The sequence below is a fragment of the Bradyrhizobium sp. 63_E2_N1_3 genome, assembly GCF_052076005.1.
GTDB classification, from domain to species: Bacteria; Pseudomonadota; Alphaproteobacteria; order Rhizobiales; family Xanthobacteraceae; genus Bradyrhizobium; species Bradyrhizobium barranii.
In genome coordinates this window covers 3,801,286-3,855,259 of sequence record NZ_CP197235.1, presented here as the reverse complement: position 1 = coordinate 3,855,259, position 53,974 = coordinate 3,801,286, and the positions used below count along the sequence as shown (strand labels likewise).

Genomic DNA, 53,974 nt, shown 5'->3' with positions numbered 1-53,974 from the left:
TCGCCGGCATCGTGCCCTGCGGCGTCGCCGATCCCCGCTACGGCGTCACCTCGCTGGTCGATCTCGGCCAGCTCGTGTCCATGGCCGAAGTCGACGTCGCGCTCCGGCAGGCGTTCGAGGAGCTGTTCGGGCCAACCCGCGCGCTGGTGGCGGAAGCGGCCGTCTAGCACTTTTTCTGTTTGAGCCCCACCGCCCCTGTTCTCGGCCGGTCGCGGAATCGGTTACGCTTGCTTCCGGTGCCGCCCACGCCTCCCCCCTCCGCCGGGAAAGCAGACATCATGCCGGGCGAATGATCATCGGACCGACTGTTCGAGCGCCAGGCATAAGGAGGGATTGCGCTTTCTGCTCGCAATGGGAGGTTTTGACGATGAGACTCTCTGCGCCGATCTATCATCTGAAGCGACGAGCCAAGCGCCTGTCGCGCGAGGAAGGCATTCCGCTCCACGACGCGCTTGACCGCATCGCCGCGACGGAAGGCTTTTCCGCCTGGAGCATGCTCGCCGCGAAAGCCGCTGCACTGACGCCAGCCAACAAGCTATTCCCGCAATTTCAGCCGGGCGATCTGGTGCTGGTCGGGGCTCGCCCCGGTCAGGGCAAGACACTGATGAGCCTCGAATTGGCCGTCGAGGCCATGAAGTCGGGCCATCGCGCGGCGTTCTTCTCGCTCGAGTACACGCAGAATGATGTGCTGGATCGCCTGCGGGCGATCGGTGTGGAGCCGGCGCAGTTCGACAAACTGTTTGAGATCGACTGCTCCGACGCCATCAGCGCCGACTACGTCGTCAAGCAGATGGCCGCGGCGCCTCGTGGCACGGTCGTGGTGATCAACTATCTGCAACTGCTCGACCAGTGGCGGGAAAATCCTGATCTCGCTGTTCAGGTGCGCGCACTGAAATCCTTCGCGCGCGACGCGGGGCTGATCGTCGTCTTCATCTCGCAGATCGATCGATCCTATGATCCGTCGGTCAAGCCGTGCCCAGACCTCGACGATATCAGGCTGCCGAACCCGCTGGACCTCAAGCTGTTCGACAAGACGTGCTTCATCAACAACGCCGAAGTCCAGTTCCGCGCGGCGAGCTGATGGCTTCAGGCCGCGGGTGAGTTTCTTCACCCGCGGCTTGCGACCTCAAGCTGCCTGCAACGCAACTTCGAGCTTGCCGGCAATGTAGCGCCGCTCCTGGGTCAGGCCGCCAAAGCCGTAGGCGTCGCCCTTGACCTCGTCGACATGCAGATACGTCTCGGGATGCAGCGGGCCCAAAATCTCGGCCATGCGCTTGAACATTGTGGCGAGATAGGCCGCCTTCTCGTCCTTGGTGTTGGTGCCTTCGCTGACATGGATGTCGATCCAGTAGCTGGCCAGTTTCTGCTCGGCGAGCGACTTGCCGCCGGCGAACCAGTCGCCTGCGTCGACCGATTTCACGATGATGGCGGTCACCCTGGGATCCTTGTGCAGGATCTTTGCGGTCAGCTCGGACACGGCGTTGGCGATATCGGCCTTCAGCGACGGCGACTGGCGGGAGGTGGTGTAGGACACGGTGATCAGGGGCATGGTGGTTCTCCTCAAGATGCTGCGCGGAGTTTGCGCGGCGTTGATGAGAAGGTAGACCTTGCTCTGTCATTTTGGTATCTTATCTCTGTTGATACCAGTGATAACACTTCATAATGACAGCAACGCTCGACATCGCCACCATCAAGGCCTTCCTGCTGGTCGCCGACCTCCAGAGTTTTACGCGCGCCGCCGAAGCACTCGGCACGACGCAGGCCGCCGTCAGCCTCAAGCTTCAGCGGCTGGAGGCTCTGCTGGGAAAACGCCTCGTCGAGCGCTCGCCGCGGGCGGTCCGGCTCACGGCCGACGGCGCCGCGTTCCTCGATCGCGCCCGCGCGCTGATGGAGGCGCATGACCGCGCGCTGTCGGACGAAACATCGACCGCGCAATCGCTCTCGCTCGGCATCTCCGATCACGCCGCGGGCCCCGAGCTGGTGCCGCTGCTCGAACGCCTGCACGCGATGTCCTCAAGCCTCACCCTCGCCGTCACCATCGGCTTCTCGCGCGAGATGCAGGACGCCTATGACGCAGGTCAGCTCGATGCCGTGATCGTGCGCCAGGAAGGCAGCCGCCGCGGCGGCGAGAAGCTGGCCGAAGACGAGTTCGGCTGGTTCGCGGCCAGACGTTTCACCCTGCCGAAGGGTGAGCCGCTGCCGCTCGCAACCCTCGCCCCGCCCTGCGGCGTCCGCGCCATCGCCGTGCGCGCGCTCGACAAGGCCGGCATCGCCTGGCGCGAACGCTTTGTCGGCGGCGGCGTTACGGCGGTCGTTGCGGCTGCGCTTGCCGGACTTGCGATCGCACCGCTGGCGCGGCGGATCGCGCCTCCCGGGCTGATCGACATCGGGCCTGCGCACAAGCTGCCGAAGCTCGGCAGCTCGAAGGTAATGCTGCATTCGAAGGTCAGCGATCCCGCCAAGCTGACAGCGCTGCGCGCGGTCGCTGCGACGTTCCGGAGCGCGGCGGCTTAGCTCTTAGGTTGCTCCGTCTCCGCGCCCGCATATCTGCCTGCGATACACCAATAATTCAGCCCGGCGAAGCAACCGGCGGTGACGTATAGCCAACCCAATTCATTGACAGACCTGTAAAGCACCATCTGGCTCGCGGACCCGATCAAACCACCGGCAAGCACGAAGAACACAAGCGAGCGGATGCAAAGCCGTTCGCTCAGCCAGATCGTGGCGATCGACGGAATGCCGCTGAGCACGCAAACGAAGAACAGGATCAGTGGCACGCCGATCAAGATCGCGAAGACAAAATCCCACGGGGACATTGGGGTGACGCGATTGGCACTAGCCAACGCCAGGATGAACAGAAAGAACAGCTGAATAACGGCCGTCGCCGTCAGGCATCCGCCCAACCAGCCTCGTGTCGTCCGGGCGCAGGTCTCGCAAGCCATGACATCACCTCACAGGATCGCCTCGAACGCGCTGCGCAGCGTTTCATGCCGAAACACAAACCCGCGGCTCAGCGCCTTGTTCGGCAGCACGCGCTGGCCGCCGAGCAGAAGCTCGTCGGCAAAGCCGCCGCCGATCCGGCGCAACAGGCCGCCGGGGATACGAAACACCGCGGGCCGGTGCAGACGGCGGCCGAGCTCTTCGGTGAACTTTGCGTTGGTGACCGGGATCGGCGCGGTGGCGTTGACGGGCCCAGTGAGATCAGGCGTCGCCATCACATAGGCAATCAGCCGGATCAGATCGTCGCGCTCGATCCAGGACATCCACTGCCGCCCGGTGCCGAGCGGACCGCCGAGGCCGAACTCGAACGGCGTCAGCATCCGCGTGATGAAGCCGCCTTCGGTGCCCAGCACGAGGCCGATGCGCAAACAGACCACGCGGACGCCGAGCTCTTCCGCCGGCCGCGCCGCCTTTTCCCACGCCGCGCACAGCTCGTGGCTGAAGCACGCATGTGACTTCGCCGATTCCGTCAGCACCTGATCGGCCCACAGGCCGTACCAGCCGATCGCAGAGCCGCTAACGAGGACCTCCGGCTTGCGCTCGAGCCGCGCGATCAGTTTGACGACCTCGCCGGTCATGTCGATGCGGGAGCCGAGAATTTTCGCGCGCTTTGCCTCGGTCCAGAGGCCGTTGCCGATCGGCTCGCCAGCGAGATTGACGATGGCGTCGATTGGCGTGTCCGATGCGAGCTGATCGAGGCTGGTGATCAGCGTGACCGGCGGCGGCAGCATCTCGGCCTTCGCGGGGTTGCGGATCAGTGCGATGACGTCGTGCCCTGCCCCGCTGAGGCTCGCGGCAAGGCGGCTGCCGATGAAGCCGGTGGCGCCAGTGATCAGCACGGTCTTGCGGCCGGGGAGCTTCTCGACGAGCCCGTGCGCGGGCACGCTTCGCATGCGGCCGAGCCGGCGCATCGCCGCAAAGTCCCTGACGCCGCAGAGCGCTGCACCGACTGCGCAGGCAGTGGCGGCGATGCTGAGCAGGCCCTGATACACGACACTCACGCCGAACGGCTGCATCGCCCATTCGATCAGCACCGGCAGCAGCAGCACCACGATGGCGCCATAGTTGATCGCAAGCAGCGTGTGGTTAATCCGCTCGCTCGGCGGCAGTTTGCGGCTCAGATCCTCCTCGACGAAATCCATCAGCGTAATGACGATCTCGGCGACCAGGACTGCCACGATCAGGATCGCCAGCACGCCGTAAACCTCCAACCAGCCGAGCAGCAGGAACAGCAGCGCATAGAGCATGTTGCGGATACCGTGCAGCTTCAATTCGAAGCGCTGCGACGGGCGCCAGGCCAGGCGCTCGGTGAATTCGTGGTGATAGAAAGTGTCGAACACGCCCATCACGATCTGGATGGCGATGAGGATCCACAACAGCGGCGTCATGATACGGCCTCCCTGAAGACGGCGTACTGGTGGATCAGCACGCCGTAACGCGGGTGAGTGACATCGAGGGTGAAACGGAAGGCGCCCTCGCCGAGATCGCTATGCGTCACCGTGAGATCGCCGGGCGTGAGCCATTGCGGCAGCGGGATCCACAAGCGTCCGAGCTGGAGTCCGTAACCGGCACTACGGAAGGTCAGCGCCTGTCCCTCGACCGCGATGCGGAGCGCCATCGAGACGCCGAAGCCGACATACTCTTCGAGCCCGGTCGGACCGGCGAAACGCTTGGCGGAATGGATCACTTGCGGAAAGCCGCGCTTGCGCGCGCAGATGCGGGTCCAGGTCTGGCCGCCGGTGCCGCCGTCCTCGGTGACCGTGACGATCATGGGCACACCGGTGTCGCGGCCGGTCGGCAGCGGTCCGCCGATCAGGCGGGCGGCTTGCGCGAACCACCAGCCGATGTCGCTGAAGCTGATTTCGTCGACCACGGCGACATAGACGACGCTGTCGCCATCAGCGACCCGTTTCGAAAAGCGCCGCCAGGTCGCGAGCGGCAGCCGGCCCCAATCCTCGTCCGACAGCAACGCGCGGAAGCGGCGGTCGTCGAGTAGTTTGACGTGAGCTGAGGGAGATGCGTTGGAGCCTGATAATCGAGCCGACGTCATCGCACCCTCCTCAACGCTATTTGGCCTTGCCCAGCGGCAGCAGGTTGGCGATCTTCTCGCCAAGCCGCACCAGGGCGACCAGCCGCGGCCGCGGCACCTTCAGCATCTGCATGAACCAGTGGTCGGCGAGCTCGGTGAAGGCGAGCATCTCCTTCAGCCGTTTGGCTGCGACCGGATTGATGGTCGGATCGTCCGCGGCATCGGACACGCAGGCCCGGAGCGCCGTGATCGCCGGATCGAGCTCCCGCTCCTTGCGCCGTGCCGCGATTCTCGCGGCGACCTCCCAGATGTCGGTCTCGGCCTCGTAATGGTCGCGACGGTCGCCGAGGATCGGCACCCGCCGGATCAGGTTCCAAGCGAGCAGCTCCTTCAGCGAGTTCGAGACGTTGGAGCGCGCCATGCCGAGCGTGTCGGCGATGTCCTCGGCCGTCATCGGCGCCTCGGCGAGATAAAGCAGCCCGTGGATCTGGCTGACCGAGCGGTTGACGCCCCACCCGTCCCCCATGTCGCCCCAATGCAGGATGAAGCGCTCGACGGCGGCAGGCAGTTTCTTCTTTCCGGTTATTTCTGTCATGACAGAAATGTCTGACGAGCGCGACTGATTGTCAAGAGCGCTCGGCGGCTTGCGTCCTGCATACCGTCCGTCATATTTGCCTAAAAACGACCCAGAGAACGGGAACCAAACACCCTTCCGGGCGTTTGCCCCGGTTCCAGGCGGGTTGAGAATGACGACAAAGTCCAGTCAACAGAGAGACTTGTTCGAAAGCGAGCGCAGTTTTCGGCTGTTGGTGGAAGGAGTCGCGGACTACGCGCTCTACATGCTCGATCCCACCGGGATCATCACGAGCTGGAACATCGGCGGCGAGCGGATCAAGGGCTATTCGCCCGAAGAGATCGTCGGCCAGCATTTCTCGCGCTTCTACACCGAGACCGACCGCGCCAACGGCAAGCCCGCGCGTGCCCTCGGCATCGCGCGAGACCATGGCCGCTACGAGGAGGAAGGCTGGCGCGTTCGTAAGGATGGCACCTTCTTCTGGGCGAGCGTCATCATCGATCCGATCTACGAGCACGGCAGCCTGGTCGGCTTCGCCAAGATCACCCGCGACATCACCGAGCGGCGCAATTCGCAGCTCAAGCTCGAAGCGATGCAGCGGCAGCTTGCCGAGTCGCAGAAGTTCGATGCGCTCGGGCAGCTCACCGGCGGCGTCGCGCACGATTTCAACAATCTCCTGATGATCATCAGCGGCAGCCTTCACATCCTCAAGAAGCGCGATGAGGACGACGCCAAGATTCAGCGCGCGATGTCCGCGATCGAGACCGCAACCAAGCGCGGCGCCGCACTGACCGCCCAGCTCCTGACCTTCGCGCGGCGGCAGAGCGTCAATCCCCAGGCGATCCGCTTCGGCGACCGCATCGAGGCGATCCGCGAAGTGCTTCACGCCGGCGTCGGGAGCGCCGTTCGTCTCGCCTTCGACATCGACCGCGAGGTCTGGTCGGTCAAGGCTGATGTCTCCGAGCTCGAGACGGGGCTGCTCAATCTCGTCATCAACGCTCGCGATGCCATGCCCGACGGCGGTACCGTGACGGTCGGCGCACGCAACGTCGTCCTGGATGATCCGCTCTACCGCGGGGAGTTCGTCGCCATCACCGTCGCCGATACCGGGCTTGGCATCCCCTCCGACGTCGTCAACAAGATCTTCGAACCGTTCTTCACGACCAAACCCGTCGGAAAAGGCACCGGCCTCGGCCTGTCGCAGGTGCACGGCTTCGCTCATCAGGCGGGCGGCACGGTCAAGGTCACAAGCGAGCTCGGCAAGGGCACGACCTTCACCATCCTGCTGCCGCGCGAAACCGCGACCGCACCAGTCGATATCCCTGAAGCAGTGCCGGTTCCCGGTAGCGGCACCGTGCTGCTGGTCGAGGACAATCCCGACGTCGCGCTCGTCAGCATCGGATTGCTGGAGCAGCTCGGCTATCGCGTGCACCGGGTTGCCGACGCCGAGTCCGCCTTGCGCGAGCTCGAGAAGAACGGCGTCGACTTCGTGTTCACCGACATCGTGATGCCCGGCAAGATGGACGGGCTCGGTCTCGCCCATCATCTGCGCCAGATCCACCCTAGCCTGCCGATCCTGCTCGCCACCGGCTACAGCGAAGCCGCCGCCGATGTCCGCGGCGACTTCCCGATCCTGCGCAAGCCCTACGAGATTCACGAGCTGAGCGAGGCGATCTCGAAGCTGCCGCGGTGATTTTTCACCTCTCTCCGTAAGAACGGGGCGAGGGAGCGCACCGCCCGCGCGGAAAGAGAATCCGCTCTCACACCGTCGGCAACACCGAAAACGCTTCCCCTGCCCTCCGCAGGTTCAACTCATCCGCACCGGCCGTCTCGCTCGTCACGCTATCCACACGCGATGACGGCGGGCCGTGGCGGCACAGCGCGACCATGTCGGCGACATGCTTCGGCGTTCCTGCGAACAGTGCTTCCACGCTGCCGTCGCGGCGGTTGCGAACCCAGCCTTCGAGGCCACTTGTTGTCGCCTGGTACTCGACCCAGGCCCTGTAGCCGACGCCCTGCACGCGGCCGCGGATCATGACCTGGAGGATCGCCCGGCTCATTTCTTCAGCCCGAGAAGATCGGCGCTGCGCGCCTTGACGTCGGCCTCGCGCATGACGCGGCTGGTCAGGTCCGGCGATGGGAGGCCCTTGAGGTTCTTCGGCGGCGTGCCCTCGCGCAACGCTTTCTGCGTCTCGTAGACGGCCTGTATGGCAGCCGCGATCGGCGCGTGGCCCTGAAGCGCGATGCGGACGCGCTGGCTGGCGAGATAGTCAATCGCGTTCAACTCGTCCGGCGCGCCGCCGAGCACGATGGGGAGATGCGTCGCGGCTACGATGGCTTCAAGCTCAGCGCGCGACTTGACGCCGGTGAAGAACAGCGCGTCGACGCCGGTCGCCTCATAGGCCCTGGCGCGGCGGATCGCATCCTCGATCGAGGTGACCGAGGCAGCTCCCGTGCGGCCCATGATGACGAGCGAGGGATCGCTGCGGCCATCCAGCGCCGCCTTCATCTTGCCGACGCCTTCTTCCAGCGAGATCAGCTGTGTCTTGGCCTCGCCAAAGGCGGCCGGCAATAGCGTGTCCTCGATGGTGAGGCCGGCGGCGCCCGCGGTCTCCAGCTCCTGCACCGTGCGGCGCACGTTGAGCGCATTGCCATAGCCGTGATCGGCATCGACCAGCACCGGCAGCGTCGCCGCGCGCGACATCCGCCGCATCTGCTCGGCAAGCTCGGTGAGCGTGATCAGCGTGACATCGGGGTCGCCGAGCACCGCGAGCGAGGCCACCGAGCCGCCGAACATGCCGAGCGGAAAGCCGAGATCCTCGGTGATACGGATGGAGATCGCGTCATAGACCGAGCCGGGATGAACGCAGGTCGAGCCCGTCAGGATCGAACGCAGTTTTTCTCGGCGGGAACGAAAGGCCATGGTGCCCTCTCAACTGTTGCGACGCAGCCGCAACATACTCCGTCATTGCGAGCGCAGCGAAGCAATCCAGAATCTTTCCGCAGAGGCAGTCTGGATTGCTTCGCTGCGCTCGCAATGACGGTGTTGGTGGGCCAGTGAGGGCCCCACTCACTTGCTTTACGCAAACTCCAGAATCAGCGCGTCCACCGCGAGCGTCGCGCCCGCGCTGGCGTGGATCTTCTTCACCGTGCCGTCCTGCTCGGCGCGGAGCACATTCTGCATCTTCATGGCTTCGATCACCGCGAGCGTCTCGCCGGCCTTGATCTCCTGCCCTTCGGTCACCGCGATCGAGACCACAAGGCCCGGCATCGGGCAGAGCAGCTTCTTGCCGCTGTCGGAGGCCGTGGTCACCGGCATCAGCCGCGCCGAGGCTGCTTCCGCCTCGGTCCAGACATAGACCGGCACCTCGACGCCCTGATGCGCCAGACGGATGCCGTTGGCGATCGGGCGCGCCTGCACCGCGACGAAATGGCCGTCGATGGTGCCCTGCCAGACCGGATCGCCCGGCTTCCACGGCGACTGCAGCAGATGCGCGTTGCCGGCCTTGCCTTCGGCATCGACGAACCGGATCGCGATCGCCTCGCCCTCGCGTCCGACCTCGAGCAGAATCTCCTGGCGGTCGAGCCAGACCGCGCGGCGACGCTCGCGCTGCACGATGCGGCCGCCCATCTGGCCCGATATCTGTCGCTTGCGCTCGCCGAGCACGTGGTCGATGGCGGCGCCGACCGCCGCGATCCGACGCGCGACCTCGCCTTCGGGCACGCGCACAGCAAAGCCCTTGGGGAATTCCTCGGCGATGAAACCGGTCGAGAGCCGTCCCTCGCGCCAGCGCGGATGGTGCATCAGCGCCGACAGGAACGGGATGTTGTGCCTGATACCCTCGACATAGAACGAATCCAGCGCGGTGGCCTGCGCCTCGATCGCGGCCGCGCGCGACGGCGCATGCGTGACGAGCTTGGCGATCATCGGATCGTAATGGATCGAGATCTCGCCGCCCTCCTGCACGCCGGTGTCGTTGCGCACGGTGATGCCGTCCTGGCTGGCTTCGGCCGGCGGCCGATACTTCACGAGGCGCCCGATCGAGGGCAGGAAGTTACGGAACGGGTCCTCGGCGTAGAGGCGGGATTCCACCGCCCAGCCGGTGAGCGTAACGTCCTTCTGGGTGATCGCGAGCTTCTCGCCGGCGGCGACGCGGAGCATCTGCTCGACGAGGTCGATGCCGGTGACGAGCTCGGTGACGGGATGCTCGACCTGAAGGCGCGTGTTCATCTCCAGGAAGAAAAAGCTCTTGTCCTGCCCTGCGACGAATTCGACGGTGCCGGCGGAGTCATAATTCACCGCCTTTGCCAGCGCGACGGCCTGCTCGCCCATCTTGCGGCGGGTGGCCTCATCGAGCAGCGGCGACGGCGCCTCCTCGATGACCTTCTGGTTGCGGCGCTGGATCGAGCATTCGCGCTCGCCGAGATAGATGACGTTGCCGTGCTTGTCGCCCAGCACCTGGATCTCGATGTGGCGGGGATCGACGATGAACTTTTCGACGAAGACGCGGTCGTCGCCGAACGAGGCTTTCGCCTCGGCCTTGGCAAGGTTGAAACCCTCGGCAACCTCGCTCCTCGAATGCGCGATGCGCATACCCTTGCCGCCACCGCCGGCGGAGGCCTTGATCATCACGGGATAGCCGATCTCGTCGGCGATCTTCACCGCGTGCTTGTCGTCCTCGATGACGCCGAGATAACCCGGCACGGTCGAGACCTTGGCCTTCGCGGCGGCCTTCTTGGATTCGATCTTGTCGCCCATCGCGGCGATCGCGCCCGGGTTCGGGCCGATGAAGACGATGCCGGCGGCCTCCAGCGCACGCGGAAACGCCTCGCGCTCGGACAGAAAGCCGTAGCCGGGATGCACGGCCTCGGCGCCCGTCTTGCGGCAGGCCTCCACGATCTTCTCGATCACCAGATAGCTCTCGGAGGCTGCGGGCGGGCCGATCAGCACGGCCTCGTCGGCCATCTCGACATGGAGGGCATCGCGGTCGGCCTCGGAATAGACCGCAACCGTCTGAATTCCCATGCGGCGAGCGGTCTTGATGACCCGGCAGGCGATTTCGCCGCGATTGGCGATCAGAATGCGTTTGAACATGCTTTTCTTGAGTCTCGACCTTGGGCGGGACCCTTCCCTGGCCGTTGGGGCCTGCGGGGACGGGCCGTGTGACCCCCGTGGTACATCAAAATCGGCCGGAGGCAACGGTCTAAATCCGCGCCCTCTGGCGTACCAGCGCAAGACCGAAATCGGCCTGGTCAGCCCATGAGCGGACCTACGGCTTCGCGGCCTTGGCCACGTCCCGGACCAGGCAGTGAATGAAGCCCAGCTTGCCGACCACCGCCGGAGACAGGATGAACGGATAGAGATCGCGCAGCCCCATGGCGCGGTTGACGCTGTTGATGGCGAAGGTGAAGGGCAGCCATGCATTGACGAGCGCCTCGACGTCCCTCGTCTCATAGGGGTTGAAACGGATGCGCGCCGTCAACTCCCCGTCGCGATCGACCCTGGGGCGCACCTCCATGCCGAACTCGGAGGCCATCTCCAGGGTATCGACGATGTGGAGGTAGTGCGCCCAGGTCTCGGCGAAATCCTCCCAGGGATGCGTGGTGGCGTAGGCCGAGACGTAGGTCTGCTGCCAGTCCGGCGGCGCGCCTTCGGCATAATGGAGCTGCAAGGCCTGGCCGTAATCGGCGGAATCGTCGCCGAACACCGCGCGGCATTCCTCCAGCCTGCCGCCCTCGCGCACGAGCACGTCCCAGAAATAGTGGCCGACCTCGTGGCGGAAATGCCCGAGCAGCGTGCGGTAGGGCTCGCCCATCTCGAGCCTGCGCCGCTCGCGCTCGATCTCGTCGGTCTCGGTCAGCGCGATCGTGATCAGGCCGTTATCGTGGCCGGTCATGATCCTCTGCCCGCTGTTCGGATCGTCCGCGAGGAAATTGAAGATCAGCCCATGTTCGGGATTTTCCTGCCGCGTCTGGAGCGGCAGCTTCCAGCGGATCAGGGAATAGAACAGCCGGTGCTTCGCCACCTCCAACTCGCGCCAGCCGGCAAGCTGAACCGGATCGGACAGATCGGGCACGATGCCGTTGTGGCGGCAGGCGCGGCAATAGCCGGTGGTATCGCCCGCATCCGTCAGCCAGTTGCACGCGTCGTATTCGGCGTTACGGCAGAGCATCCGCCCCTTGCCCTTGTCGGCGAGCGTCATCCAGGCCTTGCCGTCGGGCTCGATCGCCGACATCGTCTCCTTCTCCGGCAGGAACGCGACGCGGTGGCCGCAGCGTTCGCAGGCGCGGTTCTCGAAATAGAGGACGTTGCCGCAGTCCTGGCAGACAAAGAGCTTCAAGATTTAGCCTCTTCGGGAAGGGAGTCTTATGATTAAGAGTTGCGACGCCTCGCAAATACGCGCGCGGGGGCTCATCGTTCCAACATTCGGGAACAAATAGCCAGACCCGGCGTTCGTTCATACCCGCCCCTGCGATCGGTGGCCCTTTCCGTCCTTATCCCCTTTTGAGTAATGGCTATCACGCTTTGTCTGTGGGAATATCGGCCCGGCACGTGCGCTCTTGCATCACAACGGCCGACACCTTGAACGATCCCTTGCCCGATACCACCGCCGCCGAAAGGCTGCGCCAGCACCTCGAAGAGATCGCGCGCGAGCGCGACGACGCCTATCACGCGCTCCAGGAGCGCGAGGCAGAGCTGGCGCGTATCCAGCGCATCGGCAAGGTCGGCGGCCTCGAGGTCGACTTCCGCGAAGGCTTCAAGAACCGCCGCTCGCCGGAATATCTGATGCTCCACGGGCTGCCGGCGGATGCCACCGACGAGTCGCATGAGGATTGGGTCAACCGCATCCATCCCGAGGATCGCGACGCCGCGGTCAAGCACTTCCTCGATGCGCTGGCCGGGACGAACGAAGACTACACCGCCGAATACCGCATCATCCGCCCCAACGACGGCGAGACCCGCTGGATCCGCGTCGTCGCCAAGTTCGAGCGCGACAGTGACGGCCGCGCCATTCGCCTCGTCGGCGCCCATATCGACATCACCGCCCAGGCACTCGCGCGCGAGACGCTGCGCGAGAGCGAGGAGCGCTTCCGGCTGATCGCCGACAGCGCGCCGGTGCCGATCTGGGTCACGAAGCTCGACCGCACGCGCTCCTTCGCCAACCAGGCCTATGTCGACTTCATCGGCCTGCCCTACGACCAGGCCATCGATTTCGACTGGCGCAAGATATTGCATCCGGACGACCTGCCGCATGTGCTGCAGCAATCCGTCCAGGGCGAAGCGTCGCTGAAGCCGTTCGTGCTGGAAGCGCGCTACAAGAACGCCAGCGGTGAATGGCGGTGGCTGCGCTCGGAATCGCAGCCGCGCTGGGACCCGACCGGCAAGCACATCGGCTTCATCGGCGTCGCCCACGACATCACCGCCGCCAAGCAGGCCGAGATCGAGCTGAGGCGACTCAACGAGACGCTGGAGGAGCGCATCACCGAGCGCACCGCCGAGCTCGAATCCAACGAGGCGCGGCTGCGCGCGATCCTGGAGACAAGCAACCAGTATCAGGGGCTGGTCAATCTCAGGGGCGAGCTGCTCTACGCGAACCGGACTGCGCTCGATGGCATTCGCGTGGAGGCCCGCGACGTCATCGGCAAACCGTTCTGGGACACGCCCTGGTTCAACCAGACCCAGGGCATGAGCGCCGTCGTGCGCGAGGCCTTCGACACCGTGCTCAGAGGCGAAGCGGTGCGGCTGGAGATGCGCCTGCGCCTGCCCATCGGAGAGCGCGATTTCGACTTCGGCATGCGTCCCGTGCTCGACCGCCACGGCAACATCACCGGTGCGGTGCCCGAGGCCGTCGACATCACCGAGCGCCGCCGCGGCGAGGAAGCGCTGCGGCAGTCGCAGAAGATGGAGGCGATCGGCCAGCTCACCGGCGGCGTCGCCCACGACTTCAACAACCTCCTCACCATCATCCGCTCCGCGACCGACTTCCTGCGCCGCAGCGAACTGCCGGAAGAACGCCGCCGCCGCTATGTCGACGCCATCTCCGACACCGTGGAGCGCGCCTCCAAGCTCACCGCGCAGCTTTTGGCCTTTGCGCGCAGGCAGCCGCTGAAGCCGCAGATCTTCAACGTCGGCAGCCAGGTCGAGGCCGTGGCGCAACTGGTCCGGCCGCTGGTCGGCGGCCGCATCGCGATCGCCGTCGAGGTGAACGATGCCGACTGCTTCACGGTGGCCGACATCGCGCAGTTCGAGACCGCGCTGATCAACCTCGCCATCAACGCCCGCGACGCCATGGAGGGCGAAGGCCGCCTCACCATCGCCGTGCGCAAGGTCGCGGGCATCCCGAGCCTGCGTGCGCAGTCGGCGCGCGGCGGCGACTACGTCGCGATCTCGGTTGCGGACACCGGCAGCGGCATCGCGCCCGAAAACATCGACGCCATCTTCGAGCCGTTCTTCACCACCAAGGAGGTCGGCAAGGGCACCGGCCTCGGCCTGAGCCAGGCCTTCGGCTTCGCAAAGCAGTCCGAGGGCGACATCGCGGTGACGAGCACGCGCGGCGAAGGCGCGACCTTCACCATCTATCTGCCGCAGGCGCACAGTCCCGCCGCGGAGAAGGACGCTGCGGCACTGACCAGCGAGGCCGCCACCACCGGGCGCGGCTATCGCGTGCTCGTGGTCGAGGACAATGACGACGTCGGCCAGTTCTCGACCGAGCTGCTGGAAGATCTCGGCTATGTCGTCCGCCGGGTCGCCAATGCCAATGCGGCGCTCGGCATTCTCGGCGAGAACGAATTCGCCGTCGACCTCGTCTTCTCCGACGTCATCATGCCCGGCATGAACGGGGTCGAGCTCGCCGGCGTCATCCGCGAGCGCTATCCGGGCCTGCCCGTCGTGCTCACAAGTGGCTACAGCAACGTCCTCGCCGAGAACGCGCATCGCGGGTTCGAGCTGATCCAGAAGCCGTACTCCGTGGAATCGCTGTCGCGCATTTTGCGCAAGGCGATCACGGAGAAGTTGGCGGCGGCAAGGTGAGAGACAATCGATGAAACCCGCCCTCTTCTCCGCCTGGCAGACCTGGGCGCTTCTGTCGGCCTGCTTTGCGGCGCTCACCGCGATCTTCGCCAAGGTCGGCGTCGAGAACATCAATCCGGATCTGGCGACGTTCATCCGCACGATCGTGGTGCTGCTCGCCTTCTCGGTGCTGCTGTTCTTCACCGGACAATTCGCGGTGCCGTCGGCGGTCTCGTCGAAGACCTGGCTGTTCCTGGTGCTGTCCGGGCTTGCGACCGGCGCGTCCTGGCTGTGCTATTTCCGTGCGCTGAAGCTCGGCCCGGCGACGCTGGTGGCGCCGATCGACAAGCTCAGCGTCGTACTGGTCGCCCTTTTCGCCTTCACCTTTCTCGGCGAGCGTCCGACTGGACAGGGCTGGCTCGGCATCGCCATGATCGGCGCCGGCGCGGTGCTGCTGGCCGTGAAGTTTTGAAGGGCGGAACAAAGGTGGCGTGAGATCGGTTTCTGGCGGATCGCTTCCCAGCCTCGATCGAGAGACCGATGTCGAGCCAAGCCTCCCATTACCCCACCGACCAGACGAGACGCGCCGGCCGCGCGCTGGATGCGGCCAACTTCTTCCTCGCCGACGTCCGCGACGGGCTTGGGCCCTATCTCGCCGTCTATCTCCTCACCGAGCAGCACTGGGACGAGGCACGCATCGGCCTCGTGATGTCGATTGCGACCATTGCCGGCATCGTGGCGCAGACGCCGGCCGGCGCGCTGATCGATGCGACGCGGGCGAAGCGGCTGGCGATGGTCATCGCCGCCATCATGGTGACGCTGGCGTCATTGTCGCTGCCGCTGTTTCCCAGCTTCCTGCCGGTCGCGGTCTCGCAAGGCATCGCGCAGGCCGCCGCCGTGATCTTTCCGCCGGCGATCGCCGCCGTCTCGCTCGGCATCTTCGGTCATGCCGCCTTCACCCGGCGGATCGGCCGCAACGAGACCTTTAATCACGCCGGCAATGCAGTCGCCGCCGGGCTGGCGGGACTTTCCGCCTATTGGTTCGGCCCGACCGTCGTGTTCTACCTTCTCGCTGCCATGGCGGTCGCAAGCCTCGTGAGCATTCTCGCAATCCCCGCCCGCGCCATCGACCACGACCTCGCGCGCGGGCTGCACGACGCCGATACCGGTGACCAGCCGGAGCAGCCTTCAGGTCTCACGGTGCTCCTGACCTGCCGCCCCCTCCTCGTCTTCGCGGTCTGCGTCGTGCTGTTTCACCTGTCCAACGCGGCCATGCTGCCGCTGGTCGGGCAAAAGCTCGCGCTGCAGGACAAGAACATGGGCACCAGCCTGATGTCGGCCTGCATCGTCGCAGCTCAAATAGTGATGGTGCCGTTCGCGATGCTGGTTGGCGCGAAGGCCGACCGCTGGGGCCACAAGCGCTTCTTCCTCGCCGCATTGTTGATCCTGCCCATTCGCGGCGCGCTCTATACGCTCTCCGACAATCCGTTCTGGCTGGTCGGCGTGCAGCTTCTGGATGGCGTCGGCGCCGGCATCTTTGGCGCGATCTTCCCCGTCATCGTCGCCGACCTCATGCGCAACACCGGCCGCTTCAACGTCGCGCAGGGCGCCGTCATCACCGCCCAGAGCATCGGCGCGGCACTGTCGACGACGCTTGCGGGCCTCGTCGTGGTCGGAGCCGGCTACAGCGCGGCGTTCATCACGCTCGGCGCGGTCGCCGCGATTGGTGCCGTCGTCTGCCTCCTCGCTTTGCCCGAGACCCGGCGTGGCACCTTGCAGGCACAGGGGAAGACAGCGGCTCCAGCATCGGTTATCGCTGCCGAATGAACCGACCCAACCTCAAGGACTGAACGTGCCGTCTGACGCCATCTGGGCCTGGAGCATCATCGTCGCCGCGACCGCAGGCGTCATCATCCGGCCTTTTCGCCTGCCCGAGGCGATTTGGGCCGTGATCGGCGCCGGCGCCCTGGTGCTGCTCGGCCTCCTGCCGTGGCAGGACGCGCTCACCGGCATCGAGAAAGGCGTCGACGTCTATCTCTTCCTGATCGGCATGATGCTGATCGCCGAGCTCGCCCGGCTCGAAGGCCTGTTCGACTATCTCGCCGCCCTCGCGGTCGAATATGCAGCCGGCTCGCCGCAGCGGCTGTTTCTGCTGATCTATCTCGTCGGCACGGTCGTCACCGTGCTGCTCTCCAACGACGCCACCGCGATCGTGCTGACGCCCGCCGTCTACGCCGCGACGCGCGCGGCCGGCGCCAAGCCGCTGCCCTATCTCTTCGTCTGCGCCTTCATCGCGAACGCCGCGAGCTTCGTGCTGCCGATCTCGAACCCCGCCAATCTCGTGGTGTTCGGCTCGCGCATGCCGCATCTGACCGAATGGCTGCGTCAGTTCGCCCTGCCCTCGCTCGCCTCGATCGTGCTGACCTATGTCGTACTGCGCATCACCCAGCATCGGGCGCTGAAACAGGAGGTCATCGAGCGCCGCGTGCCGCACAAGGTGCTCAGCCGCGGCGGCAAGCTGACCGCGATCGGCATTGCTGCGATCGGCGTGGTGCTGATCACGGCCTCCGCGCTCGACAAGCAGCTTGGCCCGCCGACCTTCATCTGCGGCGCCGTGACGACCGGCCTCGTCCTGCTGCTCAGCCGTCAGTCGCCCATGCCGGTACTGAAGCACGTGTCCTGGAGCGTGCTGCCGCTGGTCGGCGGGCTTTTCGTTATGGTGGAAGCACTGGTGAAGACTGGCGTGATCGGCCATCTCAGCGCACTTCTGCACGAGGCCGTCGCGCAGTCCGTACCCGGGGCCGGCTGGAGCGTTGGGATCGCCACCGCCATCGCCACCAATATTGCCAATAACCTGCCGGTCGGCCTCGTCGCCGGGTCGATCGTGGCCGCCGATCACCTGCCCACCTCGGTCGTCAGCGCCATCCTGATCGGCGTCGACCTGGGACCGAATTTCTCGATCACCGGTTCGCTCGCGACGATCCTGTGGCTGGTTGCGCTTCGCCGCGAAAAAATCGAGGTCGGCGCCTGGCCGTTCCTCAAGCTGGGCCTGCTGGTGACGCCCCCCGCCTTGATCGCAGCGCTTGCGGCTGCGATCCGGTAATCGCGCGCAATTTGCGGCGCATCAATGTCGCCACCAAGGCCGGACCTATGCTTCTTCGCGTCGCGCAGTCTCATACGGCGCGGCACGGAGGTCCATCATGCAGATTCAATCAAAGGCATTGCCGCAGAGTTTTTCCCTACGCCGGTCGTTTCGGAGCTTCACCGCGCCGGAACAAGGTGGCGGGACATATCACCCCCTGCTCGTCGTCTCGGTCGTGGTGCTGCTGACCCTGTTCGCGATCGTGGAGATCGACCTCCACAGCGCCCAGCTTCAGGCGATCGGCCTGCTCGGCCATGGGTCCGGGATCAATCCCGTCTTCCTGAGCCCGTAGCGGGAAAAGCCCGATCGCGGCCACAAGGCCGCGACCGGGCAACGCGTTAGTCGTTCTCGTAGCCGTAGACTTCCGGCAGGATGAAGATTGCGGCGAGCAATCCGATCAGCGGGAAGATCGCGACCATCAGCGTGGCATTCGCCTGGCCGATCGCGGCGAACACCGTCGGGAACAGGAAGATCGCCAGGAACGACGGCAACTTCACGAACATGTAGGCGAAGCCGCTGGCCGTGCCGCGATACTTGGGCTTCGCAACCATGGTCGGGATCGTCATGCAGTTCGACGCATCCCAATAATGGCCCCACAACATGGCGGCCGCTGCGAACGGCAGCAGGATCTTGTTGTCAGTGTAGAGCGCGAAGGCCGCGACCAGCAGCGAAGCCAGCACGATGCTGAAGCCGGCGATCGAGATGCCGCGGTGGCCGATCTTCGGCGTCAGCAGCGGACCGACCCAGCCGGACAGGGCCGCGAAGGAGAACAGCGCCATCGTCACCAGGTTGATGCCGAGCACGCTCGACACGCCGACCATCACGAACAGCACCGGCAGATAGAATGCGAAGGTCGAGAACTCGCTGCCTTGCGCGAAACAGGCGATCCAGCCGTAGATCGTGGCGCGCCAGCGGATCGGGTCCTTCCTGAGGTCGGCGATGAAGGCACGTGTGCTGACCTTCGGCACCTTCACGTCCTGGTCCGGCAACATGTCGAGATTGTCGTTGAACATCTCGCGCGCGACCTTCTTGGCCTCACGGTAACGTCCCTTCTGCACCAGCCACACCGCCGTCTCCGGCACGTCGTGACGCATGATCAGGATGATCAGCGCCGGCACCGCGCCGAGACCGAGCGTCACGCGCCACAGCATCTCGTGCTGCATGTCGATCAGCAGGAAGATCACGATGACACCGATGGTGAGAACTTCACCGACGGCGAACATGAATTGCCAGCGATTGCCCATGACCTCGCGCTCACCCTTGGCCATGGATTCCATGATGTAGGTGTAGCCGGTCGAAATATCCGAGCCGAGCGGAATGCCGAGCAGGAAGCGGATCACGATGAGCCAGGTCACGTTCGGCACGAAGGCCTGCGCCAGCGCGAGCACGATGAACAGCACCATCGTCACCAGGAACATGACGCGGCGGCCGATCTTGTCGGAGAGCCAGCCGCCGAGCAGCGCACCGATCAGGGCGCCGCCCTGCGTGCCGGCTGCAGCGAGACCGAGCATCAGCGGATCGGGATTGTACTGCTCCTTGATGAAGATCAGCACGAAGGCGATCGAATAGAGATCCCAGGCTTCGACCAGGATCGAGGCCATCATCAGCCAGCCGACCTTGTTGCCCTTGGGACTGTAGTTCGTAATGAGGTAGCGGACCGCGGCTTCGCTCGCGGTCGGTTGTGGCATCGCCGTCGTTAACATCTTTGGTCCTCTCTTCAAAACTTTCTTACGTGCCGAGCAGCGGCTCGATGCTGCAATCGAGCAGGCGCGGATCGATCCCCGCCTCCATGCCCGTGAACATGTGGTCCATGTAGTCGATCAACGCATCGCTCGCCTTCACGGCGTCCTCGACATGGCGGCCGGCGACCGCAACGAGAATGGCGAGGTGGCGATCGATCGTGCCTGACAGTTCGGCCTGTCCCGGCATGAAGCGATGGTGGATGTAGCCGATGCGGCGGTACAGCGTGTGCAACGGCCGCAGCGTGTGCACCAGGAAGGGCTCGCCGGCTGCTTCCAGCACCAGCGCGTCGATGCGGCGATCGATGCTGTTGAATTCGTCGAGGGTCAGGGTGGCGCGGCGTTCGCGCAGCAGGCGCTCGATGTGCAGCGCCTGATTGCGATGCGACAGGCTAGCGCGATCGGCCGCGAGCCGCACGACGAAGCGCTCCATGTCGCGGCGCAACGCCAGCAGCATCCGCTCGCGTGCAAGATCGATCGGTGCGATGTGCAGGCCGTGGCGCGGACGGATGATGATGAGCGTGTCGGCGGAGAGACGATTGACGGCGTGATGCACCGGTGTGCGCCCGAAGCCGGTGATGTGCTGCAATTCCAGCATCGTCATGAATTGTCCGGGCTTGAGCTCGCAGTGGACGAGCAGCTCTTCGATCCTCTGGTAAGCCAGCTCGAAGAAGTTGAGCCGGTTGCGCCGGGAGGGCTTGCCCTCGCCGTCGTCCTCGTTTCTCACCACCTCGAGCGCGCGCTTGCGCCGTGCCATGTCGTCCTCCTGTCAACCGCGCTCTCATTGCTGGGTGGCGCCTTAGTTGTGGGACCCTTAAAACATGTTGTGATATATTACAAGCAGGCGTAAGACGTTCGCGCGGCCTGCAACATGTTGCAGTGCAAAATGAGACGTCAGGCGCGAGGCGCCTGTGATGGGAGGATTGTTGCCGTGAAGATCACGTCAATCGAGACGCTGCGCACCGAGGAATTTTCCAACGTCATCTGGGTGCGCGTTCACACCGACACGGGCATGATCGGTCTCGGCGAAACCTTCTATGGCGCGGGCGCGGTCGAAGCGCAGATCCACGACACCTTTGCCGGCCGCCTGCTCGGCCGCAATCCGCTGCACATCGAGGCGATCCACCGCGACATGCTGAACCTGCCGATGGCGCAGTCCTCGACCGGCGTCGAGTATCGCGCAGCTTCCGCAATCGACATCGCGCTATGGGATCTGTTCGGCAAGGTCTGCAATCAGCCTGTGCACCAGATGCTCGGCGGCCTCTGCCGCGACAAGCAGCGCATCTACAACACCTGCGCCGGCACTCAATATGTCCGCTCCACCAATATCAGCCCCGTCGCCAACTGGAATCTCGGCGCCTCCAAAGGCCCCTACGAAGATCTCGACGGCTTCATGCACCACGCCGACGCGCTGGCCGAAAGCCTGCTGGAGAGCGGCATCTCCGCGATGAAGATCTGGCCGTTCGACCCGGCGGCACAGGAGAACAAGGGGCTCTACATCACCGCAGCCCAGATGAAGCGGGCGATCGAACCGTTCGAGAAGATCCGCAAGGCCGTCGGCGACAAGATGGAGATCATGGTCGAGCTCCACTCGCTCTGGAACCTGCCGACCGCCAAGCAGATCGCGCGCGCGCTCGAGCCCTACAAGCCGACCTGGTACGAAGACCCGATCCGGATGAACTCGCCGCAGGCGCTGGCCGAATATGCCCGCTCGACCGACGTCTGGGTCTGCGCCAGCGAGACGCTGGGCTCGCGCTTTCCCTACAAGGACATGCTCGACCGCGATGCCATGCATGTGGTGATGGCGGATCTGTGCTGGACCGGTGGCTTGACCGAAGGCCGCAAGATCGCGGCGATGGCCGAGACCTATCACCGCCCGTTTGCGCCGCATGACTGCATTGGCCCGATCGGCTTCATCGCCGCCATCCACATGTCGTTCAGCCAGCCCAACACGCTGATCCAGGAATCGGTACGCGCCTTCTACAAGGGCTGGTACAATGAGCTCGTCACCACGATGCCCACGATCAAGGACGGCTTTGTCTATCCGATGGAAGGACCCGGCCTCGGCGTCGACCTTCTGCCCGCCGTATTCGACCGCTCCGATCTGACCGTGCGTCGCTCCAACGTCTGAGGATTTCTTGAGATGAGCACCGCCCTCTTCGACCTTTCCGGCCGCACCGCGCTCGTGACCGGCTCCTCCCGCGGGCTCGGCCGCGCCATTGCCGAGGGCATGGCCAAGGCCGGCGCCAAGATCATCATCAACGGCGTCGATCCCAAGCGCGTCGAGCAGGCCGTGGCCGAATTTCGCGCCGCCGGTCATCAGGCCGAGGGCGCGGCGTTCAACGTCACCGACGAGCCGGCGATCGTCGCGGCCTTCGAGCGCTTCGACCGTGAAGGGCTCGCGGTCGACATTCTCGTCAACAATGCCGGCATCCAGCACCGCAAGCCGCTGGTGGAATTCACCACCGACGAATGGCGCAAGGTGATCGAGACTGACCTCACCAGCGCCTTCGTGATCGGCCGCGAGGCCGGCAAGCGCATGATCCCGCGCAAGCACGGCAAGATCATCAACATCGGCTCGCTCGGCAGCGAGCTCGCGCGTCCCACCATCGCGCCCTACACCGCGGCCAAGGGCGGCATCAAGAACCTGACCCGCTCGATGGCGGTGGAATGGGCCCAGCACGGCATCCAGGCCAATGCGATCGGCCCCGGCTACATGCTGACCGACATGAACGAGGCGCTGGTCAACAACACCGACTTCAACAACTGGCTGATGGGCCGCATCCCCTCCAAGCGCTGGGGCAGGCCGGACGAGCTGGTGGGCGCGGCGATCTTCCTGGCGTCGGACGCTTCGACCTACGTCAACGGACAGATCATCTATGTCGATGGCGGCATGATCGCCGCGATGTAATCGCGAAAGCCTAAGGGAACGAGACCATGCGCGCCGTCGTCATCCACGCCCCGAAAGACCTGCGGATCGACAGCTATCCCGATCCAGCCCCCGCCCCGGGCGAAGTCCGCGTCAAGATTGCGAACGGCGGCATCTGCGGCTCCGATCTGCACTACTACCATCACGGCGGTTTCGGCGTCGTGCGCATCCAGCAGCCGATGGCGCTGGGCCACGAGATCGCGGGCGTGGTCGCGGCCGTTGGTGACGGCGTCACCAATGTGAAGCCGGGCGCGCGCGTCGCCGTCAATCCGAGCAGACCGTGCGGCCAGTGCCTGCATTGCCAGGAAGGCATGCGCAACCAGTGCCTCGACATGCGCTTCCTCGGCAGCGCGATGCGCTTCCCCCATGTCCAAGGCGGCTTTCGCGAGTTCATCACAGTAGATGCCACGCAAGCCGTGCCGATTGCTGACAAGCTGTCGCTGGCGGAAGCTGCGGTGGCCGAGCCGCTCGCGGTGTGCCTGCATGCCGGCAAGCAGGCCGGCCCCCTCCTCGGCAAGCGCGTGCTGATCACGGGTTGCGGGCCGATCGGTGCACTGATGATCCTGGTGTCGCGCTTCGGCGGCGCGTCCGAGATCGTGGTGACCGATGTCGCCGACGCACCGCTCGCGGTCGCGAGAAAGCTCGGCGCCACCCACGCCATCAATGTCGCGACCGATGCCACAACGCTCGATCCCTGGCGCGCCGGCAAGGGCGTGTTCGACACCCTGTTCGAGGCCTCCGGCAACCAGGCCGCGCTGCGAACGGCGCTCGACGTGCTCAGGCCCGGCGCCACGCTGGTGCAGCTCGGTCTCGGCGGCGAGATGACGCTGCCGATCAACTCCATCGTCGCCAAGGAATTGCAGCTCCGCGGCACCTTCCGCTTCGACCCCGAATTCGAGCTCGCGGTGCGGCTGATGGGCGAAGGGCTGATCGACGTGAAACCGCTGATCACGGCCACCATGCCGTTCGAGAACGCGGTCGCCGCGTTCGAGCTCGCCAGCGACCGCTCGCGGTCGATGAAGGTGCAGCTGACGTTCTAGGGCTGGTATCGCGGTTACTGGCTCCCGATCAGCTTATCGCTGACCAGCCTGACCGCGCCCCGTTTCCACGAATAGTCCGCGCCCATGCGCAGGCCGCTGTCGCCACGCGACAGCACCGCACCGGTCCTGGCATCGCGGACCTGGAAGCCGAGCGTGTATTCGGTGCGGCTGACCCGCCGCACCACGCCGATCAGCGACTGATCCGCGCCGAGCTTTTGCGCGAGCGCCGCCTCGCAGCCACCGCAATCCCGCAAGGCGCGCGCCTTGACCGCCTCGCCGCCGGCATCAACGATGCGGTAGCGGCCGGATTGGCCCAGCGCCTCGCGCACGCTGGCGGTAACTTCGGCCAAGTATGACGTATCCGACGTGGCTGAAGCGCCCGCCGAGGCGGCGGTCGTATCCTCGAGCTCGAAATCGAACACGGCCAACGCGACCGGCGCGGGCGTGGCGAGCGCGGTCATGACCTCGCGAGACACGAAAATCTCGGCACGCTCCCATGATTCATCATTGTCGCCGCGGAAGGTGTAGAGCTTGTCCATCACGAGCTTCTTGGCGCCGACGTCGATGACGGCGACCTTGGCCCATTGCACCAGCGTGCTGGTCTTCTGGATGCCGCCGATGACCTTGAATGCCGCGCCGTCCTGGGCAGACGGCACCGGCCGGTAGCGGCCGTCCGCACTGATATCCCGCCTGAGCGCGGCCATGAACGCCGACAGCCGCCGCTCATGGGCGGCGGTCTGGTTGGCCGGCTCGGCCGACGTATCGGTGTAGCTGAAATCGTCCATGGCAACGCCGATGGCATCCTCGGCGCCGGCAGGCGAGGAGGCCGCCGGGAGGACGAAGAGGAGGAAAGCAGAGAGGATCAAGCTGATACGGCGCATGCGGGCCTCGTGTGATGGAGCGGCGGCGCAATCTGGACGGCAACCTCGGGCCATGCAGCCGTCCCCGTCCCGGCGCGTGCCGGGAAAATTTCACGACGTTGCACCGCGGTAAGCGCGGCGCTTTCCGCCGCTTGCGTTCTGCCGTTTAATGCCGGGGCGACAATTCCGTTCGCGCCAGGTGCCCGCCGATGTGGAACCGCCCGAGGTTCGATCTCAAGGTCCGTCTGACGTTGCGCGTGGCTGCCATATCGGCCGCGTGCTTCGCCGCGATCTCCGCCTATTTCCTCATCACCGCCGACCGCGCGGCCCATGCGCGCCTCGACGACATCGCCGCCATCGTGGCCAAGACGCTGGAGCTGCAACAGGGCAAGATCCAGTGGGTGGCGAGCCCGCGCTCGGACTTTCCCAACCTCGACCCCGTTTCGGCCTATGTGATGACGCCCGGCCTGTGCCTGGCGTTCCGCGGCGTGAGCGGCGACATCATCCAGCGATTCTGCAGTGGCGCGCCGATCCCGGCGAACCCGCCGCCGCAAGTCTTCGTGGCTTTCTATCGCAGCCTGTTCGACCCCGGCCGCGAGGCGGCACGGCCCGTGATCGTGCGCGGAACGAAGCTCGGCGAGACCGTGGTCTCGGTCGACCCGGCCGTGCAGACCGCCGACGCCTGGCACGAGGCCGGCCGCCTGATGCTCGCACTTGCAATCGCACTGCCGCTGTTGTGCGTCCTGGTCTACGCCGCACTGGCGCGTGCCCTGCGCCCCACCCGCATGATCCGCTCCGGCCTCGAACGGATCGCCGCCAATGACCTGTCGACGCGGCTGCCGCCGTTCGATCTCGCCGAGCTGTCGGCGATCCGCGACGTCTTCAACCATCTCGCCGAAAGCCTCGACACCGCTCTGGCCGAGCGCAGCGAGCTGACGCGGAAACTGATCGCACTCCAGGACGAGGAGCGCCGCCATCTCGCGCGCGAGCTGCATGACGAGTTCGGCCAGTCGCTGGCCGCCATCCGCGCGCTCGCCTCCTCTGCCCGCCAGACCGCCGTACAGGACTGCCCCTCCCTGCTTGGCGAGTGCGACGGCATCGCGCGGACCGCAACCGGCATGATGGAGACGTTGCGCGGCGCGCTGTTCCGGCTGCGCCCGCCTGATGTCGAGGAGCTCGGGCTCGTGGCGAGCCTCGAAGGCCTCGTCGCGGGCTGGAACGGGCGTAGCCGCGGCCAGACACGGTTTTCGATCCGTTTCGACGGTGCGTTCGCGACCCTGCCCGCCACGATCAGCGCGAGCCTGTACCGTATCGTGCAGGAGGCGCTCACCAACGCCGCCAAGCATGCCGGCGCCACGCGGGTAAGCCTGGAGCTTGCGATGCGTGCCGACGAGATCGCACTTGCGATCGACGACGACGGACGGTCGAACGATCCCGTCGCAAAATCCGGAATGGGCCTGCTCGGCATGCGCGAGCGCGTAGCGGCCCTGCGCGGCCAGTTGAGCTTCGAGGCAGCGCCGAACGGCGGCTCCGCGCTGCGCGTGGTCATTCCGCTTGCAGGCCTCGATCGGCAGCCACTGGAGCGCGCGGCATGAGCGCGGCCGATGCGACCATTCTGCTGGTCGACGACCATTCCGTCGTCCGAGAGGGCTATCGCTCCGTGCTCCAGAAGCAGCCGGGGCTTCGCGTCGTCGCCGAAGCCGCCGACGGCGCCGAGGCCTACCGTCTCTTCAAATCCGAGGCGCCCGACCTCGTCATCATGGATCTGAGCATGCCCGGCATCGGCGGCATCGAGGCCGTCAGGCGCATCAGGCAATGGGACAAGGCGGCACGGATCCTGGTCTTCACCATGCACGAGAATGCCGGCTTCGCCGTGCAGGCGATCCGCGCCGGCGCGCGGGGCTATGTCACCAAGACCAGCCCGCCCGAGACGCTGGTGCGCGCCGTGATGGACGTGCTCGCCGGCAAGATCGCCATCAGCCCCGACATCGACCACGAGCTCGCGCTCAGCCGTATCAGCGGCGAGAGCTCGGCCGCCGACGTCCTCACGCCGCGCGAGTTCGAGGTGCTGCGGCTGCTGCTCGCCGAGAACACGACGGAGGAGATCGCCGAGACGCTCCACGTCAGCCCGAAGACGGTGGCGAACCTGCATTCGCTGATCAAGGACAAGCTCGGCGTCGGCTCCGACATCGAGCTGGTCCGGCTGGCGCTGCGGCAAGGCCTGCTGACGCAGGCCGATCTCGGCGAAGCCCGGTCGCTCAGGCCAGATAACGCGTGAGATAGCCTTCCATGGCGTAGAGCGCGCAGAGCGCGAGGCTCGACCACACCGCAGCGGTGAAATACAGGAACATCCAGGTCAGCTCGCCCTTCCAATGCGCGATGTCGTGGGTCACCACCCAGCGCGTCGCGACGTCATGCAGACCTTCGAGGAAGCCGAGGAGCTTGTTGCCCTCTTGATGCCCTGCCCGCCAGCGGCTGAGATACATCGGCACGTCGACGGTGACGAGGAAGGCGAGGAAGCAGGCGATGCCGACGATGCCGGCGATCAGCGCCCATCGCACCGGTCCCTGGAATTCCGGCATGAGGCGGCACAGCGCGATGCCGGCGAGGAAAAACGTCACCGCCCACAGCGAGTTCTCGATCGCGTTGTAGAGGAAGTTGGTGGTGACGACCGCGTACCAGGAGAAGCACTCCGCGACGATGATGATGGGCACGATCACCAGCGCGATGTTCACCGCGGTCTCCGCGCCCGTCATGTGACCCAGCTGATGCAGGATGATCGCCCATTGCGCGACGAAGCACAGTTCGGCCACGGTCGCGACGGTGCGGCCGACGAAGACGCTGGAGAGCCAGGTGTCGAACAGGCAGATGCGCTGCACGTCGGCGCGCGGCAGGAACGATCGGAACGCGCAGCCGAACACATAGCCGGCGCAGAGCAGGAACATCAGCCCGATATCCGAACCGCCGCCGGCGCTGCCGGCAACCGTCGGATAGAACTCGCGGTACAGCATGAACCAGACGAGAATGTTGGCACTGCTGACAAGCGTCAGGGACCCCCACCACCACGCGAGGGGATTTGACCGCGCCTGCCACTGCAACATGAATCGCTCCGCCGTAACCGATATGACATTTAGTGGTAGCAATTCTGTCATAAATCGGCGGCACGACGCGACAAAAATCTACGTTATGGCGCTGTCATAATTGACCTGCGCGCTGTCATATTCGCGAAGGCGGCTGCTCTCCCCATGCGTTTCCGAGCTTATTCCGGGGCGCCTCTTCGAGGCCCCCGGAATAACGCGGGGACTCTATTTCTTCATCCCACCAACATACGCCGCGAGCTTGTCCAGCGTCTGGTAGCCATATTCGACGGCACCGAAGCCGATCATGCCGTCGCGCTGCTCGGTGCTCGAGGCCAGTTGCCGCATCATCAGCACGGTCTTGCCGTTGGCCTGCTCGGCAAAGGTAACAGTGAAGCGGAACATGCCGGGATCCTCGTCCTGGTCGACGCCGTGATCCATCTCCATCAGCGCCGGCCGCTCGATGCGGCGGAAGCGCATGCGGTTCGGATAGACGGTGCCGTCAGGACCGATCATGTTGAAGCGCCAGACGCCGCCGACGCGCACGTCGATCTCGAAGGTCTCGAGCTTGAAGCCCTTCGGCCCGAACCATTGCGGGAGATGTTTTGGATCGGACCACGCCTCGAACACCAGATCGCGCGGCGCGTCGATCACGCGCGACATCACGATCTCGCGGTCCATCGACCATTGCGACAGAGCGGGATTGGCAGAATTCGTCATCACTCAGAACCTTTCCGTTTGGTTGTGCGGGACGGTCGCTTGGCGGCCGCCCTCTCCTTCTCTTTCTTCAGTTGCATGACGTAAGCCTCGAACCGGTCGAGCCGCGCCTCCCAGATCGCGCGCTGCTGCTGGAACCAGTCCTCCGCGCCGACGAGCGCGTCCGGGCTGAGACGGCAGGTGCGCACGCGGCCGGATTTCTCCGACTGAACGAGCCCGCTCGTCTCCAGCACATGGATGTGTTTCATGAAGCTCGGCAGCGCCATCTCGAACGGATCGGCGAGCTCGCCGACCGACGCCTCGCCGGCGCAGAGCCGCATCACGATCGCCCGCCTTGTGGGATCGGCAAGGGCTGCGAAGACATGGTCGAGCTGGGACAATTGGTTAGCCATGAAGCTAACTATAGACCCGCTGCCGCCCAGCGTCAATAATTGTTAGCTCACAAGCTAAGTATTTTTCCGCAAGCCCCCGCCGGCGGAACCCACAACGCGGAATCGTGAATTGGGGCACCCGGCCCTCCCCGTTAAAACAGAGAGGGGGCGCATCGCATCAAGCGTCAGAGCCGTGCCGTCTGTTGTCACCTCATCACACCTCACCCGGCGGGCCCTCGCGCGGGCTGCGCTGGTTCCCCTCGCGCTGGCCTGGCCGCGCCGCGCATCCGCGGATTCCGACATGATCGCGCAGATGCGCGACATCGTCGCCAACGAGCTGGCGCCGACCGCGACGCCGGACCAGCCGGGCGGCCTCGCCGCCGCGCTCTATGCCGGCCGCCATGTCGAGTTCTTCAACTATGGCTTCGCCGACGACGGCACGCGACGACCGGTCACACCGGACACGCTGTTCAACCTTGGTTCGCTGCGCAAACCGTTCGAGGCGACGCTGGTGGCGCTGGGCTCGCTCCGGAGTGAATTGCGGCTCGACGACCGCCTGCCGAAATATCTGCCCGAGCTCACCGGAGACTATGTCCGCCGCGTCACCGTCGGCCAGCTCGCCACGCACACGTCGGGCATGCTGCTGTCGACCGACCATCCACCCTGGCCGAACGACTCGTTCTCGCGGACGCAGTTCATCGATATGTTCAACGCCTGGGAACCGCAGGCCGGCGAAGCGCCCGGCAAGCAGCGCATCTACAGCCATGCCTGTTACGTGCTGCTTCAGCTCGTGCTCGAGCGCTGCTACGGCGCTCCGATCGCAACCCTGTTCGAAGAGCGCATCCTTGGGCCGATCGGCATGAATGCGACCTCTCTGCCGGAGCGCGGCGAGGACAACCGCGCCGTCATGGACACGGCGTGGATGCAGCGCGTCGTGCAAGGCTATTCGGATCAGGGCATGGCGATCGGCCCACCCGGCAACCAGCAGAGCTATTTCGACTTTCCCGGCGCCGGCCAGATGTTTTCGTCCGCGCGGGATCTCGCGACCTTCGTTGCGGCCTGCGTCGACGACCGCTCGGTCGAACCGCATTTGCGCGAGGCGCTGCGGATGACGCAGCGCGAGACCTTCCGCGTCGACGACAAATTCGGACAAGGCATGGCCTGGGAGACGGTCCACCTCCCCGACGCCACCATCGTCGACAAGCCCGGCGGCCTCAACAATGCCTCCGGCTATCTCGGCCTCGTCCCTATCAGGCAGATCGGCTTCGTCCTGCTCGCCAATCGCGGCGAATACCCGCACGAGATCGTTCGCTACAAGATCCTGCCCGCGCTGGCGAAGCTCGTCGCCTCGCACTGAACCGTCCCTCGCAACGGAAAGCCCCGGCAGAGCCGGGGCTTTCCGCGCCAGATCAGGAACGGGATGCTCAGTACCTGGCGACGACCGGTCCGCCGAACTTGTAGTTCACGCCGACGCGCACAATGTTCGACTTGAGATCGACCGAGTGGGTGTAAACGTTGCTCGGATATTGCGTTACGCCGCCGACCAGATTGGTACTGGTCGCGCTGGCGCGGCCGAGATCGACGTAGAGATATTCGGCCTTGAGCGACCAGCCGCCGCCGAAGGCATATTCGGTGCCGACGCCCGCGGTCCAGCCGAGGCGCGTGTCGCGGATCGCGGCCGACTCGGTCGCGGCTGAGAACGTGTCGGTGAAATTGAAATTGCCCTTCACCTCGGAGATCGCTGCGCCGCCCGTCGCGTACAGCAGCCAGGTCGGAGCCGCGAGGAAGCCGATGCGACCGCGGATGGTGGCGAGCCAATCGGCCGAGACCTGCGACGACACGGTAAAGCCTGTCGGCGCGCAGCAGGGATAGAGCGCAGAGCCCGTCGCGCTGCCCTTGAAACCGAAATAGTTGATGTCGCCTTCGAGGCCGAGCACGGCGTGGTTCACCTGCCAGTTATAGCCCGCGGTGAAGCCGCCGGTCACGCTGGAGCTGTTGACGCCTTGGGCGCCGACCGTGTTGATGGCGGGGACGCTGCTGGCGGCGAAATAGCCGGCCGGCGTCCAGATGGTCGAGGTGTTCAGATCGGCGTTGCCCCACTGCCCGCCGACATTGCCGCCGACGTAAAAGCCGGTCCAGTTGTAGGCCGGCGCCATCACCGGCGCCTTGGTGTATTGCGCCGCGAGGTCGGCCGCATGCGCGGATGCGGTGCCGAGCACAATTGAAGCGACCGCCAGCAAAAACTTGTTCATTCCGAGTCTCCATGCCCCACGCGATCGACGCTCGCGTTTCAATTGCGCACCGGTGGGAGCCATCCGGCGCAGATTGGGGATAGGGAGTGGACCGCTCGCCGTCTCGGTCTGCGGCGCAGTTCGTATGGACTGTGACGTAGTCCGTGACTTATCGCGCAAGACCAGTGACGAGTGTGACCCGAACGCCACGCGTCGCCCCGCCGCAGCGGCGCACCGCGCAGGCCGCGCGTCGCGTTACGACAAGTGCACTGGAATGGCGGAGCGAAGCCGCGCGCCGACTCACACCGAGCGCGTCAGTCCGCCGTCGACGCGGATATTCTGGCCGGTGATGTAGGCGGCACCCTCGGACGCCAGGAACGACACCGTCGCCGCGACCTCCTCGACCTTGCCGTAACGCTTCATCGGCACGCTGTCGCGCCGCGCATCGGTCTGCGGCAGGCTGTCGATCCAGCCCGGCAGCACGTTGTTCATACGGATGTTGTCGGCGGCATGGGTGTCGGTGAAGATCTTCGTGAAGGCGGCAAGGCCTGCGCGGAACACCGCAGAGGTCGGAAACATGGCGCTCGGCTCGAATGCCCAGGCGGTCGAGATGTTGATGATAGCGCCGGCCTTCTGCGCCTGCATCACCGGCGTCACCAGCCGGGTCGGCCGGATCACGTTGAGGAGATACGTGTCGAGGCCGGTGTGCCACTGCTCGTCGGTGATCTCCGTGATCGCCGCGCGCGGCCCGTGGCCGGCGCTGTTGACGAGCACGTCGACGCGTCCCCATTTGGCCATCGCCCCGTCGACGAGCCGCTTCAGATCATCGTTCGACTTGTTGGAGCCGGTGACGCCGAGGCCGCCGAGCTCGACTGCCAGCGCCTCGCCCTTGCCGGAGGACGACAGGATCGCGACGCGAAAGCCGTCGGCCGCGAGCCGCCGCGCAGCCCCTGCCCCCATGCCGCTGCCGCCAGCCGTGACCAGTGCGACCTTCTCTGCTGCCATGACCGATCATCCCTGTGTTGAGGCGAGCCCCGGGCCCGGCCTATCATGAGGCCTTCTACCGCCGGACCTGCCGCCAGGTCCACCGCCGAAGGCATCCGTCATGAGCGATCTGCAGATCCGCAATTTGCGTCCCGAGGAGATCGCCATCGCCGTCGACTGGGCCGCGGCCGAGGGCTGGAATCCGGGCCTCGGCGACGCCGCCTGTTTCGCGATCCCGGACGCGAAGGGCTTCTTCGCCGGCGAGATCGACGGCGAGCCGATCGCAACAATCTCCTGCGTCAATTACGATCATCGCTTCGCCTTCTTCGGCTTCTACATCGTGCGTTCAGGCTTTCGCGGCGCGGGCCACGGCCTGCGCATCTGGAACGCAGCGATCGCGCATGCGGGCGCCCGCGTGATCGGGCTCGACGGCGTCGTCGCGCAGCAGGACAATTACAAGAAGTCCGGGTTCCAGCTTGCCTACGCCAATATCCGGTATGGCGGCATCGTCGCCGCGCCGCCGAATCCACCCGCCGAAATCGTCGCGCTCGACAATGTCCCGTTCGCGCTCGTTGAAGCCGACGACGCGACCGTCTTCCCGGCCGCGCGCAGCGCCTTCCTGCGCGCCTGGATCAACACATCGGGCCATCTCGGCGGCGCGCTGCTGCGCGACGGCAAGCTCGCGGCATGGGGGGTGATCCGGCCCTGCCGGACCGGCCACAAGATCGGCCCGCTCGTCGCCGACGACCGCGGAGCGGCGGAAGCGATCGTGCAGGCCCTGCTGGCGACCGCAGGCGGCGGCGAAGTCTTCCTCGACGTCCCCGCGATCAATCGCGAGGCCATCGCGCTCGCGGAATCGCTCGGGCTCAAGCCGGTGTTCGAGACGGCGCGGATGTACACAGGGCCGATCCCGCCGCTGCGGATCGACCGCGTCTTCGGCGTGACCAGTTTTGAACTGGGCTAGCTGGGCGGACGACGCCGCTCAGTAGCAGCGCATGATGTTGACCGTGTGCTCGGCGCCGCCGCGGCCGGGCACCGTCACCTGCTCCGTCGGGCAGCTCGGCACATAGGGCCGGTCGGACGGCACCACGTTCGGCGGGAAGCGATGGGTCCAGTCCCAGGGAACGTCGTACGTATAGGTGTAACGCACGTCGGTGGAGGTCGGCTGCCCGGCATCGACGAAAGGCTGGTTATTGCCTGCGTTGTCGTAGAAGAACCCGCCGCCGCCCGGCCAATAGACCCAGGGCGTGTTGCGGCCGCGGAACCGGGCGCCAGGACCGATCTGCGGACGCGCGATCGCGCCGGAAGGCGCGGCCATCCCGTGCGCGGCGGTGGCGGTGGCGCCGGGCCTGGCAAAACCGTCATTGGCAGAAAGGAGCAGCGCGGCTGCGCTGAGCGAGGCGAAGAGCGCCCCATATGATCTGGACATCATGATACGCACCAACTCGTTTGGCTTCGGCGGCTCCCCACCGCACGCTAGGCCGGGCCGTCGCCCACCCGCAAACGTATAATTAATTGTTGGTTAAGGCACGGGATTAACGGGGTACCTGGTGCGGCAAGTCGCCCGGGATTCTGTGCTGATTTCAGACACTTCGTTCCGGGGTAGTCCTCATGACCCGTTGATCGGAGTTGATCGCGCTCGTCGAATTGGCGGCGGCAATTTTGCTTGAAGTCGCCTCCTCCGTCATTGCGAACGCAGCGAAGCAATCCAGGGTTTTGCCACGGAGGAATTCCGGATTGCTTCGGTGCCCTCGCAGTGACGGCGTCGAGGCGGCTGAGCGCAATAACTGTGATCTCGTGCCCGACAACGCCCCATCCGTGGGTGCCTGGTCACCTCCCCGTCACTTCTGCTTGCTCCCTGGGTCTTGTAACAAAACTGTCATGCAGCAAAACTAAACGATGGCCGGGGGCCGCGGTCGCGGCCATTGCCGCCTCACCGCAGGAGATTTCGATGCGCCGTTCACTGGTGTTGCTGTCCGCCGGGCTGACAGTCTTGTCCACAGGACTTGCCTCCGCCCAGAACAACACGCCCCGCAACCTGATCCTCTTCATCCCCGATGGTCTGCGCGCGCTGAAGGTGACGCCTGAGACCGCGCCGGCGATGGCCGAGGTCCGTGACAAGGGCGTCAATTTCAAGAACCCGCATTCGCTCTTCCCGACCTTCACCATGGCCAACGGCTCGGCGATGTCGACCGGTCACTATCTCGGCGACACCGGCGTGTTCTCCAACACGATCTGGACCAACTATACGTCCGTCCCCGCCGGCGACACCGTGGTCCCCTTCATCGAGAACGACGCCGTGCTCGGCGACATCGACGAGCATTTCAAGGGCGACTATCTCAACGAAGAGACGATCCTGAAGATGGCCCGCGACAAGGGCTTCAGCACCGCGGCGATCGGCAAGGTCGGTCCGACCTACCAGTTCGACCACACCGACAAGCCCGAAAAGGCCGGCCTGCATTCGGTCGTGTTCGATGACTCTACCGGCGGCAAGAACGGCGTGGCGCTGTCGGACGAGGTGAAGGACGCGCTGACCAAGGCCGGCCTGCCCCTCGCCACGCCGCCGCGCGGCGACAATTCCAAGGCGGGCGATGCCAAGACGCCCGGCACCGTTGTCGCCAACGTCGCGCAGCAGGCTTATTTCGCCGACGTCGCCGCCAAGGCCGTGCTGCCGATGTTCAAGGCGCGCAACAAGCCGTTCGTGCTGGTGTTCTGGTCGCGCGACCCTGACGGCACCCAGCACAACCAGGGCGACAGCCTCAACCAGATCAAGCCTGGCATCAACGGCCCGAGCACGATGGCGAGCATCAAGAACGCCGACAACAACCTCGCCCAGCTCCGCAAGGCGCTCGACGAGCTCGGGCTGGCCGCGAATACCAACATCATGATCCAGGCCGACCACGGCTTCTCGACCATCTCCAAGGAGAGCAAGACCAGCCCCTCGGCCAAGGTCAGCTATGACGACACGCCGAAGGACTTTTTGCCGATGGGCTTCTTGGCAATCGACCTCGCCAAGGCGCTCGACCTGCCGCTGTTCGACCCCAACGACAAGAACGCCGCCGTCACCGGCAACGCCCATCCGAAGGCCGGCAACGGCGTGCTCGGCAAGGATCCGACCAAGCCTGACCTCGTCATCGCCACCAATGGCGGCTCGGACCTGATCTACCTGCCGAACAAGGACAAGAAGCTGGCGGTCAAGACCGTCAAGGCGCTGCTCGAGCAGGATTACGTCTCCGGCCTGTTCGTGGACGACTCGCTCGGCCGCATCCCCGGTACCCTGCCGCTGTCGAGCATCAATCTGCGCGGCAAGTCGGCGACGCCAACGCCGGCGATCGTCGTCAATTTCCGCTCCTATGCCAGCGATTGCGGTGAAGCGCCGACCAACTGCTCGGTGCAGGTCGCCGACACCGTGCTGCGCCAGGGCCAGGGCATGCATGGCAGCTTCAGCCGCGGCGACACCATGAACTTCATGGCCGCGATCGGTCCGGACTTCAAAGCCGGCTACGTCAGCCAGATCCCGGTCAGCAATGCCGACGTCGGCATGACGGCCGCCCAGCTCATGGGCCTGCGCGGCCCGCAGAACGGCGGCCTTGTCGGCCGCGTGATGTCGGAGGCCCTGCCCAACGGCATCGTGCCGAAGGCCTATACCGGCACGCTGAAGTCCAAGCCCGCAGAGGGCGGCCTGGCGACCGTGCTGAACTTCCAGCGCGTCGGCAGCCAGCGCTATTTCGACGCCGCCGGTTTCCCGGGCCGCACGCTCGGGCTCGAGCCGGACGCCGGCAAACAAAAAACGGCGGGGAAATAACCCCGCCGCTGTCTGTCGCGCCTCGCAAGGGGCGCGACAGTCTCGTCTAACTCTTACATTCCCAGATCTTTTACATGCCGATGTCGAACACGTTCGGCAATTGGCCCGCCAAAGGCAGCGCAGTGGCGCCCAGGAAGGTCGCCACCATCGCCATCAGGCGACGGTTGTTCTGGCGCTTGCCGCGCATCTGTCCGGCGATCCACTCCAGCATCTCGCTGTTGACCTTGGCGGCGTAGGACGGCGCCCAGCTCTCGATCTCGGACTCTGCCGACAGCGCGACGCTGCGCGGCGGCACCTTCAGGCCCGAGGCGCTCGCGGCGTAATGGGCAACGGCCTTGGCGAGCAGGTCGTCGAACCGGCCGCCATCGGTGCGCTCGGTTGCGGCTTCATTGATCTCGAACAGCGCCTCGGCTTCGGCGCGGCTGACCGGCTGGTCGTTGACGGCCGTGGCGGTCAGGATGCGCGCGCACCAGGCGGTGTCATCGGCATCGAGCGAGCGGGAAAAGTGGACCCGGCCCTTGGTGGTCGGGCCTTCGCCCGTGATCACGCCGTCGCGCACGACGGTCAATGCATGAGCCGCGGTATCGCGGCAGGACGGTTCGAGGGACGGCGACTCAACAGACTTATGCGCAGCGGCAGACATAGTTCACTTCCAGATTTCTTCTGATCGACCAGCATTTTCATGCGGGCGTAAAGGGGTGGTTAATGATTCGATATGGGGATCGCGACTTTTCTCAATGGTTGCCGATTAGTCGCTACGAGGACCATTTCGGTTCCGGAGGCGTCGGGGCGAGCGTGATGCGGGTCATAAAAGGCTTTATGGGGGCAATCGAGACCGTACGGCTCCGGTCGAGATGTTTCGTCGCAGGCGCGGCTGTAACAGAAAGGTGCTAGGAAATCGGCCCTTCAGAGAAGAAATTCACATTTTACTTGAAGCAGTTCACTTAGGGCCGCGAAGACCCTATACTGACCGCGACGGCCGAAGATAAATTACCAAGTAAATTCAATGAGATGAGGTAGAACCATGACACTCCCGATCGGCACCACCGCGCCCGACTTCGAAGCCGAGACCACCGAAGGGAAGATCAAGTTCCACGACTGGATCGGCAATAGCTGGGCTCTCCTGTTCTCCCACCCGAAGGACTTCACGCCGGTTTGTACGACCGAGCTCGGCGCGCTTGCCAAGCTGAAGCCGGAATTCGACAAGCGCGGCGTCAAGCTGATGGGCCTTTCGGTCGATCCGGTCGACCGCCATTCCAAATGGTCTGAGGATATCAAGGAGACGCAAGGCGCCGCCCCCAACTACCCGATGATCGGCGACACCGACTTCAACGTGTCGAAGCTCTACGAGATGTTGCCGGCCTCGACCTCGGGCGATCCCCTCACCCGCACGCCGGCCGACAACCAGACCGTCCGCAACGTCTTCATCATCGGGCCGGACAAGAAGATCAAGCTGGTGCTGGTCTATCCGATGACCACAGGCCGGAATTTTCAGGAGATCCTGCGCGTCATCGACTCGCTTCAGCTCACCGCCAAGCATCGCGTCGCCACGCCGGCCGACTGGACGCAGGGCGAGGACGTCATCATCGCCGGCTCGGTTTCCAACGACGAGGCGAAGACGATCTATCCGCAGGGCTGGAAGGAACCGAAGCCCTACATCCGCATCGTGCCGCAGCCGAAGTAACTTTTGGCGATCGCGGATAGCGACCGCAAAAAGTCATCCCGGGGTGATGCGTCAGAACCCGGGATCTAGAGATTCCCTGGTGCGCAATGCGCACCAGGGTTCGGTCCTTCGGACCGCCCCGGAAATGACCGAGTTGGATTAGGCCGCGTGCACGCGGTCGAGGAAGCTGTCGACCTCGGCTTTCAGATGCAGGCTCTCGCCTGATAGCGCCTGGGCAGAGGCAAACATCCGGCTGGAGGTCTCTCCCGTCTCGCTCGCGCCCTTGGCGGCGTGACGGACATTGACCGCGACATCGGCGGTGCCGGAGGCCGCAGCGCGAACGCTGGCTGCGATGTTGTGGGTGGCGCTTCTCTGCTGCTCGACCGCGGCCGAGATCGAGCCCGCGATGCCGCTGATGCGCTCGATGGTCTGGCCGATCGCCTTGATGGCGGTGACCGATTCCTCCGTTGCAAGCTGCATGCTGGCGATCTGGTTCGAGATCTCGTCTGTCGCCTTGGCGGTCTGGCCGGCGAGCGTCTTGACCTCCTGGGCCACCACCGCGAAGCCGCGACCGGCGTCCCCAGCACGCGCGGCCTCGATGGTGGCGTTCAGCGCCAGAAGATTGGTCTGCTCGGCGATCGAGGTGATCAGCTTGACGACGTCGCCGATGCGCGCCCCCGCTTCCGAGAGCTGCGCCATGCGCTGGTCGGTGGCTTCGGCCTGCCGTACCGCCTCGGCGGAGATCTCATTCGATTCCTGCACCCGGCGGGTGATCTCGGAGATCGACTGAGACAGTTCGTCGGAGGCTGAGGCCGCCGTGCGCACGTGCTCGGAGGCGTTCTCGGATGCGCCGGCCGACTGCGCCGACAGATCGGCGGTGGAGCGTGCGGTGTCGGTGAGTTGCCGCGCCACCCGCTCGAACTCACCGGAGGAGCTCAGCACCTTGTCGAGGATGCCGCCGACGCTGCCGCGGAACTGCTCGACGAAATTGCGCAGCTCCGCCTTGCGCTGCTCCGCCGCGGCAGCAGTGGCCGCGGTCTGCTCGCTGCGCAGGCGCGCCCGCTCCAGCGAGTTGCTCTTGAAGACTGCGACCGTGCGGGCGATCTCGCCGATCTCGTCGGCGCGATCCTCGCAATCGATCTCGACGTCGCTCTTGCCTTCGGCGAGCGCCGTCAGCGAGCGCGTGACCGAGGTGAGCGGCCTGGTGATACGGCGGACGACCAGCAAGGTGAGGACCAGCACCAGCAACGCCGCAATACCGGCCGCAATCGCCATGCTCTCGATGGCCTGGGTCAGCATGCTCTCGAACTGCGCCATGGGGATGCCGACATAGAGAATGCCGACGACCTTGCCGGTGGCATCCGCGACCGGGAAATAGGCGGTCATAAAGGTTTTGCCGAACAGCGTGGCCGGGCCCTTGTACGCCTCGCCGCGGCGCAGGACGGCCTGCCCGGGATGATCGGCGGCAAGCTGGGTCCCGACAGCGCGGTCGCCGTTCTCCTTCTTCACGTTGGTCGAGCGGCGGACGAACTGCCCGCTCGCATCGTCGAACACGAACAGGGTCGCGTTACCACCGACATAGGACACCGCGCGATCGACGATGGCGTGGTCCCTGAACTCCGGCATTTTGGGAATCTCGGCGCGCGCGACCCCGCCATCCCGCATCGTGATCTTCGCGTCGGGAACGACCTCGGCAAAAGCCAGGGCCAGCGTGCGCAAATTGACCTCGATGTCGCGCAGCGCACGATCGTTGAAGGCGGAGGTGAGCGACCAATAGCCGGCGCCGACCACGAGCGCCGTGTTCACGGCGATCAGCAGCACAGCGCACAGGACGGCCTTGGTACCCAGCTTGAATTGCGGCAAGAACTTTGCCGTCGCACGGTTGGACATGAATGGAACTACCCCCGGAATTCCTGCATATTCATGCAATCGGCTTACGACCGAATTAACGGCGGTTCACACCGCCGCATGCGGCATGCTTGCCAAATTGTAAACGAGGCCTGCCCTGACCACGCCAAGCGCGCCGCCTGTCATCGTCTGGTTCCGCGATGACCTCCGCCTGTCCGACCATCCCGCCCTCCATGCTGCCGCGAAGACAGGCGCGCCGGTGATCTGCCTCTATGTGATGGATGAGGTGGCCGGACGGGCGCCGGGCGGTGCGACGCGCTGGTGGCTGGCGCAGTCGCTGCGGGCGCTCGGCGCCGAGATCGCCACGCGCGGCGGATCGCTGATCCTGCGCAAGGGGCCGGCGGCCAAGGTGATCCCCGAGGTGGCGCGGGAGAGCGGAGCCGCAATGGTCTACTGGAACGGGGTCGCGCAGGCGCCACATCAGTCCGTCGAGAAACAGCTCGAAGCGGCGCTGGCAAAGCTCGGCGTGGACTCGCAGAGCTTCCCTGGCGACTTGCTGGTGTCACCCTCGGCGATCCGCAACAAGGAGGGCCGCGGCCTTCGCGTCTTCACGCCGTTCTGGCGACGGGTGCTGTCGCTGGGGGATCCGCCCAAGCCTCTGCCCGCACCGCGGGAGCTACGCCCTGCGCCGCAGCTCGCCAGCGACGCGCTGGAGAGCTGGACGCTCGAGCCGACAAAGCCCGACTGGGCTGGCGGCCTGCGCCAGACCTGGACCCCGGGTGAAGCCTCGGCCTGCGTGCGCCTCCGCGACTTCCTCAAGCACGCCGCGCGCGTCTATGTCGGCGATCGCGACCGTCCGGATCGCGAGGGGACTTCAAGCCTGTCGCCTCATTTGAGGTTCGGCGAGCTCAGCCCGCGCCAAGTCTGGCACGCCGCGCGCTTTGCCGCAGCGGAGAATTCCGCGATCGGGCCCGGCGTCGAAAAGTTCCTGAGCGAGCTCGGCTGGCGCGAATTCTGCCGCCACCTCCTCGACGATCATCCGAGCCTTGCCACCGAAAACCTGCAAACGAATTTCGATGGCTTTCCCTGGAAGGGCGACAAGAAAGCGCTCGCCGCCTGGCAGCGCGGACGCACCGGCTATCCCATCGTCGATGCCGGCCTGCGCGAGCTCTGGCACACCGGCGTGATGCACAACCGGGTGCGGATGGTGGTGGCGTCCTTCCTGGTCAAGCATCTCCTGATCGACTGGCGCGACGGCGAGAGCTGGTTCTGGGACACGCTGGTCGATGCGGATGCCGGCAGCAATCCCGCCAACTGGCAATGGGTCGCCGGCTGCGGCGCCGACGCCGCACCCTATTTCCGCGTGTTCAATCCAACTCTCCAGGGCGAGAAGTTCGACCCTGATGGAGTCTATGTCCGGCGCTGGGTGCCCGAGCTGAAAGACGTGCCGGCCAAGCTGATCCACCAGCCCTGGCAGGCATCACCGATCGAGCTTGCGAGCGCGGGCGTCACGCTCGGCAAGACCTATCCGCAGCCGATCGTCGATCACGCGAAGGGGCGCGAGCGCGCGCTCGCCGCCTACGCAAAGATCCGCAAAGGTTGAGCGCTGCTTTGACTCGATTTTGAAACCCGCTATCGTCATCGCTCCATACAAACCGTGGGGGACGATATGGACGACGAGAAGCCGATCACCGAACAGGCGCTGGACACGATCACCACCGCCCTGGAAGCAACCAGCGAAGCCGCAGTCACCGCCGTCAAGAAGGTCAGGAAAGCCGCCAAGAAGGTCGCGAAGAAAGTAGCGCCGAAGCAGGCTTCCAAGAAGAAAGCCAAGAAGGCGACCAAGAAGGCATCCAAGAAATCTGCGAAGAAAGCTTCGAAGAAGGCTGCAAAGAAGTCGTCGAAGAAACCGGCCAAGAAGGCTGCAAAGAAGGCCACCAGGAAGTCCGCGAAGAAGGCAGCCAAGTCGAAAAAGAAGGCCAAGCGCTGATCGCAGCGCTCGAGCAGGTCTCCAGGTGCGGGCGCGCCCGGAGACTGCTCCGGCCCCTACCCTCGCCGCTTGGCTGCGCGCCGGCCCGGGTGATGCTCGCCTTGCGGATCACGAAATTCGCTGCGATGGCCGCGCCGGTCCTCCTTGGCGAAGCGCCTCCGCTTCTCGGATGAGCCGAACTGCTTGATCACCTTCCGGCCGTTGACCTTCTTGATGACATAGCCGCCTTCCGTCATCGAGAACGGCGCCTTGAGCGACCCCATATGGTCGAACTTGGTGCCGCGGGGATGCTCGAACGGTTCGAACCAGGACGGATAGACGAAGTTCGACATCGGAAAGCCGTTGACGAGAAAAGACTCCTCTTCCACGGCGTCGCAGACCTCGTAGGCATATTGGGTGTGCCGAGTCTTGTCGGCCCACAGATTGGCCATGGGATCGAGCACCATCTCGAACAGTTCGTGCGAGGCCGCCAGGCTGACCGGATCGTCCTCGCCGAGTGCCTTCAGAAAGATCTTTGAGATCGGCTGGCCGCGGTGCGTCAGCTCGTGCCGCCCGAGGAAGTTCTTGTGGGTGGCGTCGTCAAAATAGAGCAGCTGCCAGTCCGTCGGCTTCGGGTTGCGGGTGACGTCGAGATCGATGGGATAGCCCCAGACCGGCAGGAAATGCTCGTCGTAGCATTTCTGGAGCGCCGCCGTGAGCCTCCCCATCATCCGCTCGCTCATCATCTCCTCGGCGTAGTTGATGCAGGCAATCCGGACCGGCCTCAAGGACCTGCCGAGCAGTGCACGCCGTGCTTTTTTCATGGAAATCACCTTGCCAAAGGGAAGCTGAAATCAGTCCAGCCTAGCACGAGCGCGCGCCGCACGTTAGGGATGTATTCCGACGTACTGGCCTGCCTGCCTAGAAACGCCGATTGACGACGAACACCGCCGCCGCGCACATCGCCATGCCGGCAATCGCCAGCGCATCGAGCTTCTCCCCGAACAGCAGATAGGCCATCAGCGCCGTGACGGCGGGCACCAGGTAGAACAGGCTCGCAACCGAGGTCGCGGCAGCGTGGCGGATCAGCCAGTACAACAGCCCGATCGATCCGATCGAGAGCGCCACGGCAAGCCAGGCAAGTGCGAGCACGAACTCCCGCGTCCAGTGCACCACGCGGTCCTCGAACAGGAAGGCGCCGACCGTGAAGAAGACGGTGACGGCGATATATTGGACGAGATTGCCGGCGCGCCAGTCGATGTGGTTGCAGTAGCGGCGCTGATAGAGCGTGCCGAGCGTGATGCTGATCAACGACACCACCGAGGCGAGCCAGCCGAGCCCCGCCTCGCCGGTCATCGGACGGCCGTGCAGGATCAGCGCCACGCCGCCGAGGCCAAGCACGAGCCCCGCCCATTGCACCGGCGTCACGCGTTCGCCGAGCCAGCGATTGGCGATGGTCGAGGTCAGGATCGGCTGAAGGCCCGGAATCAACGCCGAGAGTCCGGCCGGGATCGAATGCGCGATCGCAATCGCCGTGCCGCCGAGATAGAAGCCGTGGACGAGAATGCCGGCAACGGCGCTATGCGCGACGTCGACACGGTCCGGCCATTTCGGTCGCGCGATCGCTGCGATGATCGCCATCAGGCCGACCACGATCGCCATGCGAATGGCGAGATAGGTCAAGGGATCGGCGTTGTTGATGATGTATTTGGTGCCGATGAATCCGGTGCTCCAGAGCACGACGAACAGGATCGGCGCGGCGCGGGCGGTCAGGGCTTCTTGATTATGGTTCATTGCCGCCCTCATTGCCCGACCGGGGCCTATGCGGCAATGCGAATTTCCGAACGAGCGATGCTGCGCTGCGACGGTCAGCGGGAGCGCAGCTCAGTCACTCACCATTCTTCCGGACAGGGGTCGATGATCTTCCAGAGTTCGACACCGTTCTTGATCTTCTTCATGTCGGTGGTGAGCCCGCCATTGCGGCGAATCCAGTCCTTCACCGTGTTGGGGTAATAGGACATCAGGTCGGACGTCCCCTCCGCGCTGGTGACCTTGATGCCGAAGGTGAAGGCCTTGTCGTAATAGGCCTGGTGGAAGCCGAGGCTGGCGCGCGGCGTCACGCAGATCTTGTTCATCGGCACCATGCCGAGCACCAGGGTGCAGGCCGAGTTGCAGATGCCGTCGATGATGACGCGCTCGCCCTTCTCGCGGACCCGCTTGTACTTGGCCTTGTACTCCTCGACGTAGCCGCCGTGGTCACGGGTGATGTGCAGCTCGGCGCGCGCCGGCGTGGCGGCGGCGACGGAGAGCAACAGCAGGCTCAAAAGCGTGATGCGCATGGTGCGTGACGGCGAAAGCCTTCAGGAATGAACCGGCCTCGAAGGACCCCCAAAGGGCCGGCGACAGGATTCTTAAGCGAATTCTCTTTGGCCATACTTGTGTGGGGAATTCGTTAAGCATCCCGAAAAGGCCAAAAATGGGCAGCCTTCGACCCTGCTCCGGGCAATTCTGTCACACCCACCCGGGAATCGGCGGGATTGGCCCCGATTTCCAGGCGCCGGACGGGTGTCCCGGCGGCTCGAAATGGCTATAAACACCTGACCTATTCGCGCGGGTTCCGGAGAATCGAGATGAGCACGTTGAAGCTTGTAGCCGCGGTGGCTGCCCTGTCGGCCGCAATCCTCGCCCCCAGCCTTGCGGAGGCGCGGGGACACCACCGGTACCACCGCCACTACACCAACCCGCTGCCCTACCCGATCAGCTATCTGCACAATTACGGGCCCGGCGTTCCCCCCGGCACTTTCGCCTTCTACGACGGCCCGTCGAACAACCGCTGCTACCAGAGCTCGGCCACCTATATCGGCCAGGACGGCCGCCGGCACCCCTGCTTCTGAGGGGCGCTGGCGCGTCCTCTGCGGGTGCCGCTATTTGGCGGTGCCCGACAGCAGCAATTGCTTCTCGATCTCGTAGACCGGCAGCTTGACGAGGTCCTTGCCGACCTCGCCTTGAAGCGCCTTGCGCACGATGTCCGAATAGTCGGCGCGGATCATCCCGAGCGCGCGTGGTGAGGCCACCATGGTCAGGGCCGAGGTCTCGCCCGCGCTGACGGCGGCATCGAGCCGGCCGGCCAGGCTCCGCAGGAAGGCACGCTCCGCCTCATCGTGCCAATCGGTCTGCTCGACCGAGCTGCGCGCGCCGCCGACGGCGGCGTTCAGCCGGCCCGGCGCATCGGTCCCTTGCGCACTGGTCGAGGGATTGGGCTGCTCGTGCACCTCCCGGGTGTGGAGGTTCGGAAACATCTCGTCGCCGAGGTTTTCCAAAATGAGCGCCTTGCGCCCGTCGCACACGATCAGCCAGTCACCCTTGTCTATTCTCATCTTGTCCATTGCACAGCTCCAGGCAATCTCGCGAGCCTGCTCTTCGAATTCCTCGAAGCGCTGGCTACGGCAAGACTAGGGATGAAGTCGTGCCGGCGAATTGCGCAGGATCAAAGATGAACGCAATGTCCTGCCAGGCAGCGCCAGTGCAAGCGCAGCATTGGTCACGCGCGCGAACCTGGGATAGTCTTGCGAAGCGAAAGGTCAGGTCTGCGGCGAGCTTTGCTGAAGATTTGTTCATCAGCATTACATTTCGGCTCCGCCACAATTTGATCAGAACAACTTCGATATCCTGTATTGCGTAAGCAGAGGAAGACATCATGAATCTCAAGACTGGCCTCGTCGCCGCATCCCTGTTCGGTGCCATCATGGCATCACCGGCGGCGTCCGCCATGCCCATCGCGCCCGCACCTGCGACGCCGCAGGTCTCCGACGTCGAGCAGGTCCGCATGGTCTGCGACGCCTGGGGACGCTGTTTCTGGCGCCCGAACTATGATGGGTATTACGGCCCGCGGCCGTATTACGGGCCCCGATATTATGGGTATGGGCCACGCGCCTATGGGCCTCGCTATTACGGACCACGCTATCGCCGCTGGTGATCTCCAAAGGGGCCCTCTCGGGCCCCTTCGCTTTTGCGAGATCGCGCCTTGCGTCCATTCGCGTGCGCGCGGCTTGCGTGGAGCGATTCCAAAACTGATCTAGATCAAAGATGAAATTCGATGTGCCGTCATTCTGCGTCGATGGCGGATTTCATTGTTTTCCGATGCCCCCAGACGGGCATGAATGTGCAGACGCATCTCGAGAGGCAGCCAAGGCTTGACGAGCGAAGGCCTGACGAGCGGAGGCTTGAGGGGCGGCGGCTCGAGGGGCGGAGCTTCGAGTCCTTCGCCTGTCCCGCCTGCACGCGTCTCCATTTCATCGACCTCGCCTCAGGCCAACCGATGAACCGGGACCGTTGACGGTGACATCGACCCGCCGCGCCGCGTGGCATGATGTCCGCAATACTACGGCCTGGAATCCGGTTTACTGAATCATCCTGTTTCGCCATTGATTGCGATGTATTGATTTTCATTTAATTGTCACATTGCAGCATCCGGCCAGAAGCATGTTCTTCGACGCTCTCGCCCCCTCCTCCGCCCTCCAGTTGATCCGGTTTTCCGACGTCGACGCGTTTCGGCCGGCCGAGTCGATGGAAGACGCCCGCAGCATTCCGCTCGACGTCGCCAACTTCGCTGCGGCGCGTGCGATCGTGAACCTGCCGGGGTGCCGGATCATCGTGGCGAGGTCGTTTGCGCGGATCCTCGATACCGCCTATCGCGCACCGGGCGGCATGGTGATCCTGCCGATGACCGACGATCTGCGGGCCAGCTCGAGCGGGATCGAACTCGACTCGCGCGTTTTCATCGCCTTGCGCGGCAATCATCATTGTCATTTCGTCGAGCATCAGACCAATTACCACGCGCTGATCATGTTCTCCCCCGGGCTCAGAGATCGCGGCTGGTTCGATCGCGCCGATGCATTGTGGGTTCGCATCGCGGACCCCGTGGCGCATCTCTACGCGCGTCAGCTTGTTCTCGACATCCTGCGGACCGCGTCCGTAGAGCCGCACATGTTCGAAACCACAGAGGTCGCCGCGCATCTCCAGGAGGGTCTGCTGCTCGCCTTCGACGACCTGTTTCAAATCGACCCGTTGTCTGATCGCACCGCCCCGAATGCAGGCGCGCGATCAGCCAGGCTCGTGCAACAGATCGACGATTACGTCTCGGCCTATCCGACCGCTCCGATCTATACGGCCAATCTCGCCGGCGAGTTGGGCGTTTCGGTCCGAACGCTCGGCGGCGCGGTGAGCAAGGTGCGCGGCATGAGCCTGCATCAATACATCCGCCTGAAGCGGCTGTGGGCCACACGCTCGCGGCTCCTGAAGGGCGGCGGCGCGACGGTCGCCACGTGCGCACGCGCCCAGGGATTTCATCACCTCGGCGAGTTTGCCGCGGCCTACCGTGCGACCTTCCACGAGGCGCCCTCCGACACGCTGGCACGGGCTCGGCACACCTGCCGTTCCGCAAGCTGACATCACAGGCGCGACGCCGATGGCTTGCCTTGACCACGCGTCGGGGGGCTATGGAACAGGTTCCCTCGAACGAGGTTGTCAGGTCCGAGCAGTGCGCCGCCAGCCAGCCCCGGGGGCGCGCTGAGAAACCCCGCGCGCCTACGCGCGGGGTTTTTCTCGCCGTCAATCAAGTGGTTCAGGGAAGAGAATGTCCATCAACCGCAACGTCCTGTTTCTGATCATCGGCGCTCTGGTCGTCACGGCAGCCGTGCTCGGCTACAACCTCTACCAGGCGAAGAAACAGCCCGACGGCCTGCAGATCAATGTCGGCCCCAATGGGCTGAAGATCCAGGGCAAGTAAGGGGACCCGAAGATTGAGCCGGCCGGGCCTCGAGGCTCGGGCTCACCCAGGTTGACAATCTCGAACCCCTTTTCTCTACGGCGTGCAATAGCCTCGCCGACGAGCTTTCGGATCATTTCGGGACGAGTGGGTGGATCCATGTGATTCCGGCGTATGCCATCGGAGACGCGATTAACCCGGTCCGCATGAGCATAGTGAGCCCGCCGGTTCACGCTGGCGGGCTGGGCGTCTCTCGCAACTGCCCTAGTAGGCGCGGCGGCCGTGCCGCCGATAAGCTGCGGGGTTTTCCACGCCCGCGAAGTATGGATTTATGGCGCACTCTGCGGCGCGGCCCGATGCCGAAGCATTGCACTGAGGCAGCGATGTGTAGCTGCAATCGTAATAGTTGGCCCCCGCGCGGTAAACGTGCAGGCAAACCGGAAAGGCCGGATTATACGTCTGAGCTGCCGCCGGCTCTGTTGATGCCATCCCGATTGCCAAAATCGCCAAGGTCGGAGTACGCATCGGAACCTCCTTTCGGACATTGAGAACGCGCGCGAAGCTCCACGAGCCAGTACTTCGATCGTACCCCGCGGAGGTCGCGACTGCGCCTGACGATCGCTACCAGCCCCGCTGGTCACGCTGGCGGGCCGTCCCTTCTAAACTTCATTGCGATCGGTTCCGTTCCCGATCTGGAACTACCGCTTTGTACAAAAGCGGACAGAACTGATTGCCGGTTTTTCCTATGCTCATGACCACCTGGCGACCCCATTACCGCCAAGGTAGCCTCCAAACGGCCCCGGCAACTTAGTCTTTTGCTGGGGCCGCTTTTGCGCTGGTGCCGATCAGCCGGACATAGGTCCCGCTCTCGTGCAGCTCGAGCCAGCCGCATTCAACCGCATACTTGATGCCGGCCCCAAACTCCGAGCCACTGGCTTTTAGCGTGTAAAGGAAGGGCGCGTTGACCTTCTCGATGTGGATGCGGCCGTCCTGGACAGCTTCAATAGTCGTCGCGAGTTCTATCAGCTTGCGGGCCGCGACTTCTGGGTTGGCGAAGGATCGTTCGGTGGCAAGTTTCATCGGTACCCCATAGCTGGCACGGTCGGCCTATTCCAATCGAAGTGTGGTCGGACATCGGCGCCTCTTCTGCCGCACGTCTGGCAGACGAATTTCGTCTCAATATCCGAGAGCCGCACCTCGTCAGACCATCGATCCGCGCTTAGAGCAACGTGGTGGCTGCAACGATAGTCGGCGCAATAGATGAGGACGCCGCGCACACCCATCTCGCGCATCTCGCCAAAGGTGATCTTTTGAGGCCGCATCTCGCCATCGAAATGCGGCGCAAGGCGGAGTCAAATTATCGATTCCTAGTATTTCGGAACGCGCGCGAGCTACTGCCTATCGTGGGTGTGGAAAGGCGAACCGCACAGGAAAAGACACGGCCGCGGCCGGCGGCGCACCCCACCGGTTGAAGCGGTAGCTTATCCACAATTCCGGCGCTGCGAGCATTTGCTTCGGCGCCGCCGGGATCCAAAATCAAAATCGCGACTCATCAGGGGAGCAAGCACATGCGCAACAGGGCGGAAGCAAATTCCGATGTTGAGGCGCGGATTGCTCAAATCGAGCAGATGACGTTAGACCAGATCGCGACGTTTCAGGGCAGGATGCTGTCCGATATTATCACCGGTAGAATTGCGCCAAGAGAAGCCAGCGCCCTAGATCGCGCTCTCCGAAAACGTTTGAAAGTGATTGAGCAGGGACTGCGCAAGGGGGGCTGAGGCGCGAGGCTTCGGTCCCGCGCTCACACCGCAGTTGAAAGGCCCGCCGGTTCACGCTGACTGGCTGCCCTCTTGGATATCTCCTGCCTGGGAAAGCCTCGAAACGCGCTCAATGAAGGGCTCCTCCTGCGACTGGTCTACATGGAGGGAAATCGCCTCTATGCCGCTAACGAACTGCCGTTCATTTATGAGCTTGAAAAGCTCTTCCACGGCCACCTTGCCATCCACCACGAACGTGCTGTTCTTGCCGTTGGTTTCGAAGATTGCGACGTAACGGCTCATGCGTGTTCCTCGGTGCGCTCGAATCAATGGGAGCGCTCATCCTGCCACGTGCGCAGTTCGATGCGACAAGCCTCGAACGTTGTGCAGGTTATCCACACCGCCCCCTGCGAACGAAGCGAGAATCGCCATGTTGCGCTCGTGTTGCGGGGACTGCGCGGCACAGAACGGGAAGCATTGAAATCAAAGGGTTTTTGCAGTTACAGCCCGCAACACGGCCGAAAGCCGCTCTTTCAACCTAAGTCATTGATTTTACTGGCGCGCTCGGAAGGATTCGAACCTCCGACCCTCGGAATCGAAATCCGATGCTCTATCCAGCTGAGCTACGAGCGCCCCGGCCCGGGTATTGGGCCGCAACCGAGAAGCGCCTGACCGCGGCTGGCAAGCCAGCGCACCGGACGGCGTTCGGATGGGTTCGAATTAGCAGAGAGATTGACCAATAAAAAGCCCTCACCGTCTCGTTTCGAGACGGTCGGAGGCGCCCTTACCAGGTCGTGTTGAAGAGACCGAAATGGGGCTGCTGCGCGACCAGCATCATCGACCGGCCCTGATACGGCGCCGGGTGCGCCCTGGCGACCTTGCGCTTGGGCTGAGCCTGGATCTGAGGAGTCTGCCCCTGAGGAATCTGAGACTGCGCCTGAACTTGCGGCTTGGCCTCGGTCTTCCTGGCCGCAGCGGCACTGGCCTTCGGGGCCGGCGTAAACTGGGCGAAAGTCTCGCGCACCCGCGCCTTGGCCGACATCTCGGCCAGCTCTGGCGAAGCAGCCTCCTGCACCGGCGGCAGAGGCACAACGACCGCGGCGGTCTTCACTGCGGGTGCGGCAATCGTCGGCTGGCTGGTGTCGAGCACGACACGCTCAGGCAAATGGCGATCCGACCGGATCCGGATCAGGGGCTGATCGTTGCTTGCGCTGACAATGGCCCGTGCATCCGGTTGCGACGGCAGAACGTAATCCGCCACGAACAACAGTGCGAGCAACGCTCCACCGACGAAAACGAAGTACCTGAAAATGGGCATCGGCCACGCTCCGCCCCCCGCATCCCCGCGTGGGCTCTTCGCCTTAAACCGGCGATACTCTAATTGGTTCCTGCACCCGGCCCTTGGTTCAAATGGCAACGCCAAGTTTTTCGGCCAAGGCCTGCGGACAGTAACTTTTCCGCTACCGGGAACTGCCGGGCGTTACGCACGCCGTGCTGCGACCAGCGAACACTTCGCCTGATCGGCGTTAACGTTGATGAAGCCGACAGGGATACGCGCAAAGGTCTTGCGGCTCTTCATCGTTACCGTGTCGGCAAGCACGCGGCTGCGGTCGGTGAGATGACTGCCATCGCGCCGCGTGAACGCGCAGACGATCTCCAGATCCTTAACGGCATAGTCATTGTCGTTTCGCAGCGTGAACGTCACCAGCGCCTTCGAGCCGAGCCCGCCACGGCGCCAGGTTTGCGATGAGATTTTGAGGCGATCGAGTTCTGCCGCAGCTGGAGCCTGAGCTTCGACAATCGGCGAGACCGCCGCCGCCGTACTGCCCGGAGGTGCCGGTTCGACCGTTGCCACGTCAGACTTCACCGGCTCGGTGCTGTTGCCCCTGGAGAGCGGCAGCAGCATCCACACCCCGCAGCCGACGATGATCGCCGCCAGTAGCCAGAGCAGGCTTCTCGCGAACGAGACGCTCGCGATCGTCACGGCTCGCGCCAGGCGCTCGCCGCTCCCGGCGAAACGTCCCCACCCGATCCGATCAAACCTGGCGTTCATGGCTGTATCACCGACCGCGGCCTGGGCTCGTTCGACGACGGACTCGGCCACTGCTTACCTTAATCCGGGAGACGAACTAAGGTTCCCGCGCTCATGCCGAGTCGGCTAGGACGGTGGCGATCACCAGCCGGGGCCGCTAACATGCGCTGCAACATCGAAGACCCCGTTGGGAGAACATGAAATGCCAGTCGTCGTCACTTGGGATCACGTCCATCTGCGCAGTCCCGATCCGGAGGCCACAGCGGCCTGGCTGCGGGACATCCTCGGCGGCGAGGTCGTGCGCGCGCCGGGACGGATCGACGTGAATCTCGGCGGCGCAAAGATCTTCATCGCATCACTCGAGGGCGACAACGCCGTCAACCCGCCGCCGCCGCACCCGCATCAGGGGCTCGACCATCTCGGTCTCACCGTGAAGGACATCGACGCCGTCGCAGCCGAGATCAAGGCCAAGGGCGTCACCTTCACGCGCGAGCCGACCACGATCCGGCCCGGCGTGCGCATCTGCTTCATCCGCGGCCCGGAAGGCATCTCCATCGAGCTGCTCGAGCGCGACAAGAAATACACCTAACGCGGCGCCGCATCTGAGGTCGACGAGAGGCCGGGCGTGCTGTCGCCCGGCTAACTCATGCTGCCAGGCATAAAGCAGCGGATGGCGACGCCCATGTAGCCGTAGATCGGCCACACCATGGTGCGGCCGACCCGGTTCGGCTCCGAGATGACGGCCTCCTCGGGCACGTCAACCCAGACGAGCTCCTGCTGCTGGCCGTCGAGCACGTGGCCCAGGCGCGGGATGCGGACACGATAGTGTCCGTCCTTGCTCTCCCAGTCAGAGTCCGAGAGCGCCGAGCCGTCGGCATCGGAACAGCAAGGCCCCTTGCCGCTGCGCAGGCCGTCGAACCACGCCTTCAATTCGGCATTGGTGTTGACAAACTGGCCGCGGTCGCGCGCATGCCCCGAGGGGGCTGCGAGCGCGATCAAGGCCAAGGCGCAAGTGAGGCTCACCATGCTTCGCCAGCGTGGCGCGCCGCCAGTCGGCCGTTGTGTTTCGCAAATCGTGGAACGCACACTGTACAGACGCGGCTCATCGCCGCCGGAATCGATCCAGTTGCTCACGTTTGTCTTGCTCCAGCACCCCGCGGCCAGTGCAACAATGGTTATGCATTTCGCGGGCCAACTTGATTCGCAACGACTGGCCTCGCGTCATGATCAGACCGTCATGGTGGTGTCATAGACAAGCCGGGACAACTGCGGCTGGCGGCGGCAAGATCGCACCGCCGCCCGGCAAACTGCCGCGTTGCGCGCGGGAACGCGCTTTGGCATAAAAGCTCTACCGGTTACGCCGTTGGGCGATGGCGGCCGGCCTGTGGGACGTGATGAAGAACGGCCTCTACTCGATTCACGTGAACCTGCTCGATGGTCGAGTCGGCAAGGGCAGCGGCGTGATTCTTTTTCGCGACGGCAAGATTCTTGGCGGCGATGCGTACCTCTATTACACCGGCAGCTACGTCGTGAAGGACGACCACACCTTCAAAGGCGAAGTGCTGGTGCAACGGCACACCTCGCCGCGAGGCGATGACAATCCGCTGTTCGGCGGCCCTGCCCCGGTCGGCATCGGCGTCAGCGGGACCTACACGGACACCCGCGCGGAGATGACGGGCACAGCGCTCGTCGGCAAGGCCAGCCTGATTTTCGGCGCCACGCTGCACAAGCTCGCGGAAGCTGATTAGGCGCGAGACTATTCCGCAGCCTGCTCGAGCGGCGCGGTGCGCGGCAGGATGATCTGGATGCGCGTCCCCTCGCCCGGCTCGGAATCGAGATCGAGCCGCCCGCCGAGGCGGTTCGTCACGATGCTGTAGACGATGTGCAGTCCGAGGCCGGTGCCGCCCTGGTCGCGCCGCGTCGTGAAGAACGGATCGAAGGCGCGGCGGCGCACGTCGAGCGACATGCCGCAGCCATTGTCCGAGAAGATGATCTCGACATTGTCCTTGCCGGACTCGCGCACCTGGATGTCGATGATCCCCGGCCGGCCGTCCGGGAAGGCGTGCGCCACCGAATTGAGAAACAGATTGGTCAGCACCTGGCCATAAGGGCCGGGATAGCTGTTCATGGTCAGGCTCGGCTGGCACTCGACGTTGAGCGTCAGATTGTGTTTGCGCAAGCCCGGCCGCAGGCTCATCACCACCTGCTCGGTGAGGTCGCCGAGATCGAAGCTGCGCTGGTCCGAGTAGTTGCGGTCGGCCGCGACCTGCTTGAACGACTGGATCAGCTCGGCCGCGCGGTTCAGATTGGAGACGAGCTGCGAGGACGCATCGCGGCTGGTGTTGAGGAAGTCGTTGAGAGTGGAGCGACGGAGCTCGCCGCGCTCGACTTCGGAGGTGAACATCGCGGTCTTGCGCTCCAGCGCGGATGCGACCGTGAGGCTGATACCGACGGGATTGTTGACCTCGTGGGCGACGCCGGCGACGAGCCGTCCGAGCGCGGCGAGCTTCTCCGCCTCGATCAGCGAGGCCTGGGTCTCGCGCAGGTTTCGCAACGCGGTCTCGGCGGATTCCTTGGCTTTGCGCATCTCCTGCTCGCCGCGCTTGCGCTCGCCGATGTCGAGCGCCACGGTGACGATCCGCTCGATCTCGCCGTCGGCATCGAGCAGCGGCAGCTTGTTGACCAGCCATTGCCGCATGTTGCCGGAGGCGTCCTTGTACTCCTCTTCGTAGAAGCCGAGACCTTTTCGAAGCCTGAGCACCCGCTTGTCGTTCTCGTCGGTCTTGGCTGCGCCGTAGCGCGACATCAGATCCGCGGTGGTGCGGCCGAGCGCATCGGCGGGCTCGATGCCGAAGATGCCGGCCATGTAGCGGTTCATCAGCACGTAGCGCAGCTCGCGGTCCTTGACGTTGATGACCGCGGGCACGGTGTCGATGACCTGCTGGAGCAGGCGCCGTCCTTCGGCGATGGCGTCTTCCGCCCGCTTCTGGTCGGTGATGTCGCGCAGCGTGCCCTCGTAGCGGACGATATTGCCCGCCTCGTCCCGCACGCCCGTGGCGCTGTCGGAAAGCCACAGGATGTTGCCGCTGCGCTGGCGCACTTGGTACTCGAACTCGCGCACAATGCCGTCGCGCGCCATCAGCCGCTGGTATTCGTCGCGCGCCTCGGGGTGGACGTAGATGGTGTGGGCGATATCGTTGATGCTGTCGATGAGCTGCTGCGGGCTGTCATAGCCCATCATCCGCGCCAGCGCCGGATTGGCGTTGAGGAGATCGCCGGCCGGCGTCGTGACATAGATGCCGTCGACCGAGCCCTCGAACAGTTTGCGGTAGCTCTCTTCGGCAAGGCGCTGCTCGGTGAGCGCCCGCACCGCCGCCTCGCGCGCCGTGTCGGCCTCCTCCAGCGCGCGGCGGAACACTTCGGCCGCGCG

Annotated in this window: 59 protein-coding genes and 1 tRNA gene (2 of these 60 running past the window's edge); 28 read left to right on the top strand and 32 right to left on the bottom strand. The window is 64.7% G+C overall.

Annotated features, from left to right (window positions below; all coding sequences use genetic code 11):
• Positions 1–167, top strand: partial view of a lipoyl(octanoyl) transferase LipB gene (lipB, locus tag AB7531_RS18145; protein WP_063982685.1) — the 3' end only. Its footprint begins 571 nt before the window's first position; 167 of the gene's 738 nt are visible here — the last part of the coding sequence; the start codon falls outside the window, past its left edge; it ends in the stop codon at positions 165–167.
• 200 nt (positions 168–367) lie between these two features.
• The gene (locus tag AB7531_RS18140; protein WP_063982684.1) at positions 368–1,081 is read left to right on the top strand and encodes a DNA helicase; all 714 of its coding nucleotides are present in this window, start codon (positions 368–370) and stop codon (positions 1,079–1,081) included.
• A 45-nt stretch (positions 1,082–1,126) separates the two neighbouring features.
• Here AB7531_RS18140 and AB7531_RS18135 read toward each other — a convergent pair whose 3' ends face one another.
• Positions 1,127–1,549, bottom strand: coding sequence for a tautomerase family protein (locus AB7531_RS18135; protein WP_063982683.1), 423 nt, complete (start codon positions 1,547–1,549; stop codon positions 1,127–1,129).
• Between the two features lie 113 nt (positions 1,550–1,662).
• Here AB7531_RS18135 and AB7531_RS18130 point away from each other — a divergent pair, with 113 nt between their 5' ends.
• On the top strand, positions 1,663–2,514 hold the full coding sequence (locus AB7531_RS18130) for a LysR family transcriptional regulator (protein ID WP_063982682.1): 852 nt from the start codon (positions 1,663–1,665) through the stop codon (positions 2,512–2,514).
• Here the strand turns inward: AB7531_RS18130 and AB7531_RS18125 are convergent.
• The 4 genes from AB7531_RS18125 to AB7531_RS18110 are packed head-to-tail and all read right to left on the bottom strand — an operon-like array spanning position 2,511 to position 5,624.
• Complete coding sequence (locus AB7531_RS18125; protein ID WP_063982681.1) at positions 2,511–2,942, bottom strand: hypothetical protein; 432 nt, start codon at positions 2,940–2,942, stop codon at positions 2,511–2,513. The two genes, AB7531_RS18130 and AB7531_RS18125, sit on opposite strands and share 4 nt — an antisense overlap.
• Positions 2,943–2,951: 9 nt before the next feature.
• The gene (locus AB7531_RS18120; protein WP_063982680.1) at positions 2,952–4,388 is read right to left on the bottom strand and encodes a TIGR01777 family oxidoreductase; all 1,437 of its coding nucleotides are present in this window, start codon (positions 4,386–4,388) and stop codon (positions 2,952–2,954) included.
• Positions 4,385–5,050 carry a DUF4166 domain-containing protein gene (locus AB7531_RS18115; protein WP_063982679.1) on the bottom strand — a complete coding sequence of 222 codons (666 nt, stop codon included), beginning with the start codon at positions 5,048–5,050 and terminating at the stop codon, positions 4,385–4,387. The genes AB7531_RS18120 and AB7531_RS18115 overlap by 4 nt, the downstream gene beginning before the upstream one ends.
• Before the next feature lie 16 nt (positions 5,051–5,066).
• Entirely contained in the window at positions 5,067–5,624 is a 558-nt protein-coding gene (locus tag AB7531_RS18110; RefSeq protein WP_063982678.1) for a GbsR/MarR family transcriptional regulator, read from the bottom strand.
• A 151-nt stretch (positions 5,625–5,775) separates the two neighbouring features.
• Here AB7531_RS18110 and AB7531_RS18105 point away from each other — a divergent pair, with 151 nt between their 5' ends.
• Entirely contained in the window at positions 5,776–7,296 is a 1,521-nt protein-coding gene (locus tag AB7531_RS18105) for a PAS domain-containing sensor histidine kinase (RefSeq protein ID WP_063982677.1), read from the top strand.
• A gap of 67 nt (positions 7,297–7,363) precedes the next feature.
• On the opposite strand, the gene AB7531_RS18100 is transcribed toward AB7531_RS18105, so the two are convergent.
• The 4 genes from AB7531_RS18100 to AB7531_RS18085 form a co-directional block, all read right to left on the bottom strand.
• Positions 7,364–7,663 (bottom strand): acylphosphatase, encoded by a 300-nt coding sequence (locus tag AB7531_RS18100; protein ID WP_014494616.1) that lies wholly within the window; start codon positions 7,661–7,663, stop codon positions 7,364–7,366.
• Positions 7,660–8,526, bottom strand: a complete 867-nt coding sequence (locus AB7531_RS18095) for an isocitrate lyase/PEP mutase family protein (RefSeq protein WP_063982676.1) — start codon at positions 8,524–8,526, stop codon at positions 7,660–7,662. The genes AB7531_RS18100 and AB7531_RS18095 overlap by 4 nt, the downstream gene beginning before the upstream one ends.
• A 156-nt stretch (positions 8,527–8,682) precedes the next feature.
• Positions 8,683–10,698: an acetyl-CoA carboxylase biotin carboxylase subunit gene (locus tag AB7531_RS18090; RefSeq protein WP_231142146.1), complete on the bottom strand. Its 2,016-nt coding sequence runs from the start codon at positions 10,696–10,698 to the stop codon at positions 8,683–8,685.
• A gap of 175 nt (positions 10,699–10,873) precedes the next feature.
• The gene (locus tag AB7531_RS18085; protein ID WP_063982675.1) at positions 10,874–11,944 is read right to left on the bottom strand and encodes a zinc-binding metallopeptidase family protein; all 1,071 of its coding nucleotides are present in this window, start codon (positions 11,942–11,944) and stop codon (positions 10,874–10,876) included.
• A 212-nt stretch (positions 11,945–12,156) separates the two neighbouring features.
• Between AB7531_RS18085 and AB7531_RS18080 the strand changes: the two genes are divergently transcribed.
• The 5 genes from AB7531_RS18080 to AB7531_RS18060 all read left to right on the top strand — a co-directional run bounded on the left by AB7531_RS18080 (position 12,157) and on the right by AB7531_RS18060 (position 18,047).
• Complete coding sequence (locus AB7531_RS18080; RefSeq protein ID WP_063982674.1) at positions 12,157–14,634, top strand: hybrid sensor histidine kinase/response regulator; 2,478 nt, start codon at positions 12,157–12,159, stop codon at positions 14,632–14,634.
• 10 nt (positions 14,635–14,644) lie between these two features.
• On the top strand, positions 14,645–15,085 hold the full coding sequence (locus AB7531_RS18075; protein ID WP_063982673.1) for an EamA family transporter: 441 nt from the start codon (positions 14,645–14,647) through the stop codon (positions 15,083–15,085).
• Positions 15,086–15,153: 68 nt separating this feature from the next.
• Complete coding sequence (locus AB7531_RS18070; RefSeq protein WP_063982672.1) at positions 15,154–16,440, top strand: MFS transporter; 1,287 nt, start codon at positions 15,154–15,156, stop codon at positions 16,438–16,440.
• Between the two features lie 25 nt (positions 16,441–16,465).
• A complete protein-coding gene (locus AB7531_RS18065; RefSeq protein WP_063982671.1) occupies positions 16,466–17,716 on the top strand; it encodes an arsenic transporter in 1,251 nt (416 codons plus the stop codon).
• Between the two features lie 97 nt (positions 17,717–17,813).
• The gene (locus AB7531_RS18060) at positions 17,814–18,047 is read left to right on the top strand and encodes a hypothetical protein (RefSeq protein ID WP_063982670.1); all 234 of its coding nucleotides are present in this window, start codon (positions 17,814–17,816) and stop codon (positions 18,045–18,047) included.
• Positions 18,048–18,093: 46 nt separating this feature from the next.
• Here the strand turns inward: AB7531_RS18060 and AB7531_RS18055 are convergent, their stop codons facing one another.
• Both AB7531_RS18055 and AB7531_RS18050 read right to left on the bottom strand, forming a co-directional pair.
• The gene (locus AB7531_RS18055) at positions 18,094–19,458 is read right to left on the bottom strand and encodes an MFS transporter (RefSeq protein ID WP_063982669.1); all 1,365 of its coding nucleotides are present in this window, start codon (positions 19,456–19,458) and stop codon (positions 18,094–18,096) included.
• Between the two features lie 25 nt (positions 19,459–19,483).
• Positions 19,484–20,251 carry a GntR family transcriptional regulator gene (locus AB7531_RS18050; protein WP_028152288.1) on the bottom strand — a complete coding sequence of 256 codons (768 nt, stop codon included), beginning with the start codon at positions 20,249–20,251 and terminating at the stop codon, positions 19,484–19,486.
• Between the two features lie 174 nt (positions 20,252–20,425).
• On the opposite strand from AB7531_RS18050, the gene AB7531_RS18045 reads away from it, so the two are divergent.
• From AB7531_RS18045 to AB7531_RS18035, 3 genes are read left to right on the top strand one after another with little or no spacing between them, the layout of a single operon-like run.
• Positions 20,426–21,625, top strand: coding sequence for a mandelate racemase/muconate lactonizing enzyme family protein (locus AB7531_RS18045; RefSeq protein ID WP_166342234.1), 1,200 nt, complete (start codon positions 20,426–20,428; stop codon positions 21,623–21,625).
• Between the two features lie 12 nt (positions 21,626–21,637).
• A complete protein-coding gene (locus AB7531_RS18040; protein ID WP_063982668.1) occupies positions 21,638–22,405 on the top strand; it encodes an SDR family oxidoreductase in 768 nt (255 codons plus the stop codon).
• 26 nt (positions 22,406–22,431) lie between these two features.
• A complete protein-coding gene (locus tag AB7531_RS18035) occupies positions 22,432–23,463 on the top strand; it encodes an L-idonate 5-dehydrogenase (RefSeq protein WP_063982667.1) in 1,032 nt (343 codons plus the stop codon).
• Positions 23,464–23,477: 14 nt separating this feature from the next.
• On the opposite strand, the gene AB7531_RS18030 is transcribed toward AB7531_RS18035, so the two are convergent.
• The gene (locus AB7531_RS18030) at positions 23,478–24,344 is read right to left on the bottom strand and encodes a DUF3280 domain-containing protein (protein WP_063982666.1); all 867 of its coding nucleotides are present in this window, start codon (positions 24,342–24,344) and stop codon (positions 23,478–23,480) included.
• A 188-nt stretch (positions 24,345–24,532) separates the two neighbouring features.
• Between AB7531_RS18030 and AB7531_RS18025 the strand changes: the two genes are divergently transcribed.
• Complete coding sequence (locus AB7531_RS18025) at positions 24,533–25,918, top strand: HAMP domain-containing sensor histidine kinase (protein WP_063982665.1); 1,386 nt, start codon at positions 24,533–24,535, stop codon at positions 25,916–25,918.
• The gene (locus tag AB7531_RS18020; protein ID WP_063982664.1) at positions 25,915–26,601 is read left to right on the top strand and encodes a response regulator; all 687 of its coding nucleotides are present in this window, start codon (positions 25,915–25,917) and stop codon (positions 26,599–26,601) included. The genes AB7531_RS18025 and AB7531_RS18020 overlap by 4 nt, the downstream gene beginning before the upstream one ends.
• Here the strand turns inward: AB7531_RS18020 and AB7531_RS18015 are convergent.
• The 3 genes from AB7531_RS18015 to AB7531_RS18005 all read right to left on the bottom strand — a co-directional run bounded on the left by AB7531_RS18015 (position 26,582) and on the right by AB7531_RS18005 (position 28,509).
• A complete protein-coding gene (locus AB7531_RS18015) occupies positions 26,582–27,424 on the bottom strand; it encodes a hypothetical protein (protein ID WP_063982663.1) in 843 nt (280 codons plus the stop codon). The genes AB7531_RS18020 and AB7531_RS18015 overlap by 20 nt on opposite strands.
• A gap of 204 nt (positions 27,425–27,628) precedes the next feature.
• A complete protein-coding gene (locus AB7531_RS18010) occupies positions 27,629–28,120 on the bottom strand; it encodes an SRPBCC family protein (protein WP_063982662.1) in 492 nt (163 codons plus the stop codon).
• Positions 28,120–28,509 (bottom strand): ArsR/SmtB family transcription factor, encoded by a 390-nt coding sequence (locus AB7531_RS18005; protein ID WP_063982661.1) that lies wholly within the window; start codon positions 28,507–28,509, stop codon positions 28,120–28,122. Before AB7531_RS18005 ends, AB7531_RS18010 begins: the two co-directional genes overlap by 1 nt.
• Positions 28,510–28,789: 280 nt before the next feature.
• Here AB7531_RS18005 and AB7531_RS18000 point away from each other — a divergent pair, with 280 nt between their 5' ends.
• Complete coding sequence (locus AB7531_RS18000) at positions 28,790–29,845, top strand: serine hydrolase (RefSeq protein ID WP_063982660.1); 1,056 nt, start codon at positions 28,790–28,792, stop codon at positions 29,843–29,845.
• Positions 29,846–29,912: 67 nt separating this feature from the next.
• Here the strand turns inward: AB7531_RS18000 and AB7531_RS17995 are convergent, their stop codons facing one another.
• Both AB7531_RS17995 and AB7531_RS17990 read right to left on the bottom strand, forming a co-directional pair.
• On the bottom strand, positions 29,913–30,740 hold the full coding sequence (locus AB7531_RS17995) for an outer membrane protein (protein WP_063982659.1): 828 nt from the start codon (positions 30,738–30,740) through the stop codon (positions 29,913–29,915).
• 279 nt (positions 30,741–31,019) lie between these two features.
• Positions 31,020–31,724, bottom strand: coding sequence for an SDR family oxidoreductase (locus AB7531_RS17990; protein ID WP_063982658.1), 705 nt, complete (start codon positions 31,722–31,724; stop codon positions 31,020–31,022).
• 100 nt (positions 31,725–31,824) lie between these two features.
• Here AB7531_RS17990 and AB7531_RS17985 point away from each other — a divergent pair, with 100 nt between their 5' ends.
• On the top strand, positions 31,825–32,667 hold the full coding sequence (locus AB7531_RS17985) for a GNAT family N-acetyltransferase (protein WP_063982657.1): 843 nt from the start codon (positions 31,825–31,827) through the stop codon (positions 32,665–32,667).
• A gap of 18 nt (positions 32,668–32,685) precedes the next feature.
• Here the strand turns inward: AB7531_RS17985 and AB7531_RS17980 are convergent, their stop codons facing one another.
• On the bottom strand, positions 32,686–33,135 hold the full coding sequence (locus AB7531_RS17980; protein WP_063982656.1) for a hypothetical protein: 450 nt from the start codon (positions 33,133–33,135) through the stop codon (positions 32,686–32,688).
• A 519-nt stretch (positions 33,136–33,654) separates the two neighbouring features.
• Here AB7531_RS17980 and AB7531_RS17975 point away from each other — a divergent pair.
• Positions 33,655–35,508 carry an alkaline phosphatase family protein gene (locus AB7531_RS17975; protein ID WP_063982655.1) on the top strand — a complete coding sequence of 618 codons (1,854 nt, stop codon included), beginning with the start codon at positions 33,655–33,657 and terminating at the stop codon, positions 35,506–35,508.
• A gap of 70 nt (positions 35,509–35,578) precedes the next feature.
• Here the strand turns inward: AB7531_RS17975 and AB7531_RS17970 are convergent, their stop codons facing one another.
• Positions 35,579–36,151 carry a hypothetical protein gene (locus tag AB7531_RS17970; protein WP_028154483.1) on the bottom strand — a complete coding sequence of 191 codons (573 nt, stop codon included), beginning with the start codon at positions 36,149–36,151 and terminating at the stop codon, positions 35,579–35,581.
• A gap of 381 nt (positions 36,152–36,532) precedes the next feature.
• Here AB7531_RS17970 and AB7531_RS17965 point away from each other — a divergent pair, with 381 nt between their 5' ends.
• The gene (locus AB7531_RS17965) at positions 36,533–37,192 is read left to right on the top strand and encodes a peroxiredoxin (protein WP_014494579.1); all 660 of its coding nucleotides are present in this window, start codon (positions 36,533–36,535) and stop codon (positions 37,190–37,192) included.
• A 138-nt stretch (positions 37,193–37,330) separates the two neighbouring features.
• Here the strand turns inward: AB7531_RS17965 and AB7531_RS17960 are convergent, their stop codons facing one another.
• Positions 37,331–39,061: a methyl-accepting chemotaxis protein gene (locus AB7531_RS17960; protein ID WP_063982654.1), complete on the bottom strand. Its 1,731-nt coding sequence runs from the start codon at positions 39,059–39,061 to the stop codon at positions 37,331–37,333.
• 169 nt (positions 39,062–39,230) lie between these two features.
• Between AB7531_RS17960 and AB7531_RS17955 the strand changes: the two genes are divergently transcribed.
• Both AB7531_RS17955 and AB7531_RS17950 read left to right on the top strand, forming a co-directional pair.
• Positions 39,231–40,622: a cryptochrome/photolyase family protein gene (locus AB7531_RS17955; RefSeq protein ID WP_231145316.1), complete on the top strand. Its 1,392-nt coding sequence runs from the start codon at positions 39,231–39,233 to the stop codon at positions 40,620–40,622.
• A gap of 66 nt (positions 40,623–40,688) precedes the next feature.
• The gene (locus tag AB7531_RS17950) at positions 40,689–41,009 is read left to right on the top strand and encodes a hypothetical protein (RefSeq protein ID WP_063982652.1); all 321 of its coding nucleotides are present in this window, start codon (positions 40,689–40,691) and stop codon (positions 41,007–41,009) included.
• A gap of 56 nt (positions 41,010–41,065) precedes the next feature.
• Here the strand turns inward: AB7531_RS17950 and AB7531_RS17945 are convergent, their stop codons facing one another.
• From AB7531_RS17945 to AB7531_RS17935, 3 genes are all read right to left on the bottom strand, one after another.
• Positions 41,066–41,812, bottom strand: coding sequence for a hypothetical protein (locus AB7531_RS17945; RefSeq protein WP_063982651.1), 747 nt, complete (start codon positions 41,810–41,812; stop codon positions 41,066–41,068).
• A gap of 97 nt (positions 41,813–41,909) precedes the next feature.
• Entirely contained in the window at positions 41,910–42,782 is an 873-nt protein-coding gene (locus AB7531_RS17940) for a DMT family transporter (RefSeq protein ID WP_028153619.1), read from the bottom strand.
• Between the two features lie 98 nt (positions 42,783–42,880).
• Positions 42,881–43,327: a hypothetical protein gene (locus tag AB7531_RS17935; protein ID WP_063982650.1), complete on the bottom strand. Its 447-nt coding sequence runs from the start codon at positions 43,325–43,327 to the stop codon at positions 42,881–42,883.
• A gap of 291 nt (positions 43,328–43,618) precedes the next feature.
• On the opposite strand from AB7531_RS17935, the gene AB7531_RS17930 reads away from it, so the two are divergent.
• The gene (locus AB7531_RS17930; protein ID WP_441280024.1) at positions 43,619–43,882 is read left to right on the top strand and encodes a hypothetical protein; all 264 of its coding nucleotides are present in this window, start codon (positions 43,619–43,621) and stop codon (positions 43,880–43,882) included.
• A gap of 30 nt (positions 43,883–43,912) precedes the next feature.
• Here AB7531_RS17930 and AB7531_RS17925 read toward each other — a convergent pair whose 3' ends face one another.
• The gene (locus tag AB7531_RS17925) at positions 43,913–44,374 is read right to left on the bottom strand and encodes a host attachment protein (RefSeq protein WP_063982648.1); all 462 of its coding nucleotides are present in this window, start codon (positions 44,372–44,374) and stop codon (positions 43,913–43,915) included.
• A gap of 311 nt (positions 44,375–44,685) precedes the next feature.
• On the opposite strand from AB7531_RS17925, the gene AB7531_RS17920 reads away from it, so the two are divergent.
• The 4 genes from AB7531_RS17920 to AB7531_RS17905 all read left to right on the top strand — a co-directional run bounded on the left by AB7531_RS17920 (position 44,686) and on the right by AB7531_RS17905 (position 46,776).
• Positions 44,686–44,964, top strand: coding sequence for a hypothetical protein (locus AB7531_RS17920; RefSeq protein ID WP_071912916.1), 279 nt, complete (start codon positions 44,686–44,688; stop codon positions 44,962–44,964).
• A gap of 141 nt (positions 44,965–45,105) precedes the next feature.
• Positions 45,106–45,324 carry a hypothetical protein gene (locus tag AB7531_RS17915; RefSeq protein WP_063982646.1) on the top strand — a complete coding sequence of 73 codons (219 nt, stop codon included), beginning with the start codon at positions 45,106–45,108 and terminating at the stop codon, positions 45,322–45,324.
• A 146-nt stretch (positions 45,325–45,470) separates the two neighbouring features.
• A complete protein-coding gene (locus tag AB7531_RS17910; RefSeq protein ID WP_063982645.1) occupies positions 45,471–46,436 on the top strand; it encodes an AraC family transcriptional regulator in 966 nt (321 codons plus the stop codon).
• A gap of 187 nt (positions 46,437–46,623) precedes the next feature.
• Positions 46,624–46,776 carry a hypothetical protein gene (locus AB7531_RS17905; RefSeq protein ID WP_014494567.1) on the top strand — a complete coding sequence of 51 codons (153 nt, stop codon included), beginning with the start codon at positions 46,624–46,626 and terminating at the stop codon, positions 46,774–46,776.
• A 243-nt stretch (positions 46,777–47,019) separates the two neighbouring features.
• On the opposite strand, the gene AB7531_RS17900 is transcribed toward AB7531_RS17905, so the two are convergent.
• A complete protein-coding gene (locus AB7531_RS17900; protein ID WP_084795081.1) occupies positions 47,020–47,280 on the bottom strand; it encodes a DUF3551 domain-containing protein in 261 nt (86 codons plus the stop codon).
• 282 nt (positions 47,281–47,562) lie between these two features.
• The gene (locus tag AB7531_RS17895; RefSeq protein WP_063982644.1) at positions 47,563–47,835 is read right to left on the bottom strand and encodes a hypothetical protein; all 273 of its coding nucleotides are present in this window, start codon (positions 47,833–47,835) and stop codon (positions 47,563–47,565) included.
• Between the two features lie 488 nt (positions 47,836–48,323).
• Between AB7531_RS17895 and AB7531_RS17890 the strand changes: the two genes are divergently transcribed.
• Complete coding sequence (locus AB7531_RS17890; protein ID WP_063982642.1) at positions 48,324–48,533, top strand: hypothetical protein; 210 nt, start codon at positions 48,324–48,326, stop codon at positions 48,531–48,533.
• Positions 48,534–48,584: 51 nt separating this feature from the next.
• Here the strand turns inward: AB7531_RS17890 and AB7531_RS17885 are convergent, their stop codons facing one another.
• The 4 genes from AB7531_RS17885 to AB7531_RS17870 form a co-directional block, all read right to left on the bottom strand.
• Positions 48,585–48,815 carry a hypothetical protein gene (locus tag AB7531_RS17885; protein ID WP_063982641.1) on the bottom strand — a complete coding sequence of 77 codons (231 nt, stop codon included), beginning with the start codon at positions 48,813–48,815 and terminating at the stop codon, positions 48,585–48,587.
• A gap of 253 nt (positions 48,816–49,068) precedes the next feature.
• Positions 49,069–49,145 (bottom strand) — tRNA-Arg (locus AB7531_RS17880).
• A 151-nt stretch (positions 49,146–49,296) separates the two neighbouring features.
• A complete protein-coding gene (locus tag AB7531_RS17875) occupies positions 49,297–49,830 on the bottom strand; it encodes a hypothetical protein (RefSeq protein ID WP_063982640.1) in 534 nt (177 codons plus the stop codon).
• Between the two features lie 162 nt (positions 49,831–49,992).
• Complete coding sequence (locus tag AB7531_RS17870; RefSeq protein ID WP_063986298.1) at positions 49,993–50,565, bottom strand: hypothetical protein; 573 nt, start codon at positions 50,563–50,565, stop codon at positions 49,993–49,995.
• Between the two features lie 181 nt (positions 50,566–50,746).
• Here AB7531_RS17870 and AB7531_RS17865 point away from each other — a divergent pair, with 181 nt between their 5' ends.
• On the top strand, positions 50,747–51,133 hold the full coding sequence (locus AB7531_RS17865; protein WP_063982639.1) for a VOC family protein: 387 nt from the start codon (positions 50,747–50,749) through the stop codon (positions 51,131–51,133).
• 50 nt (positions 51,134–51,183) lie between these two features.
• Here AB7531_RS17865 and AB7531_RS17860 read toward each other — a convergent pair whose 3' ends face one another.
• Complete coding sequence (locus AB7531_RS17860) at positions 51,184–51,678, bottom strand: hypothetical protein (protein ID WP_063982638.1); 495 nt, start codon at positions 51,676–51,678, stop codon at positions 51,184–51,186.
• 260 nt (positions 51,679–51,938) lie between these two features.
• Here AB7531_RS17860 and AB7531_RS17855 point away from each other — a divergent pair, with 260 nt between their 5' ends.
• Positions 51,939–52,292 carry a GrlR family regulatory protein gene (locus AB7531_RS17855; protein ID WP_063986297.1) on the top strand — a complete coding sequence of 118 codons (354 nt, stop codon included), beginning with the start codon at positions 51,939–51,941 and terminating at the stop codon, positions 52,290–52,292.
• A gap of 8 nt (positions 52,293–52,300) precedes the next feature.
• Here AB7531_RS17855 and AB7531_RS17850 read toward each other — a convergent pair whose 3' ends face one another.
• Positions 52,301–53,974, bottom strand: the 3' portion of a protein-coding gene (locus AB7531_RS17850) for a PAS domain S-box protein (protein ID WP_063982637.1). Its footprint extends 1,014 nt past the window's final position; 1,674 of the gene's 2,688 nt are visible here — the last part of the coding sequence; its start codon lies off the right edge, out of view; it ends in the stop codon at positions 52,301–52,303.

Bases quoted from the DNA above. Each gene is read 5' to 3' on its own strand.
- AB7531_RS18035 (WP_063982667.1), top strand. From the start codon at position 22,432: ATGCGCGCCGTCGTCATCCACGCCCCGAAAGACCTGCGGATCGACAGC.
- AB7531_RS17915 (WP_063982646.1), top strand. From the start codon at position 45,106: ATGGCGGATTTCATTGTTTTCCGATGCCCCCAGACGGGCATGAATGTG.
- AB7531_RS17920 (WP_071912916.1), top strand. From the start codon at position 44,686: ATGAATCTCAAGACTGGCCTCGTCGCCGCATCCCTGTTCGGTGCCATC.
- AB7531_RS18120 (WP_063982680.1), bottom strand. From the start codon at position 4,388: ATGACGCCGCTGTTGTGGATCCTCATCGCCATCCAGATCGTGATGGGC.
- AB7531_RS17995 (WP_063982659.1), bottom strand. From the start codon at position 30,740: ATGAACAAGTTTTTGCTGGCGGTCGCTTCAATTGTGCTCGGCACCGCA.
- AB7531_RS18135 (WP_063982683.1), bottom strand. From the start codon at position 1,549: ATGCCCCTGATCACCGTGTCCTACACCACCTCCCGCCAGTCGCCGTCG.
- AB7531_RS18000 (WP_063982660.1), top strand. From the start codon at position 28,790: ATGATCGCGCAGATGCGCGACATCGTCGCCAACGAGCTGGCGCCGACC.
- AB7531_RS18015 (WP_063982663.1), bottom strand. From the start codon at position 27,424: ATGTTGCAGTGGCAGGCGCGGTCAAATCCCCTCGCGTGGTGGTGGGGG.
- AB7531_RS18125 (WP_063982681.1), bottom strand. From the start codon at position 2,942: ATGGCTTGCGAGACCTGCGCCCGGACGACACGAGGCTGGTTGGGCGGA.
- AB7531_RS17885 (WP_063982641.1), bottom strand. From the start codon at position 48,815: ATGAGCCGTTACGTCGCAATCTTCGAAACCAACGGCAAGAACAGCACG.
- AB7531_RS17900 (WP_084795081.1), bottom strand. From the start codon at position 47,280: ATGCGTACTCCGACCTTGGCGATTTTGGCAATCGGGATGGCATCAACA.
- AB7531_RS17980 (WP_063982656.1), bottom strand. From the start codon at position 33,135: ATGATGTCCAGATCATATGGGGCGCTCTTCGCCTCGCTCAGCGCAGCC.
- AB7531_RS18055 (WP_063982669.1), bottom strand. From the start codon at position 19,458: ATGTTAACGACGGCGATGCCACAACCGACCGCGAGCGAAGCCGCGGTC.
- AB7531_RS18105 (WP_063982677.1), top strand. From the start codon at position 5,776: ATGACGACAAAGTCCAGTCAACAGAGAGACTTGTTCGAAAGCGAGCGC.
- AB7531_RS18010 (WP_063982662.1), bottom strand. From the start codon at position 28,120: ATGACGAATTCTGCCAATCCCGCTCTGTCGCAATGGTCGATGGACCGC.
- AB7531_RS18040 (WP_063982668.1), top strand. From the start codon at position 21,638: ATGAGCACCGCCCTCTTCGACCTTTCCGGCCGCACCGCGCTCGTGACC.
- AB7531_RS17925 (WP_063982648.1), bottom strand. From the start codon at position 44,374: ATGGACAAGATGAGAATAGACAAGGGTGACTGGCTGATCGTGTGCGAC.
- AB7531_RS18095 (WP_063982676.1), bottom strand. From the start codon at position 8,526: ATGGCCTTTCGTTCCCGCCGAGAAAAACTGCGTTCGATCCTGACGGGC.
- AB7531_RS17940 (WP_028153619.1), bottom strand. From the start codon at position 42,782: ATGAACCATAATCAAGAAGCCCTGACCGCCCGCGCCGCGCCGATCCTG.
- AB7531_RS18090 (WP_231142146.1), bottom strand. From the start codon at position 10,698: ATGTTCAAACGCATTCTGATCGCCAATCGCGGCGAAATCGCCTGCCGG.
- AB7531_RS18075 (WP_063982673.1), top strand. From the start codon at position 14,645: ATGAAACCCGCCCTCTTCTCCGCCTGGCAGACCTGGGCGCTTCTGTCG.
- AB7531_RS17935 (WP_063982650.1), bottom strand. From the start codon at position 43,327: ATGCGCATCACGCTTTTGAGCCTGCTGTTGCTCTCCGTCGCCGCCGCC.
- AB7531_RS18005 (WP_063982661.1), bottom strand. From the start codon at position 28,509: ATGGCTAACCAATTGTCCCAGCTCGACCATGTCTTCGCAGCCCTTGCC.
- AB7531_RS18025 (WP_063982665.1), top strand. From the start codon at position 24,533: ATGTGGAACCGCCCGAGGTTCGATCTCAAGGTCCGTCTGACGTTGCGC.
- AB7531_RS17905 (WP_014494567.1), top strand. From the start codon at position 46,624: ATGTCCATCAACCGCAACGTCCTGTTTCTGATCATCGGCGCTCTGGTC.
- AB7531_RS17865 (WP_063982639.1), top strand. From the start codon at position 50,747: ATGCCAGTCGTCGTCACTTGGGATCACGTCCATCTGCGCAGTCCCGAT.
- AB7531_RS17930 (WP_441280024.1), top strand. From the start codon at position 43,619: ATGAGCACGTTGAAGCTTGTAGCCGCGGTGGCTGCCCTGTCGGCCGCA.
- AB7531_RS17945 (WP_063982651.1), bottom strand. From the start codon at position 41,812: ATGAAAAAAGCACGGCGTGCACTGCTCGGCAGGTCCTTGAGGCCGGTC.
- AB7531_RS17870 (WP_063986298.1), bottom strand. From the start codon at position 50,565: ATGAACGCCAGGTTTGATCGGATCGGGTGGGGACGTTTCGCCGGGAGC.
- AB7531_RS18020 (WP_063982664.1), top strand. From the start codon at position 25,915: ATGAGCGCGGCCGATGCGACCATTCTGCTGGTCGACGACCATTCCGTC.
- AB7531_RS17975 (WP_063982655.1), top strand. From the start codon at position 33,655: ATGCGCCGTTCACTGGTGTTGCTGTCCGCCGGGCTGACAGTCTTGTCC.
- AB7531_RS17970 (WP_028154483.1), bottom strand. From the start codon at position 36,151: ATGTCTGCCGCTGCGCATAAGTCTGTTGAGTCGCCGTCCCTCGAACCG.
- AB7531_RS18100 (WP_014494616.1), bottom strand. From the start codon at position 7,663: ATGAGCCGGGCGATCCTCCAGGTCATGATCCGCGGCCGCGTGCAGGGC.
- AB7531_RS17875 (WP_063982640.1), bottom strand. From the start codon at position 49,830: ATGCCCATTTTCAGGTACTTCGTTTTCGTCGGTGGAGCGTTGCTCGCA.
- AB7531_RS17895 (WP_063982644.1), bottom strand. From the start codon at position 47,835: ATGAAACTTGCCACCGAACGATCCTTCGCCAACCCAGAAGTCGCGGCC.
- AB7531_RS17990 (WP_063982658.1), bottom strand. From the start codon at position 31,724: ATGGCAGCAGAGAAGGTCGCACTGGTCACGGCTGGCGGCAGCGGCATG.
- AB7531_RS17855 (WP_063986297.1), top strand. From the start codon at position 51,939: ATGAAGAACGGCCTCTACTCGATTCACGTGAACCTGCTCGATGGTCGA.
- AB7531_RS18110 (WP_063982678.1), bottom strand. From the start codon at position 5,624: ATGACAGAAATAACCGGAAAGAAGAAACTGCCTGCCGCCGTCGAGCGC.
- AB7531_RS17985 (WP_063982657.1), top strand. From the start codon at position 31,825: ATGAGCGATCTGCAGATCCGCAATTTGCGTCCCGAGGAGATCGCCATC.
- AB7531_RS17890 (WP_063982642.1), top strand. From the start codon at position 48,324: ATGCGCAACAGGGCGGAAGCAAATTCCGATGTTGAGGCGCGGATTGCT.
- AB7531_RS18060 (WP_063982670.1), top strand. From the start codon at position 17,814: ATGCAGATTCAATCAAAGGCATTGCCGCAGAGTTTTTCCCTACGCCGG.
- AB7531_RS18130 (WP_063982682.1), top strand. From the start codon at position 1,663: ATGACAGCAACGCTCGACATCGCCACCATCAAGGCCTTCCTGCTGGTC.
- AB7531_RS17965 (WP_014494579.1), top strand. From the start codon at position 36,533: ATGACACTCCCGATCGGCACCACCGCGCCCGACTTCGAAGCCGAGACC.
- AB7531_RS17950 (WP_063982652.1), top strand. From the start codon at position 40,689: ATGGACGACGAGAAGCCGATCACCGAACAGGCGCTGGACACGATCACC.
- AB7531_RS18070 (WP_063982672.1), top strand. From the start codon at position 15,154: ATGTCGAGCCAAGCCTCCCATTACCCCACCGACCAGACGAGACGCGCC.
- AB7531_RS18050 (WP_028152288.1), bottom strand. From the start codon at position 20,251: ATGGCACGGCGCAAGCGCGCGCTCGAGGTGGTGAGAAACGAGGACGAC.
- AB7531_RS18140 (WP_063982684.1), top strand. From the start codon at position 368: ATGAGACTCTCTGCGCCGATCTATCATCTGAAGCGACGAGCCAAGCGC.
- AB7531_RS18030 (WP_063982666.1), bottom strand. From the start codon at position 24,344: ATGCGCCGTATCAGCTTGATCCTCTCTGCTTTCCTCCTCTTCGTCCTC.
- AB7531_RS18115 (WP_063982679.1), bottom strand. From the start codon at position 5,050: ATGACGTCGGCTCGATTATCAGGCTCCAACGCATCTCCCTCAGCTCAC.
- AB7531_RS17960 (WP_063982654.1), bottom strand. From the start codon at position 39,061: ATGTCCAACCGTGCGACGGCAAAGTTCTTGCCGCAATTCAAGCTGGGT.
- AB7531_RS17910 (WP_063982645.1), top strand. From the start codon at position 45,471: ATGTTCTTCGACGCTCTCGCCCCCTCCTCCGCCCTCCAGTTGATCCGG.